We start from the raw sequence: 47743 nt of genomic DNA on the forward strand, positions 1-47743 counted from the left end.
CCCTGGCGGTCCGGTGCCGGCGAGCCGGTGTCCCGGGTTCGCCGCACCAGCCTGATGGCGAAGCTCTCGCTGACGGCAAAGTGCCCTGCCGCCGCCCGGCAGGAATGGCCCGCCTCGACAAAGTCGGCGACCCGCACCCGAAGATCGAGAGAATAGCAGTGACCCATGATCCACCTCCCGTTCCAGCAAGTGAATCACAGATCGCACCAGGCCAAAACCCAGGAGTCGAATTTCCAGTCCGATGCTTTAGCGCAGGCCGTGACATTCCTATCCAACCCGTGTCCGCCCACATCGCTGGTGGAGCAGGTGCGCGCAACTTTGGCAACCTTCTCTCCTTCTTGAGAGACACAGCTGCGTTAGGAGCCTGACCTCAAACCGGTTTGTCAAAGACCATCACCTTCGACACGTATGCTGTCTCGTCACGGGTGTAGGTTAGGCCACACGCTCGGGCCATCGCACCGAAGTCTTCCTCGATATACCCGGCATAATACGGCTCATGGTAGTTCTGCGGGAAGAGATCGAGGAGACCGTCATACGCTGGCTTGTCGCCGCGCTGCAGCGAATCCATCAGAACGAGACGGCCGCCGGGCTTCAGCACCCGGGCAACTTCACGGAAGACGGACCGACGAACCTTGGGCGGGAGCTCGTGGAACATGAAGATGCTCGTCACAGCATCCTGACTCGCGTCCGGAACCGGGATTGCCTCCCCGTTCGCCACGACGAGCTTCAGCCACGACCACCGCTTCAGGTGATGTTTGGCCTCCCGAATATAGGGCTCCGACAGATCGATCCCGAGACAGGGAAGCCGCGGCCATGCTTGTTTTGCAAAGTCGAGAAAGCGCCCGGTGCCGCAGCCGATATCGAGAAGTCTCAGCTGCCGCTGATCTCGCTGCGTAAAAACCTGGTGCAGGGGTGGCAGCACCTGCCGACGCATGGCATTAGCGGTCCCACTGAACAACACCTCAACCTGGGTATCGTAACGCTTGGCCGAGTCCTCGGTCATCCAGCCGCCGGTCTGGAAGTGGAAGTTCTGGAGATAGTAGCGGGGCCGTTTTCCCCGAGTTTCTTCCGTGAGAACCTCGTTATGCCCACCGCCCTCGCGCCGGCGGTGGACGCTTGGCAAATCCTCGAAGAACAGGCTTGAGCGCCGAAGGCGCGCCAACAGCGAGCCATCATGATCAGCAGGCAGCGGATAGAGGCCAGCCTCAACATTGGCGAGGTCCTGCCGGAACAGGGCTACCATATCCTTATAGAGGCGATCACGGTCTGGCACGGGCGCTACGGTGTAAGCCTTAGGGCGCTTGCTGTCACCCTCTTCCTCCCGAACCCTCTCTGCAAGACGGCTCACGGCAGCAGCATGGGCCACATACCAGGCGAGCCGGGGCAGCTGTCTGGTATGATATGCAGCGCGTGTGGCGAAGCGGGTAAGAGGACCGGTCATTCTTCCCTCCGCGTGGGCTGTGGGAAGTGTGGTCTCATGAAGCCAGATCTGCAAGGGGCAGCTCATTCGGAGCACGCAGTTCATCCGTTTCAGATGGAGATGCCTAGGGTGCTGATTTTAGTCTGAGTGGTGCGTATGGGGGCACCATCCGGTCCACCTTGGACGATAGGAATAAGTGTTGGGTAAGCGCAGGCGGTGGAGGATTGGATGGCCTATTCCAGAGAATGTTCGAGCTCAGGCCCGCCCCCTCCGCTATTATCTAAACTACTGAAATAAAATTCGATTTCTCCAAGGTATCTTAGGTCTTAAGGGCCGAGCTGCCTTTGCCAATTTCGGGACGATCGGCCTCTATAAAGACGTTCATAGGGGGCCCTGCGCTCCTTACTCATGAGAGCCTCATGGTTGTGTGATAAACAAGCGTTTTGATCGGCGAGAGTAGCAATCAGGCAATTTGGATTGCCTTTAGAACCGGTAGCGCAGAGCGCAATGCCTGAGTCAAAGCGGCAAGCGAGTGAGTCGGAGATCAGCCTGTCAAACAAGGAGTTCAATGCTGCGTGACCACGTGAAAGACAGCAGCCTCCATACGGCAGAGAGCACCGATGAAGCGTGCGAAGCGGCCGACATCGTCATTGCAACCGTCACCGCCAATGCCGCCTTCACGGCTGCCGAGCAGACGGCACTCTTCCCGAAACTCGGTTAGCTGATTGGAAGGCGATCAGCTGAACTGAAGAAGAGTGCGAGAAAGGCCAAGCCTGGGGCATGAAGACTGTCGAGTCCTTCCACATCTGTGGAACGCCTCCGATCAAAGAGATCGCGTAACATCATACACTCGGCTTATAGCTCTCCGCTTGACGACCTGCTAGACAGGTTGTGAGAACTCCCGGTCAGTTACGAAGCAAAGCAGCCCCTGTTTCGGGATCGAAGGCGTGAATGCGGCTTGGTGTTACGGAGGCAGTGAAACGGCTCCCCACTTTTTGGGAGAAGTCGCCGTCAACGATGGCTGTGACGCTGTCGCTGCCGACGTCGAAGATTACGAAAGTCTGGGCGCCTGTCGGCTCGATGATACGAACGGGGCCAACGATACCGTCATCGGTTGTCGCCATCTCGATATGTTCAGGGCGCAGTCCGAGGATAATGGGCTGCTCGTGACGGACATGGAGGCCGCTATCCAGGTTCAACCGGGTGCCGTCCGACAGCAAAGCCGTTTTTTGATCATCCTGAACGAGTGCCGTTGCCTTTAGGAAGTTCATCGCCGGGGAGCCGATGAAGCCGGCGACAAAGAGATTGGCTGGCCTTTCATAAAGCTCCATCGGGCTGCCCTGCTGCTCGATATGACCCTTGTTAAGAACAACCAGGCGATCGGCAAGCGTCATGGCCTCGATCTGGTCATGGGTGACATAGATCGATGGCGTGCGAACTTTCTGATGAAGCTGCTTGATCTCGGCGCGCATGGCAACGCGCAGCTTGGCATCGAGATTGGACAGCGGCTCGTCGAAAAGGAAGACCTTGGGGCTTCGGACAATGGCGCGCCCCATCGCGACGCGCTGGCGCTGGCCGCCGGAGAGCTGGCCGGGCTTGCGATCAAGGAGCGCTTCGAGATGGAGCATGCGCGCAGCCTCCGCAACCCGGGCATCGATCTCCGCCTTCGGCCGCTTCGAAAGCTTGAGATTGAATCCCATGTTCTCGGCCACTGTCATCTGCGGATAGAGCGCATAGGACTGGAACACCATGGCGACGTTCCGATCCTTCGGGCTGACATTGTTGACCACACGCCCGTCGATGCTGATCTGGCCATCGTTGATGTCTTCCAGGCCGGCGATCATGCGAAGCAAAGTTGACTTGCCGCAGCCCGACGGGCCGACGAGCGCGACGAACTCGCCTGAGCGGATCTGTAGGTCGATGTTGGGAATGACGGCGAGCGAACCGAAAGTCTTCTTCACGCCGTTCAAGGTGACTGTCGTCATGGCTGTCTCGACTCGTTAAATGGATCCTGGGATAGCTGACTTGCGTCAGCCCTTGACGCTGCCTGCGGCCATGCCGGAGACGATGAACTTCTGCATCAGAAGGTAAAGCAACACGGCAGGCATGGTGTAGACCACGCTGACCGCCATGACCGATTGCACCGGCGTCGTGATCTCGCCGATGAACCCGGCGAGGCCGACGGACGCGGGTCGCATGTCATCATGCGTGATGAACGTCAACGCGAAGATGTACTCGTTCCAGCCGTGGAAGAAGGCGATTACCGCCGATGCCGCCACAGACGGCGCGATGACGGGCAGCACCACTCGCCACAGCAGGCTCACGCCCGTGCAGCCATCGAGCACGGCAGCCTCCTCCACCTCGAAGGGAAAAGTGTCGATGGCGTTCTTCAGGATCCAGGTGATGACCGGAACCGTGAAGGCTGCGTTCGCCAGGATGAGGCCTGCATAGGTGTTGAGCAGTCCGAGCGGGGAAAAGATCGAGAAGATCGGCACCACGAGCACGGCTTCAGGCAGCATCTGCGTCATGAGAAGCGCGATGCCGAGCGCGACCTTGCCCCAGAAGTCGAAGCGCGAGAGCGCATAGGCCATGGGAACGGAGAGAACCAGCGTGACGATTGTGGTTCCCGCCGCCACGATGAAGCTGTTCAGCAGCCAGGTGCCGACCGGGCTTTCATGGAAGATCCTTGCGAAGATGCCGATTAGGGATAGATCGGGCAGCAACTGGGGGCTGGCACCGAACAGGTTGGCATCGCTCGTCGTCGCCGTCACGAACATCCAGTAAAAAGGGAAGACCGACAGGCCTACGAGGATCAGAATGACGAGGATCGCTGCCTGACCTCCCATGCCGCGGAAAAAACCTGCGCGTGCGCCTTCCCGATCCTGCGTCATGGCAATATTGGCGTCTTGTCCGCTGATGCGTTCTGAAATCATCGGGTCAGCTCCGCTTTGGCCGCACGGCTGGCGATGGTGAAATAGAGGATCGTGATCACGATGGAGATCGCCATGCCGACGATGCCGACCGCCGCCGCATCACCAAGCTTGTTGAGAATGAACCCGCGACGATAGAGATCGACCACGAGAGTGTTCGTGCTTCCCACGGGCCCACCCTGGGTGAGCAGCCAAATCAGCTCGAAGCGACGGATCGACCAGATCGTCATCAAAAGCGCCAGCAGTGAAACCGTCGGGCGAATGACAGGCCATGTCACGGCAAGGAATTGCATCCACAGCCCTGCCCCGTCGATCTGCGCGGCCTCGCGCAGCTCCTTCGGCACGGCCTGAAGCGCGGCCAGGATCACAACGGTCGTGAAGGGAAACAACTGCCAGATCGTGATGCATACGACGGTGAACAGCGCGAGGGATGGATTGTCGAGCCACAGGCCATCGACAGGAGCAAGCCCCACGGGATCGAGAGCGCGGTTGATGATGCCGTATTGCCCGTTGAGCATCCAGCGGAAGATAAGCGCGATCGCGACAGGAGGCGCGGCCCACGGAATGATCAGGAGAGAGCGGGCGGCGGAACGGCCGCGAAAATTGCGGTCCATCAGCAGTGCGGCCAGGAGACCCAACCCAATCGTGCCGATCACGCAGGCGATGACATAGATCGCCGTGACCTGGACCGAGCCGATAAAGGTCTCATCTCGAAACAATCGCAGAAAGTTGTCGAAGCCGACAAAGTTGAAGCGGCTCGGGTTCAGCAGGGACGTCCTGGAAAAGCTGAGCCGGACTTCCTGCAACAGGGGAAGCGCCTGGAAGATGATGAGATACAAGGCACCCGGAAGAATAAGATAGTAGGGCAGCCAGCGGCTGCCGTGCAGTTTTGCCAAATAGGCGCTGTCGCTTTGAGAGCTCATCACATTCCACCCAGAAGTCTGACAGTGTCCCTGTGCCTCGAGGCACAGGGACATGAGGCGATAGTCGATCGAAGGATCAGATGATGCCTTCGACCCGCTTCTGAGCTTCGTCGAGGACAGTCTTCACGTCAGCCTTGCCGGCAAGAGCGCGCAGCACGGCTTCGACAACGATGCTGCGGATTTCCGGTGTCTGGGCCTCCAGGCCTTCCGGCATGAAAGGCAGTGCGACATCGTTCAGGCTGTCGAACGTCTTGATGTAGGGGGCAGATGCCAGCTCCTGCGGCGTGCGCGCAACCAGGGTTGCCGCCGTGGAGCCGCCGAGGAAGCCCTGCACCTTCGTCTGCTGTTCCTTCGCCAGGAACCAGCGGAGGAATGCCTTGGCCCCATCGGGCGACTTCGTGTTCTTATTGATGCCGAGTGCCGCCATCACCTGACCGATCGACTTGGTCGGAAGGGGTGCGGGAGACGCGGCGATGGCGACGTTGGCATTGGTGCCCTTGAGCACCGTGGGAATGCCGCCATTGTCGATCATCATCGCGATCTTGCCCTCGGCGAACATGCGCCGGTAGGTCGCCGCATCGGCTCCTTTCGGAATCACATCGGCATCGTAGAGCTTCTTGTAGGCCGTCACGCCCGCAACCGTTTCGGGGCTGTTGATTGTCGGCTTGCCCTTCACGGCCCAGTGTCCGCCATTCCCGTAGACGAAGTTGGACAGGTCGTACCACACGCCGGCCTCTTCGGCCTGAGTCTGACGGAAGGCGTAGCCATAGACGCCGTCCTTCGTCTGCGCCTTGGCCTCGGTCACAAGTTCATCGTAGGTGGTCGGGACTTTCTTCACCAGGTTGGGGTTGTAGATCAGCGCGTAGTTGCTGATATCGAGGGCAACGCCATACTGGGTGCCATCCACCACGAGCGACTTGTTGCCGGGCAGCAATTGAATGCCCTTCACCACGTCGTCGAGAGGCACGATCAGGCCCGCTTCGGCGGCTGCATAGATGTTGGGCTGGTCGAAGGCGATCACGTCAGGGCCGCCGCCGCCGCCCATCTGGGTGAACATGGTGGTGCCGAAGGACGAGAAGGGCTTGGTGATCGGCGTCACCTGAATCTCGTTCTGGCTCTTGTTGAACTCTTCCACGAGAGCCACGAGCTTGGGGCCGCGCAGCGGTTCGCCGAGCATGGATGCGGCGAAGCTGATTTCCTTGCGGGTGCCCTGCGCAAAAGCCGAAGAACCGGCGACTGCGATCATCATGGCCGTTGCGCCGGCTGCGATAAGATATTTATTCATTGTCTGTTTCCTCCTTGGTTGTGAAGTTATTGTTGTCCTGCCGGATGTTGCCTCCAGCTTCGGATCAAGAGACGGCTTAGTGGCTCACCGCCTTCATCTGAGGCGCGGCGTGCGCGCCAATCTCATGGACAGACATCATCGACCCGACCTCGATGACCGGCATGACGCCCGCCGCAGCACCCGCGAACAGGGCCGCGCCGCGGCTTGCAGTTTCGATGATTTCAGGTTTCTCGAATGGCCCGAGAATCTCCCGCTTCAGTTCCCTGACAAGCAGGCTGCGTAATCCGCCGCCTGTCGCCACGATGCGGCCGTGCGAGCCTGCGAATTGGGACATGCGGCCCGCCAGCACGAGCGCGCGACGCTGCACCGACTCGACGGCGGCGCGCCAGATCGCGGCGGGATCAGGATCGTAGCCGATATTGCTGAGAGAGGCGGTGTCGAGCCAGATGGTGTCGACAATCGGGCTTTTCTCGGTCGTTTCGAGCTGGAGCGCTGCCGCGTCGAGAGCATCGATATCGGCTTCACCCTTCCCCATCAGCTTGAGGAACCGCCACATGCCGATGCCGGACCGCAAGCTCGTCGTTGCCTGAAGCTGACCGGAGAAGATGTCACAACCGATCGCAATTTCCTGATCGAGCGCGTCCGACAGATCTTTGCGGGTGCGGCCCACATCAGGCATGCGTCGGATCAGAGCTTCGCCCGTTCCGCACGAGTCGAGCAGATCGTCCTGACGGGTTGCGCCAGCACCGACACCGGCGACGAGATGGTCCATGCCGCAGATGGTGACCGCAGCGCCCGCAAGGGCTGGATAATCGCCGGTCACATGCCCGACGCATTCACCGGAATGGCGCAAGGGCGACAGCAAATTGCGTGGGGCATCCACGCATTCCAGCAGCTCCGTGGATTCGCGCTTTGCCAACACATCGAAGAAGCCCGTGCGGCTTGCAAGAGACGGCTCGGTCGATGGAACGCCGGTCAGCCGGTAGCCGATCCACTCCGACATATTGAGCCAGCGGCTCCAGTCTATCGCCGGCGCAGCATTCTCCGTGAGCCACTGAAGCTTCATGATGGATGGCTTCAGGTTGAGGGGCAGTCCCGTGATCTCGGCAAACCCGTGTCGTCCGAACGCATCTTCGATCCGACGGACAGAATCCGTGCCCTGCTGGTCGTACCACGGAAGAAAAGGAGTAAGCGGCCTCCCCGCAAAGTCGAGGGCAACCCCGGATTCGGCAAAGCTCGTGATGCCGAGGCCCACCACCCTGCTGTTCGCGCATTGCGCAAGCACATTGTCAACGGCAGACAGCAGGACATTCAGAATGGTTTCAGGATCAAGCTGGCGGATGCCGCGCTTGTCTTCCCATGGCGTCGGCACGGAGGCGAGCGCAACATGCCGGCCCTCCAGGTCCACGGCCTGGATCTTGCAGGCTGTGGTGCCGATATCGAGCCCAAGAAGAATGCCGCGCAATCCGCGCGCCGCCTGCACCATCGTCAGACACGCCCCTCTTTGAACATGCGGACATAGGAGCTAAAGCGGCCGGCGATTTCCTGTACGGCCTGATCACGCGTGATCGCTCCATCCATAACCGCCTTGAGGCTGTCGGCCCAGGTGCTGCGACCGATGGCGAAGCCGGTAAAGCCCGGCACTTCCGCTGCCGTGCGAATCCACTCCTCGATGACGGGTTCCGGCGCGCCGCGACCGAGGATAATGCATTCCACGTTCTCGCGCCCACCAGCCTGCGCCTGCTTGGCGACGGCGGCGTAATGCTCGACGTTTTTGAGTCCCTCGACCTTCCACACATCGGCCTCGATGCCAGCATCCTGATATTCGGCGATGGTCTCGACCATCATGGCCGGGCGCAGCTCCGTATCGAACCGCTCCTGCGAGCCGCCGACCGAGGCAAGCTGTGCCGGCGTCGGGAAGACGAGAAGTTCCAGCATGAACTTCTGACTGCGCGGCTTGAGCCAGTCGGAGAGCGCCTTGAGGCGGGTCTTAGAGAGAGCCCGCGATTCCGCGTCGATGCTGTCGTCACGAATGGCGAGCACCTTCACCTGATCGGGATCGAACTTCTCGATATGCTCATCGAACTTGTCGCCGTATTCGAGCTCGAACACCTTCTGCATCGAGCGCTCGGCGGGCATGGCAAGGATCACGCCGAGTTCCCTGGCTTTATGGGCGATATCTGCACCGCACTCTTCATCGACCAGAATGCCGACGTCTGAATGCTTCAGGCCCAAAGGTGCGAGGCTCGCCAGCAGGGCATCGAAGATGATCCCCTTCAGGCCCAAAAAATCGACACGCTGGCCGTTATAGGTGCCACCATTTTCACCGAACATCTTGATCAGCGAAACACGGTGATCGAAGGCCAGGATGTAGAGCGGCGGGCGGGAATCGGCGGTCATGGCGTTTATTTCCTCCTATATTCTGGCTTTAGCGGCGTGACGGAAAGCTCATCGCCGCTGTCTTGATGCGCGTGTAGAATGCAAGGCCGTCCAATCCATGTTCCTTGAACGGAGACCCGGAATCCTTGAAGCCGCCGAAAGGCTGATGAACATCCCAGCCGCTCGGGGGAAGGTTGATGACGGCTTGGCCGACTTCGACCTGATCGATGAAAGTGTGGGCCGCCGAGAGATCGTTGGTGAAGATTCCGGCGGCGAGGCCGTATTCGGTATCATTGACCATGGCGATCACCTCTTCGAGCGTCTCGAAGGGCAGCACCGCCACGACAGGACCGAAGACCTCTTCCTTCCAGATCCGCATCTTGGTCGTGACACCGGTCAGAACCGTTGGCTGCACGAAGCAGCCCCGTGCATAGAGCTCATCTTTAAGCGCTGCACCACCATAAGCGACTTTCGCGCCTTCGCTCATGGCGGAATCGACGAGACTCAGCACCTTCTGACGCGCCCGCTCGTTCACGACCGGCCCCATCGTCGTCGTCTCGGAAGAGCCATCACCCACGCGCACTTCGCGAGCGAGCGCCGAGAGTTCCTTCTCCACCTCACCTATGATGCTTTTGTGAACCAGCAGGCGGCTGACGGCCGTGCAGCGCTGGCCGGTCTGGCCGAAGATGGAGGGAATGAGAAGCTTCAGCGCCGCGCCGATATCGGCATCGGCCATCAGAACAGCGGAATTCTTGCCGCCCATTTCGGTCTGCAAACGCGCGCGCCCATCAGAAAGGGCCTTGCGGAGATATTTTCCGGTTGCGGTAGAGCCTGTGAAGGTCACGCCGGCGATCCGTAAATCGCGGACGAGCGCCTCGCCCATCACCGTCACGTCGCCCGTCACCGTATTCAGCACTCCCGGGGGCACGCCAGCCTCAGCGAAAAGCTGGGCGAGGATGAGCGCGATTCCGGGCGTGTCGGGCGAAGGCTTGAGAACGACCGTGTTGCCAGAGATCAGCGCAGGCGCGATCTTGCGGCAGGGAACCATCAGCGGATCGTTCCAGGGCGTGATGGCAAGCACCACACCGATGGGCTCATGTACGGTCCAGGCCTGCGTACCGGGCCTGCGATCGGGAATGAGGCTGCCATAGGACAGACGGCCAATGCCGGCGTAGAATTCCAGCATCTCGGCGGAGCGCTCTGCCTCGATCGTCGCCTCGCCGATGGTCTTTCCCATCTCCAGCGAAATCAGATGACGCAGCTCTTCCGCGCGGTCGCGGATCAGGGCAGCAACACGGAAGAGCAACTTCCCTCGCTCGACGCTCGGTGTCGAACGCCAGCCCGGCAGTGCTGCGGCAGCGGCGTCGATGGCGGCGGTCACCTCAGCAGGCGACATATCCGGCACATGGGCCACCACCTGGCGCTGGTCGGCAGGATTGAGCGATGTGCTGCCGGAGCGCGCATCGCCAACCCATTGACCGTTGACGAGGTTCTGAAGAGCGAGGGGAAGTCGCATGGTCCGTTGTCCTGTTACTGCACGACCTGCCAAGGACCGATCAGGTATTTGGCCAGCGCGCCTTCATCAAAATCGAAGCCAAGTCCCGGCCGCGAGTGGAGAATGATTTCTCCATTCTCGACCTGAAGCTGATTGTCGATGATGTCACAGAAGTTATGTACTCCGTTGCCCACGAAGTATTCAACATAGGTTGCACTTGGGAATGCACTCACGAGCGGTGCATGCAGATCGTGGAACCAGTGCGGGCAGAGAGATACGCCGTATCCGCTCGCAAGATCGGCAATGCGGCGCAACTCGCTGATGCCGCCGCACACCGCAGCATCCTGCTGCAGGAACACGGCCGCTTCCGCATCGAGCAGCTCCTTGGCGCGCCAACGCCCTGCTTCGATCTCGCCGGTCGCGACCTTCACCGGCGTCTCACGTGCAAGCCGCGCATGATTGGCGATATCGTCGGGACTGAAGGGCTCTTCGATCCAGTAAAGATTGTAGGGCTCCCACAGGCGCACTGCAGCAAGTGCCGACGGCAGATCCTTCCAGGCATTGTTGGCGTCGAGCATCAGAATGCCATTGGGGCCGATTGCCTCGCGTGCGGCTGCAATGCGCTCCGCATCTTCGGCGGCGCTCACGCGGCCAACCTTCATCTTCACAGCGTTGAAGCCGCGCTTCACATAGGAAGACATTTCCTTGTGAACGCCATCGGGGCCCTTGCCGGCGATATAGTATCCACCGCTCGCATAGGCATTCACGCGGTTGGAACGGCCACCCAGATATTTGTGAAGAGGCAAATTCGCCGCGCGGGCATTGCGATCCCACAGAGCGATGTCGATGGCGGAAAGAGCGCGCATGACGGAACCGACACGTCCATGCAGGAGGCTTTCCTGATACATCCGGCCCCATGCATTCTCCACGAGATGCGCATCCTCTCCGATGAGGACGGGAGCCAGGAGATCTGTGACGGCCAGGGTCGCGAGCGAAGCGGCACGATGTCCGGGATAGCAGAAGCCAATGCCCGTGACGCCGTCGTCACCCGTCACCCGCACCAGCGTGTACTCGCGCTGGGTCACCGTCCGACTGGAAAATCCGGTCGGGGCCGGCAGCGGGATGGAGGCCGTTGCCGCCTCGATCTTCCGAATGGATGTCACCTTGAAACCTCCCTTGGCTCTTCTGCGGCAGCCATTGGGCTGCGTTGATTGACCTGAGGTTAGGCTTGCACTTTCATAAAATCAAAATGATAATTTAGATAATCATTATCAAAAAAACGGATACTAGTGATGGATGCGAAGATGCTGCGGACTTTCATCTCGGTGGTCGAGAACAGGGGGTTCGCCAATGCCGCCGAGGCGCTCCATTGTTCGCAGCCGACTGTCAGCGCCCAGATCGCCGCCTTGGAGGATGATTTAGGAGCGGCCTTGTTTGACCGGGACCGCCGCCCCGTTCAGCTCACGCCACCCGGCGAGGCCCTGCTCGCCCATGCGCGAACCATTCTCAACGAGTTCGAGGCCGCGCGCGGCAGCGTCTCGGACTTTCTAGGCGCACGACGCGGCACGGTTCGCCTCGGCACCTATCCCAGCGCCACGGCAGGCTACATCCCTCGCATGCTGCAGCAATTCAAGGAGCTTTTCCCGCTGGTGAAGATTCATCTCGTGGAACTCGGCGGCGCTTATATGGAGCAGGCTGCCATCAGTGGCGAAATCAACCTGTTCCTGAGACAGACGACGCCTCCCCTCTCCAGCACGCTCTTCGAGAGCCATCCTCTGTGGCGGGAGAATTTCAAGGTCGTCATGCCGCCCGATCACGACCTCGCCCGCAAGCGTGGCGCGATCGCACCGGAAGAATTGCTGAAGCACGAGCTGATCATGACGGGCCGCTACCAGACCGAGGCCATTCTTACGCACCCACTCTGGCATTCCCTGCGCGAGCCACCACGGGTCATTTACGAGGTCAGCCAGCCGCAATCCCTCATCGAACTCGTGCGCGCCCGAATTGGCATCGGCGTCACCACGGATCTGGCACTACACGTCTCGCGCCTCGACGGCCTTGCCGTACGGTCTATCGACCATCCCGAGGCCGTTCGCGATGTTTCCGTCTACTGGCCGAAAAACCGGGCTCTCTCCGCAGCAGCGAGAGCCCTGCTCGACTTCATGGTCGGTACAGCCGATGTTCCAAGCTGCACGACCTCCAGGCGCGATCTGCAAACCGAGGGGAAGAAGAGCGATTAATCGGAACGCTCCGGTTTTCACACGCTTATGGCAGGTGAAACCATGGGTGCTCTGGAGATCCCCGACCAGAAGCTGTCCGCTCTATCGGACGAGGCCCTTGATCTCGCTAAGGGCTAATGGTCCGGCGCTGGACGCGCGTTCGATCTAACCTGTCTCCAACGCTGAAGAAACTGAGAGGCTAATCCTGCGGCTGATGGGATCAGTCGTTGATCGGCCATCGGTTCAGGTCGAACTTTCCCATTCCGAGCGCTTGTCACTTGATTGCGATCACGTAAAAATCGCGGCCCAAGCAGCGATTACGGAAACTTGGCAGCAGCCTGATGGATCCGACCAGCGTATTCTCATGGGCGAGCCTTTACCTGATGTCCGAGTGGATCATCAGGTTGTTGATGCTTGTCATCATCCCTTTCCGACGTTCGCCGGAAGCGGCGAAGGGCTGGCTTCTATTCGTGTTCTTTCTGCCCTGGCCGGCTGTTGCCCTCTATCTTCTCATTGGGCGGCCAAATTATCCGAAGTGGCGGCGGGTGCAATTTGAAAAGTTGCCATCTGTGCTCAAGGGAGAAGTCTCCCGCGTGAGGGAGCTAAGTGTCCGTCAGGAACCGGATTTGCCGCCTAACCTGACCCAAGCCGCACGGCTGATCCAAAATCTCGGTCACTTTCCGGCACTCGGCGGGAACGAAGCGGAGCTCTTGTCCCGGTACGACGAGACCATCGACCGCATAGTGGCTGATATCGATACGGCCACGTGTCATGTGCATCTGCTTTTCTATATCTTCGCCTATGACGCGAGCGGGCGGAAAGTGATCGCGGCCTTGGCGCGCGCCGTCGAGCGGGGCATTGCATGCCGCGTCCTCATCGATGCGCTGGGATCACGTGCCTGGGCCCCACAGACCATGGAAGCTCTCGCAGCTGCCGGCGTGGAAGCCCATCTGGTCCTTCCGGTCAGGTTCCTGCGTCGCCACTCGACCCGTGCCGATCTTCGCAACCACCGCAAGATCGCCATCATCGACGGCCGGATTGGCTATCTCGGTTCACAGAATATTGTCGATTCCGACTTCAATCCGCGCGTCACCAATCAGGAACTTGTCGTGCGAGTCGCCGGGCCTGTGGTGCTTGAGCTGCAGACCGTGTTTGCCGCAGACTGGTTTATGGAAACCGAACAGGTGCTCAAGACACCTAATATGCTCACGGAGCCGGCCCGCAGCGGCACCATGATCGCGCAGGTGCTGCCGAGCGGCCCCGATTATCCTGAAGCCGGAGTCGAGCGTGTCATCGAGGCGCTTATTTATGGCGCCCGTGAGAGGGTCGTCATCACGACGCCCTACTTCATTCCCAACGAGTCGCTTCTTCATGCGCTGGAAACGGCCGTTCTTCGTGGGGTCGAGGTCGAGCTCGTCCTGTCGAAGCCTGTCGATCAAATGCTCGTCAATCTGGCGCAGCGTTCTTACTATACCGAACTTCTCAATGCCGGGATCAAGGTCCATCTTTATCGGGACAAGCTGCTTCACGCGAAGCACCTGAGCATCGACCAAGATGTTTCGCTGATCGGATCGAGCAACATCGACATGCGCTCGTTCACCCTGAATTCCGAGATCAGCCTGGTGCTGTTCGACCGCGAACTGACAGCGCGGCTGCGGGCGGAGCAGGATCGTTATTTTCTGGAAAGCGACCTCCTTCTGGCGAAGCAATGGGAGACACGGCCCCTCTTCAGGAAGATCGTCGAGAACATTGCCCGCCTGCTCACGCCGCTGCTGTGAGGGCGTGTTCAGGAATGGCGCTTCCGGTTCACTTCTGTTCAGACATGAAGGAAACCGGCCGCTTAAACCCGACAATACAAATTTGATTTTTTATTACATCGCCGCCTATGGTTGGCGAGCCCCCTTACGACAGCCAGCATGTGCACATTGAAAGCGGAGGAGAACCTGTTATGCCACTCGCACGTCCATGCGCGTGCAGCTTTCAGGCGAAGCGTCTCTCGCGAGCTGTCAGTCTATCGGCCCAAAGGTTTTCGACCCCATGAACCTGTTCGCCTTCGGAGTTGGCTACACAGTCAGCCATTTCATTGCCCGCTATAGGGAGCGTTTCACGCAGGTTTGCGGCACGTCCCGCTCGCTTGAGAAAGTCCAGGCTTTGAGAGATGCAGGAATAACCGCTTTCCGCTTCGATGGCGCCGACGACGATCCCCTCTTGGTCGAGCAGCTTGCATCCGCCGACGCCCTTCTCATTTCCGTTCCGCCCAGCACCGGAATGGACCCTGTGCTGGACCGTTTCGCGGACGTGATCGCATCCTCCTCGCGACTGCGCTGGATCGGATACCTCTCGACGGTCGGCGTTTATGGCGACGCGGAAGGCCAATGGGTCAACGAAGACACCGCGCCCAGCCCCGTGACGGTGCGTGCACGCCAGCGCATCGAGGCCGAGCAGCATTGGCTACGTCTTGGTCAGAGCGCCCCGTTCTCGGTTCAGATTTTTCGCCTTGCAGGCATCTATGGCCCGGGGCGCAACGCTTTGCAGCGTGTCATGGATGGAACAGCCAAGCGCCTTATCAAGCCGGGACAGGTGTTCAACCGCATTCACGTCGACGACATCGCCCAGGTTCTGATGTCGTCCATCGAGAGGCCGAGTAGCAACACGATCTACAACGTGGCCGACAACGAGCCGGGACCTCCGCAGGACGTCATCGCCTATGCAGCCGAACTCCTCGGGCGCGAGCCTCCTCCCGAGGTCCCCTTCGACGAAGCCCAGCTCACGCCCATGGCCCGCAGCTTCTACGAGGATAACAAACGTGTGCGGAACACCCGCCTCAAGACGGACCTCGGGGTGACATTGCACTATCCCACCTATCGTGATGGCCTCCGGGCGTTGCTCGCTTCCAATACGATCCAAAGAACTTGAAGCGCGAAAGGCGTGAGTCCTCCACTGAGATTTAGTTCTTTATAACGAACATTTCGTTGTGCATGCGCCTCGCTTTAGGCAAGCAATGATGGATCATCATGCTTATGTTTTGGGCAAATGAAACGATTTCATCTGTACAGACGCCTTCCGAGAGAAAAATCCTTCTGCTCCAGTCGTTCTAAAAAAAGAACATTCCCGTTGCGTTTTGGGTTGGGTCTCCCCGATAATTCCAGGGTCACTCAGCCAATCACGCAGGGGAAAAATCGTGTCCATCACTCAACGCTTCAGGAAGAGAGCCGGTCTTGCCGCCTTGCTCGGAGCCACGCTTCTGGCCGGAACGGGTGGATGGGGAGCAGCGCATGCCGCAGGCTCGGACGACAAGCCCGTGACGGGCGGAACGCTGATCTATCTCGAGCAGCAGGCTCACACGAACCTCTATTCCCCTGCCGGCGGCTTCTACCCGAACGGCGGCATTCTCAACCAGATCACCGACAAGCTGACCTATCAAAATCCGAAGACCCTCGAGATCGAGCCCTGGATCGCGGAATCGTGGACGGTCAATGCGGATGCCACGGAATATACGTTCAAGGTCCGCCAGGGTGTCACATTCTCGGACGGTACGCCGCTGGATGCGGCGGCTGTCGCCAAGAACTACGACACCTTCGGACGCGGCAACAAGGAACTGAAGCTGCCGGTTTCCGAGGTGATCAACAATTACGACCGCAGCGAGGTGATCGATCCCTACACGGTCAAGTTCTACTTCAAGAAGTCGTCGCCAGGCTTCCTGCAAGGCACTTCGGTGATCGGCTCTGGTCTCGTGGCTCTCTCAACCCTTGCACTGCCCTACGAGACTCTCGGGGATGCCACGAAGATCATCGGCTCCGGTCCCTTCGTGGTCGCCAGCGAGACGCTGGGCCGCGAACTCACCCTGAAAGTGCGCGCGGATTACAAGTGGGGACCGGCGAAACTCGCACATCAGGGCCGCGCCTATCTCGACTCGATCAAATACGTCGTCACCCCGGAAGACAGCGTGCGCATCGGCGCGCTTGTCGCCGGACAAGCCGACGTCATTCGCCAGATCCAGGCCTATGATGAGAAGCAGGTCGAGGATGAGGGCTATCTGATTCATGCGCCCTCGACACGCGGCGTGAACAACAGCGTCGTCTTCCGTCCGGACAATCCGCTGGTTTCGGATATCCGTGTACGCCGGGCATTGCTGCATGCCACCAACACGGACGAAATCGTTTCGACCCTGTTCTCAGATCATTATCCGAAGGCAACATCCATCATCGCCAAGACGGCGTTGGGCTATGTGGATCTATCCTCCAAGCTCGCCTACGACCTCGACAAGGCGAAGGCTCTGCTCGATGAGGCGGGCTGGAAAGCCGGCGCGAACGGTGTGCGCCAGAAGGACGGCAAGATTCTTGAACTGTCCGCGTACGAGTCCCTTCCGCAGCCGCAGAACAAGGAGACGCTGCAACTCGTCTCGCAGCAATGGGGCAAGCTGGGCGTGAAGCTCAATGTGCTCACGGCGGATTCGGGCAGCGCGACGGTCAACAATCTCGACCCTTCGAAGGCGCCCGTGTCGCCGGCGATGGTCGGCCGCGCCGATCCGGATGTGATCAAGAGCCAGTATTACCCGACCAACCGCAACGTGCTGCTGCAAAAAGGCGGCAATAGCGACAAGGTCCAGTCCTTCGTAGACGAGAAGCTGAATGCGCTTCTGGATCAGCTGGCATCCGAACCGGATCGCGCCAAGCGCCACGCGGTTGCCGGCGAGGTGCAGAACTACGTGATCGATCAGGCTTACGCGATCCCGATCTTCGAGGAGCCTCAGGCCTTCGCCGCCGCGCCTTACGTGAAGGGCGTGTCCTTCGAGGCGGTAGGTCGCCCGAGCTTCTACAGCACGTGGCTCGCCCCGCGTAACTGACGACCGAGCAAGTCCGGGTGTCGGAGTTTCCGACACCCGACATCCATCGCAGCCACTTTCAGATTGAACGACAGGAGCCCTCATGTTGCGATATGTGGCCGGAAGGATCGGGCAGGCAGTCATCGTGCTCTGGGCCGCCTTCACCGTTTCGTTCATTCTCCTCCAGGCGCTCCCGGGCGATGCGATCCTCATCAAGTTCCTGAATCCGGAACTGGGCCTGGGACCGGCGCAGATCGCCGACATTCGTGCATCTTACGGAGCCGATAGCCCGATTGTGGCTCAGTACTTCCATACGATCGTGAATTTTCTGACCGGTCACTATGGCTACTCGATCCAGGCGGGCGTTCCCGTCAGCGCCCTCATCGCTGCCAACCTGACACCGACCCTGTGGCTTGCCTCGCTCGGCTTCCTGGTCGCAGTGATTGTCGCCATCGCACTTTCGGCACTCTCGGCGCTGACGTCTTTCTCCTGGCTCCGCTCCTTCATTCAATCAATTCCGTCTCTTTTCATTTCCATACCGGTCTTCTGGCTTGGCATCGTGCTCATCCAGATCTTTTCCTTTCGGCTCAATCTCATTCCCGTCATCAACCCCGGCCCATGGGAAGCATTCATCCTTCCCGTGCTGACGCTCGCGGTGCCGATCTCCGCGCCTCTCGCCCAGATTCTCATGCGCAACATCGACGACGTGCTGACCGAGCCTTTCGTCGCGGTGGCCCGTGCCAAGGGCGCATCCCATCGCTGGGTCGTGTGGCGGCATGTGGCGAAGAACGCCATCCTGCCTACGCTTACCATCGGCGGCATCCTGTTCGGCGAGCTTCTGGCGGGTGCCGTCGTCACGGAAGCTGTTTTCGGCCTCAACGGAATCGGCGGTCTCACGCAGCAGGCCGTCAACCACCAGGATACCGCGGTCCTTCAGGCCCTGGTGGTGTTCTCGGCGCTCGCGTTCGTCATCATCAACCTCCTGGTGGACCTGCTCTATCCCGTCTTCGATCCCCGCCTCAAAGTCAGAACAGGAGCCCTGGCATGACCAGCATGAATTCGACGGAGCGTAGCCTCCTGCGGGGCGAAGCAAGAGTGCTGGACACTTCGCGAACTCTCCTCCCCTCGCGCTGGGTCGGCGCAATCAAATCGATCCAGCCCGGCCTCGTACTGTCCTGGGTGGTAATCGCGATCGTGGTTTTGTGGGCGCTCATTCCGCAGGCATTTACAAGCTATAGCGGCACCGTCGGCATTGCCCGCCAACAGCTTCGTGCACCCAGTGCCGAGCATTGGCTCGGCACCGATGCCCTTGGCCGCGATCTCCTGGCGCGCATCATCTACGGCGCCAGTAACTCGCTATCGGGCGCGTTCGTGGCAGTCGGCGTCGGCCTGGCGGTCGGAACGGCGTTGGGGCTCATCGCAGGCACGGCGAGAGGCAAGACGGACACCATCATCATGCGTGGCATCGATGTCCTTTTGTCGATCCCCCAGCTCTTCCTGTCGCTCGGCATCGTCATCCTGCTCGGCTTCGGCACCGTCAATGCGGCCATCGCGGTTGGCGTCACGTCCATTGCCCGTTTCGCGCGGCTTGCGCGCTCCGAGGTGGTACGGGTGCGCGTCAGCGATTACGTGGAAGCGGCCTTCGGCAGCGGCGGCACCTTCACCCGCGTGCTGGTGCGCCACATCCTGCCGAATTCGCTGACCTCTGTGACGGCACTCGCGGCCCTGCAATTCGGCTGGGCGATTCTCGCCATCTCGACCCTCGGCTTCCTCGGCTACGGCGCACCTCCGCCTACGCCCGAATGGGGCCTTCTCATCGCCGAGGGACGCAACTACATCGCACGCGCCTGGTGGCTGACGACCGTGCCCGGTGTTGTCGTCATCCTCGTCGTGCTGTCGGCCAACCGCATCAGCCAGTCCTTCGGAAAGGTCAGAGCATGAGCGCGGCTATCAGCCTGAATTCCCCTGAACCGACTCTGTCGGATGTACCGGTTCTGGAGATCGGCAATCTCACTGTTGCCTATCGCGGCAAGGATTCGTTGCAGCGCGTCGTCCATAACGTGTCGCTCCAGGTGAAGCCGGGCGAAGTCGTCGCTCTCGTAGGGGAATCGGGTTCCGGCAAGACCACGACGGCACAAGCGGTCATCGGCCTGCTTGCGGACAATGGACAACTGGAATCCGGTGCCATCCGACTTAACGGAACGGATATCGCAGGCTGGTCGCAGAAGCGGCTCGATGCCATTCGCGGCAGCAAGATCAGCCTGATCCCGCAGGATCCCACGAGCTCTCTCAATCCGGTCAAGACCATCGGATCGCAGGTGGCCGAGGTGCTGGAAATTCACCGCTACGGCAGCAAGAGCGAGATCGACGCCCGTGTGATCGAGCTTCTCGCCCGTGTCGGTCTTTCCCAGCCGGAGTTGCGCGCCAAGCAATATCCGCATGAGTTATCCGGTGGCATGCGCCAGCGTGTGCTGATTGCCATCGCCATCGCGTTGAAACCTGCGCTCATCATTGCCGACGAGCCCACCAGCGCCCTCGACGTCACGGTGCAGAAAAGGATCCTCGATCTGATCGATGAGCTGCGCCGCGAATATGGCACCGCTGTTCTTCTCGTGACCCACGATCTCGGCGTTGCCGCCGACCGGGCCAACCACATCGTTGTGCTCAAGGGCGGCCGCATTCAGGAGCAGGGACCGACCGAGGAAGTGCTGTCAAACCCGCGCAGCGAGTATACGCAGAAGCTTCTGGCCGACGCGCCCTCTCTCGGAAAAGTTCGCCACACCTCCCGTGCGAAAGCGCGCCATGGGGTGGAGCCTGATCACGCCATCGTCCTTGAAAATCTGGTGCAGGATTTCACGATCGGCGGGCGAGAGACCTTTCGCGCAGTCGATCGGGTATCGTTTGCCGTTCAACGGGGATCGACCCACGCCATCGTCGGTGAATCCGGTTCCGGTAAGACGACCACGGCCCGCAGCGCTGTCGGTTTCAACAAGCCGACCAGCGGCCGCATCCTCATCGATGGTGTCGACGTTACCACCCTGCGCGGCGAGGCCTTGCGCCAGTTCCGCAGGAAAGTCCAACTCGTCTACCAGAACCCCTTCGCATCCCTCGACCCGTTGCAGACCATTTTCAGGATCGTGGAGGAGCCGCTTCTCAACTTCGATCCCATTCCACGCGAGGATCGTGCGAGGAAGGTGGAGGCTATTCTCGATCGCGTCGGACTTCCGCCATCGGCGCAGACCCGCAAGGCGCGCGCCCTCTCCGGCGGGCAGAGGCAGCGCGTGGCGATTGCGCGTGCGCTCGTGCTCGATCCGCAGGTTTTGGTTCTGGATGAGGCCGTATCGGCGCTCGACGTGACCGTGCAGGCGCAGATTCTCGCGCTGCTCGACGAGCTGCAACAGGCGCTCGGTCTCACCTACCTGTTCATCTCGCACGATCTCGCGGTGGTGCGGCAGATTTCGGATACGGTCTCCGTCCTGCACAACGGCCAGCAGGTCGATCACGGCAACATCGAAGACGTGTTCCTGCGGCCCACCAGCGCCTACACACGCGAGCTGATCGGCGCGATCCCCGGCCAGCGGCACGCCTTCCAGCATTGATTGAGAGTTTTTGAGCGGAGCAAGATTATGACAATCTCTTCACAGCCGAAGCGTCTGGGGTTCTTCACCCGCCTGCTCGATGAGGGAAGCGCAAGCGAACGCTACCGCCTCGCGGCCGAGCAGATCGTTCATGCGGAGCGCCACGGCTTCGACTCGGCCTGGGTGGCGCAGCACCATTTTCACGAGGCCGAAGGCGGATTGCCGTCGCCTCTGGTGTTTCTTTCATATGTTGCGGCCCGCACCTCGCGCATTCGCTTGGGGACAGGCATCATCACCGTTCCCTTGGAGCATCCGGTTCGCGTGGCCGAGGATGCTGCCGTTCTCGATCTCCTGTCGGGCGATCGGCTCGAAGTGGGCGTCGGAACGGGCGGAACGCCCTCCTCCTTCACAGCCTTTGGGCACGACAGCGCCAACCGCTCGGAGATTTACGAGCGCTATCTCGACATTATCCGCAAGGCCTGGGATGGGAAGCCGCTCGACGGCGGCGACAGCCTCTATCCTGCCGCTCCTTCACTGAACGAGCGTGTCTGGCAGGCAACCTTCTCCGTCTCGGGTGGAACGCGTGCAGGCAAGGCGGGCGACGGCCTCATGCTGTCGCGCACGCAGCCGAGACCGAAAGACAATTCCCGCGCTTCGCTTTCCGAAATCCAGCATCCCATCATCGATGCCTATCTAGAGGCCCTTCCCCAAGGCCGCGAACCGAGAATCGTTGCCTCGCGCAGCCTCTTCGTCGCGGACAACAGGAAAGAAGCCCTGCGCCTGGCGGAGCAGGGATTGCGGAAGGTTGTCGATCATTTCGCCGAGAAGGGGCACTTCATCCCGAGCGACGACCTTTCCGACATCATTGCCTCCCTCGATAGCCATGTGGGAACGCCGGATGACGTGATCGAATCCTTGAGCGCGGATACCGCCTTGTCCCGTGCGACGGACATCGTGTTCCAGGTCCATTCCATCGACCCGCCGCATTCCTACATCCTGCGCTCCATCGAGCTGATCGCGGGCAAGGTCGCTCCCGCGCTCGGCTGGCAACCTTCCTTCGAGCGCGCTGAGAAACGCGTCGCCCTCGTGCGCTGAGAACTTTCATTGAAACAGGAGCCTATCATGAGCACGACCACACCGGACATCATCGACTATCTGGCCGGGATTCTGCCGAATTCGCCTTTGGATAAATTGCGGGCGGAACGGCTTCAGGCGCGCGAAAATGCGCAGAAAAGCTATCTCGCTCTGTTCGAGCCCGCATTTCCGGGCGGAGTAACCCTGCTCGAGCGCTATGCAATCGCCACCTTCGTGGCAGGCCTTCATCGTCAGGGTCCCGTGCACGACTTCTACGCCGCTGGGCTGCAGACATTCGAGCAGAAGCAACTGGCCGAGGTCATCGCCGCGGAGATCCTGCGCGGTACGACCGAGGGACCCTATGGCCATTATCCGGATGGGCCTTTGTCGCGAGAGAACAAGGATGGCCTCGAGTACGAGGTTTTCGTAACCCATGCGAGTCTGCTCGGACCCAAGCTGGTCGCCGCCCTCGAACACGCGCATCTTCTCGTCTTCCACCCGCGCGATGCCAGCGGCGCGGCGTTGCAGAAGTTGATCGATGCGGGATGGTCCACCACGGACATCGTCACGATTTCACAGCTCGTCGCCTTCCTCTCCTTCCAGATCCGTGTTGTCGCGGGCCTGCGCGCGCTGGCTTCGGCCTCCAGAAAAGATGTCGATGTGACATCCATCTTCACCGGCGTTCTGGCCACCGGCACTGTTTAAGAAAGAGCCTCACCATGACCGATAAAATTCTCTCCCACCCCGACAATCGCGAACCGGTGGCTTTCACGCAGGAGGAACTAGGCTGGGTTCCGTGGCTAGAACCCTTGTCTGCCGATGAGCTGACGGACAGGCATTGGGCGGGCCTCGTGGATCCGTCCCGCGCGAAATCGCCGTACTTCCTTCTGCTTGCCCGCGACCCGGAGGTTCTGGAGGCGCGGACGAAGACGGACAAGGACATTTTCTATAACGTCAGCAGCGGCCTTCCCCGCGCCGAGCGCGAGCTCTCCGCCACGGCGGCCTCACGCTTCAATGGCTGCATCTTCTGCGCCTCCGTTCATTCGCGCTTCGCCACGGTTCATTCAAAACGCGGGGATGATATCCAGCGTCTGCTGGATGAGGGCGTCGATGCGGACATCGATGGCCGATGGAACACGATCATCGAAGCCTCGACGGCTTTGACGGCGATACCGCTTGCCTTCGGCGATGCGCAGATCGATGCTCTGCGCCGAGCGGGTCTCAGCGATCGGGAGATCATCGATGTCATCAATGGCGCGGCCTTCTTCAACTGGGCGAACCGACTGATGCTCTCCCTCGGTGAGCCGACACCTCCGGCCAAGGCCGCGTAGCACCGCGATCACGTTTTTGAAGGATAGAGGCGAATAACGGAGCGACAATTTACCTGTAATCCCAAGAAGCTTCATGCGAACCGCTTGGCGCCGGCGACGCAGAGGACAACGAGACCCGTCGCCGCAATCATCGTCCAGGCAACCGGTTCATGCAGCAGCAGGCTCGCCAGCGTCAGGCCAAAGAAGGGCTGAAGCAGTTGCAGTTGTCCGACGCCTGCGATGCCTCCTATCGCCAGACCGCGATACCAGAAGACGAAGCCGATCAGCATGCTGAAGATCGAGACATAGGCGAGCCCGAGCCAGGCCGGGCCGCCGATCCCACTCCACGATCCAGGCACCGTCATCAATGCAATGGCCGCCATCATCGGCAACGACAACAGAAGCGCCCATGAGATGACCTGCCAGCCCCCAAGCCGCCGGGACAGTGCGGCTCCCTCGGCATAGCCGAGGCCGCACAGTAGAATGGCTGCGACCATCAGCAGATCGCCGGTGAGCGAACCTGCGCCACTGTTGAAAAGGGCGAAGCCCGCAACGGTTGCCGCACCAAGGCCTGAGAAGAGCCAGAACACCGGCTTCGGCCGTTCGCCGCCCCGCAAAACGCCGAAGATGGCGGTCGCGAGCGGAAGGAGGCCGACGAAGACAATGGAATGCGCCGAGGTGATGTGCTGAAGCGCAAGGGCCGTCAGCAGTGGGAACCCGACCACGACACCGAGCGCGACGATGACAAGCGAACCAAGGTCGCTGCGTCGAGGCCTCATCTGCCTGAGAGCGACGAGAAACAAGGCGCCGAGAAGCGCGGCGATCACGGCACGGGCTGAGGTCAGGAACAACGGCGAAAAATCGCCGACGGCGATGCGCGTGGCCGGCAACGAACCGCTGAAGATGATCACACCCAAGAGGCCACTGCCCCACCCGTCCGTCGTTCGATCCATGAAACCTCACTCTCGGAACGCATCTTAGGATCGAAGACTTGGCTCGGACAGAGACAATGCGGTACAATTCGACAAAACTGTATGGGTACGGACAAGCATACAATCCACAGGGCGTACATGAAGACGACAGAACCGACACGCACCGGCGAAGTGATGGCCGCGATCCGCTTGAAGGTATCGAGCCGCTCTCTCGTCGCCGATGATCGCCTGCCCTCGATCCGAAGTTTTGCCACGACCATGGGCGTTTCACCATCGACGGTCGTCGAGGCCTATGATCGGCTTGCGGCCGAGGGTTTGATCCGCGCCCGGCGCGGTTCCGGCTTCTACGTCGCGGGCAGCGGCTTGCCACCGCTGGCGCTGGCGGAGACGGAGCCGCAGCGCGACCGGGCCGTCGATCCGTTCTGGGTCTCGCGGCAGTCGCTCGACGCCGATCCTGCAATGATGAAGCCCGGCTGCGGCTGGTTGCCTGCGGACTGGATGCCGCATAACGCGCTTCGTCGCGCGTTACGGACACTTGCACGGGCTGAAGGTTCGCTGCTCGCCGATTATGGGAGCACGCGCGGCTCAGCAACATTACGTCGGTTGCTCCTCGGCCGGTTTGCCGAAGAGGGCATCGAGGTTGCATCCAATCAAATCATGCTGACAGGTTCCGGGACACAGGCCATCGACCTGATCTGCCGTTTCCTGCTCAGGCCGGGCGACACCGTGCTGGTGGATGACCCATGCTACTTCAACTTTCAGGCACTGCTCCGGGCGCATCAAGTCAGAATCGTCGGTGTGCCCTACACGCCCACCGGCCCCGACATGGCAGCCTTCGAGGCGGCTCTCGCAGCAGAACGACCCCGCCTCTACATCACCAACTCCGCGCTTCATAACCCGACTGGCGCCACGCTCTCGCCGCAGACGGCTCACAGGCTCTTGAGCGCAGCCTCGGCGCACGACCTGACGATCGTGGAAGATGACATCTTCGCCGATTTCGAGCCGGAGCCATCGCAGCGTCTCGCCGTCCTCGATGGCCTCACCCGCGTCATTCGAATCGGCAGCTTTTCGAAGACGCTGTCCGCCTCGATCCGCTGCGGTTACATCGCCGCGCGGGCAGACTGGATCGAAGGCCTTGTCGATCTCCAGGTTGCTACCTGCTTCGGAGGGCCGAGCCCCATCGCGACCGAATTGATTGCTAGCGTTCTCGCAGGCGGCGGCTATCGCAAGCATATGGAGGAACTGCGCCAGCGCCTGACGCGGGCGAGACATGACATGGCGGCTCGGCTGGAGCCCCTCGGCATCCGGCCCTGGCTCATGCCGCGTGGCGGCTTCTATCTCTGGTGCCGTCTGCCGGAGAGCCAAGATTCCGCTGCGCTCGCTCGCAGGGCCTTGGAAGACAATGTTGTTCTGGCTCCGGGCAACGTGTTCAGCGTCTCGCAAACGGCCGGTGCGTTCCTCCGCTTTAACGTCGCGCAGTCAGACGATCCACGTATTCTGCCAGTGCTCATGCAGGCAATGCACACCCATCAGACTGAATGAAGATCCGGTCGCGCCTCAAGGCTCTCAATCACTCCGCATTCAGTCGCACGACACGCAGATTGTTGGTCGTGCCTGCTGCGCCGAAAGGCACGCCGGCCACGACGACGATGAACTCTGGCGGCTGGGCCAATCCCTCGGAGCGCGCATGCGCCTCGGCTTGCTCGACCATCTCCTCATACGAGTGGATGTCCTCCGAGCGGACGCTGTGCGCCCCCCAGAGCAGGCACAAACGGCGCGCCACGCTCTCATCGGGAGTGACGGCCAGAATTGCGACATCCGGGCGGGTTCGGGCGATGCGGCTCGCTGTGGTGCCGCTCGAGGTATAGGCAACGATGCATGGGGCATGGATTGCCTGAGCAAGATCGCCCGCCGCGCTGGCGACAGCATGGGGCGGGCTCTCCTCGATCTCTGACCTGATCGCCGTGACGATGGAGCGGTAGGCTTTGTCGTGCTCAGTTTTCGTGATGATGCGGTCCATCATCGCGACAGCCTCGACCGGGTACCGGCCCGAAGCGGATTCAGCCGACAGCATCACGGCATCGGCGCCATCGTAGATCGCCGTTGCGACGTCGGAGGCCTCAGCCCTGGTCGGTGTCGGAGCGCCGACCATGGAATCGAGCATCTGCGTCRCAATGATCACCGGTTTGACCGCCAGGCGGCAGATGCGCACCAGTTCCTTCTGACGCCCGGGTACTTCCTCCGGCGGAATTTCAACGCCGAGATCACCGCGCGCCACCATGACCGCATCGGACAGGCGGACAATATCGTCGATGGATTCGAGGGCCGAGGGCTTCTCGATCTTCGCGACGAGACCGGCGCGCTCGCCGATCAAGGCGCGGGCCTCGATCATATCGGACGGCCGCTGAACGAAGGACAGCGCCACCCAATCGATACCAAGTTCCAGGCCGAAGGCGAGATCGGTCCGGTCCTTCTGCGTGAGAGGCGACAGGTCCAGAACCGTGCCGGGCAGGTTGACGCCCTTGCGGTTGCTGATCTTGCCGCCCGTCACGACCCTGGCCTCGATGAAGTCATCGCCAAGCCCGTATGCCTTGACCCGGATGCGGCCATCATCGATGAGCAGGTCCTGCCCCGGAAGAATGGCCTCGAAGATCTCGGGATGCGGAAGAGGGATCGACATTCTGTCGCCATCGGTGCCGTGGAGAACGAACCGGATCGTCTCTCCCTCGGTCAGGATCAATGCGCCGTCCTTGAGCGTGCCGATCCTGATCTTCGGTCCCTGCAGATCCTGCAGGATGCCGATGGGCCGCCCGATATCTTTCTCGAGCGCCCGGATGGCGGCGTGGACGGCGGCGTGATCCTGATGGCTACCATGACTGAAGTTCAATCGGAAGGTGTCGACGCCGGCAAGGAAGAGTTCCCGCAGCTTGTCCGGCGAAGCGCTCGCCGGCCCGACGGTTGCGACAATCTTGGCATGGCGTTGTCGGCGCATGGTTCAGTCGGCCTTTTCTGGCCGCCTCCTCGGTCATGAGAAACGCATGGAATTCATGGGCATCGGTCAGGCCTAGCCCCGCCACTATGCCATCTCCAAGGGCTTCGAAAAACCCATGCCCATTATTTGCGGCACGAGAGACTTTGGCGGCCCTCTCAAGAGGGTAGGATGCCGGAGCATCCGTAGAGTGCCTAAACGCACACCTTTCCAACTCAGATAATGCCACGGTATACTACATTACAGTGGCCCCTGATGGAGACGGAGCATGCGCACGATCCTCGCAGTCCTTTGCCTGTTCTGTGGCTCTCTGGATGATGCCACGGCAGAAAGCCTCGACACATGGCAGGAGCGAAAGATCGAGCGATACCGGATCCTTCTCCGCGAATTGGCACCCTCAGATCCAAGCCCGGAATCCAGGGCTCCGATTGATTTGCCCGAAGGCCTGAAGAAAGCCATCCAGGATTGGACGCGCAGCTAAGGCACAGCCATCGTGGCATGGCCGTCTAGTATTGCTGTCAGGAAGAGCGGGTAGGATCAGTAAGCGCGTCGCCGATTTCATGGGCGCGTGCGCCTGCATCAGCCATCAATACCCCGGTTTGCCGCTCGATCATCCGGCGAACGCGTGGGGGATTGGGTCCTTTGTGAAGCGCTCGAAGCCTGTCGCCGACGGATGCGTCCGCGTGGGTCCGGCGCTGATTGTGCCGCACATATTCCAGCCATGTCGGGCTGTGGTAGCGCTCGATCCAGATTTCCGGATTTTCCAAATCGCGCAGCAGCGTCCAATGGCGCGCGCCATCCCGACGCCGGATGCGCCGGCGCTCGGCCATCACGGCGAGAAACGCCACGGTATCCGTCTCGCGAATGTCGTATTCGATCGTGACCACGATAGGGCCGCTGCGCGTTCGAACATCGAGAGCCACATCCGGCTCGGCCCACCGGTTCAATGGATCGAGATTGAGCGCCTTCAGCTCCGGCAAGGCAAATCGCAGGCCAAGTGCCGCTCCGGCCAGCAGCACAGCGGCCGAGATCAGAAGGGCATTCGATGTTCCATATTGTTCAGCCGCCATGCCCCAGATCCAGCTGCCGAAGGCCATGCCGCCGAATGTGGCCATCTGGTACAAGGCGAGAGCGCGTCCAACGACCCAGCGTGGCGACGATAGCTGCACGGTGGCATTGAAGCTGGCCAGCGCGAGCACCCAGCTGGCCCCGCCCAAACTCATTGCGGCGATACTCACGAACGCAATGCTGCTCATCCCCGCCACGGCCGCGCAGATCGCGAAGCTGATGAAGGCGATCCGAACCAAGGTCTCCAATGACATGGCCTGTCTGAGACGCGCGCTGAGGAGGGCGCCACCGACAGCGCCGACACCGAATGACCCAAGCAGAAGGCCGAAAGTGAGCGGCCCGCCTCGGATCAGGTCACGAGCGATGAGCGGCATCAGCGCCTGGACAGAGATGGCGGCAAGGCCGAATACCGCGCCCCGCAGCAGAACGACGCCGAGATTGGGCGACATGGCGACATAGCGGATGCCAGCCGCCATCGCGGTCCCCAGGGACTCCGGCGGCAGGACCCGGGGGATGCTGACAGGCTGCCAGCGCACCAGAACGAGGATCAGGCCAATATAGCTGAACGCATTGATGGCAAAGGCCGTGAAGGCACCCGCCGTGGCGACGATAAAGCCGCCCAGCGCCGGGCCGACACTGCGTGCGATATTGAAGCCCATGCTGTTGAGCGCAATCGCCGCCGGCAGATCGGAGCGGGGCACCATCTCCCCCACCAGCGACTGCCATGCCGGCCCGTTGAAGGCGGTGCCACAGCCGACCAGAAAGGTGAAGGTGAGCAGAAGCCAAGGCGTCACCAGCCCGAAATAGGCGAACAAGGTCAAAGCCACCGACACGGTCAGCAGGAAGAACTGCGAGGCGATCATCAGCTTGCGCCGGTCGAAGTTGTCCGCGATAGCGCCCGCCATCAGGGAGAACAGCATGATGGGCAGTGTCAGGGATGCCTGAACCAGAGCAATAAGATCGGCCGACGCGCCAATCGAGGTCATCAGCCAAGCTGCGCCGACCGACTGGATCAGACCGCCGAAATTGGAGGCGAGGCTTGCAAGCCAAACCGTGAGAAAGATGCGGTGCCGGAACGGAGACAAAGAGGAGGTCCCGCCAGCAAGCATTCCCGTCTCTCGCGATGTATGACGCACCCGACTTAAGCCTCCAGTTCCTACCTCATATCAGAACCGGCCCGGCTTGCCACCCATTTGGATCACGAATGGTCTAAGACCTTCGACCTGACAATCCCATAGTTTCAGGGAAGAAAAGAGCGGCCCATGCGAAGCTGGCGGCGTATTACAGCCTCCTCTGAGTGCATACCTCGGCTACCCCTTTTCACCGCCCCTAGTTTCCATCAGCACCTTGATGCTGTCGAGCGAGTTCGCCACGGCGATGGCACTGTCCCAGTCTTCGAGACTGTAACGATGCGTGACGATGCCCTTCGACGTGACCAGCCCGCGAGACAGCAGGCTGATGGCAATGGGATAGCAATAGGGCCCAAGGTGAGCTCCGCGGATGTCGAGTTCCTTGCGGTCACCGATGATCGACCAGTCGATCGTTACCGGCGCTCCGAAGACGGAAAATTCCACGAAACGACCAAGCTTGCGAATGAGGTTGAGACCCTGCTCGACTCCGGCCGGAGACCCGGTGGCTTCGATATAGACATCGCAGCCGTAGCCGTCGGTCAGCGAGCGGACAATCGCCAACGCATCCTGATCGCGGGGATTGATGACCACATCCGCGCCGAATGACTTTGCGAGCTGAAGTCTCTCGTCGACCATGTCGATCGCTATCAGCAGCTTCGGCGTCTTGAGCCGGGCAACTTGAACCATCATGAGGCCGATAGGGCCTGCGCCGGCGATCACCACCACATCGTCGAGCTGGATGTCGCCGCGATTGACGGTATGGATCGCACAGGAAAGCGGCTCGATGATCGCTGCATCGTCGTCGGAAATGCTCTCGTCGATCTTATGCACGCGCGCGGTCTGCGGAATGCGCATGTACTCGGCCATCCCGCCATCGGCCACGACGCGCTGAAAGCCGAAGATGTTGTGGACCTCGCACATCCAGTACTTCCCGGTCCGGCAGAACCGGCATTGATCGCACGGCACAATCTGTTCCGCGATCACGCGGTCACCGGCCTTGACGCCGAAATGCGGCGCAGCTTCCTGCCCCAGTTCATCCACATAGCCATAAAACTCGTGCCCGGGAATGACCGGCGGCTTCACATAAGGATTGTCTCCACCCCAGAACATCTTGGCGCCCGACCAGCACTTGCAGTCGCTGGCACAAATTCCGCAGGACGCAATTCGAAGCACCATCTCGCGCTCTCCAGGTACGGGACGATCCACCTGCTCGACGCGGTAATCCTCCGGGCCGTGGCAGACGATTGCCGTCATCCTGCGGTTGGAGCGTTGAGCATCCCCATCGTTCATCGCCATCTTCACATCTCCTGCCCTTGTGTCGTTCTCTCCAAGATCACCTGTCTGCGGCTTACGATACCGATGCCGCGAAGGACGATTTCAAGTCGGAATACAGCCGGCGATAGAGAACGCGCCGGGACGCAAGCGCCTCAGCCAACTCCGGCTCCGGTTCGATGACATGGGAGACCGGCGGGGGAGGACACGCTTCATCCAGACTCGCGCCCGAAGCGGCAATTCTGGCAAGGCGCGCTGCACCAAGTGCAGGCCCCACTTCGCCGCCATGGTGATATGTAAGAGGCCGCTGCAATGCGGCCGACAAAATTCGCCCCCACAGCTTCGAGCGCGCGCCGCCGCCGATGACCGACAGACCCGCGATGGGCCCGCCGCTTGCTTCCATGACGTCGAGGCCATCGGCCAAAGCGAAGGCTACACCTTCCAGAGCAGAACGCCCCAAATCGGCCCGCGTTGTCGCTCCGTCGAGGCCAAAGATAACACCGGATGCAGTCGGGTCGTTGTGAGGCGTCCGCTCGCCGCTGAGATATGGCAGGAAGACGAGACGGCTTTGCGTCTTCGTCGCGAGACCGGCTGCTTCCATTTCTGCAATCAAGGCTGCTTCATCGGCCGCACCAGAAATGCGGGCTGCAAACGATAATGTCGCTGCGGCCGACAGGATCACGGCCATCCGATGCCATAGGCCTGGGATGCAATGGCAAAACGCATGAACCGCCCGCTCCGGATCCTTCTTCAAGCTATCGTCGGCGACAAAAATCACGCCCGACGTGCCAAGCGAAACAAATGCCATGTCAGGATGTACAACACCGATGCCGACAGCACCGGCGGCATTGTCGCCGCCGCCTCCGGCTACGGGGATCCCGGGGCGCAACCCAAGCAATGCCGCAGCTTTCGCAGAGAGCTTTCCGGAAACTTCGGTACCTTCCACGAGGCGCGGCATATGCCGTTCATCGAGTCCGGTGGCTGCAAGCATCTCAGGCGACCATTGCCGCCGCCCGACATCGAGCCACAGGGTTCCGGCCGCATCGGACATCTCGCTGACTGCCTCATCAGTAAGCTTTAAACGCAGCCAATCCTTTGGAAGCAGAACCCGCGCGGTGCGCATGAAAATGTCGGGCTCATGCTTGGCCACCCAGATGAGCTTGGGCGCCGTGAAGCCGGGCATAGCGAGGTTTCCGGTGATCGAACGGCTTTGCGGTTCGCGTTGCTCCAGCTCCTTGCATTCCGCTCCCGCCCTGCCATCATTCCAGAGAATGGCGGGCCTCAGAACCTGATCTTGATTGTCGAGCAGAACCGCGCCATGCATCTGCCCGGACAATCCGATGCCAGCCACGGCATCGAGCGAGTGGTGTGACTTCAAGGCTCCCACCGCCGCCTGAGTGGCAGCCCACCAAGCCTGCGGATCCTGCTCGGACCACATCGGCCGCAGCCGCGATACGGTGAGAGGCGCCGATGCCTCCCCGACAAGCGCGCCGCCTTCATCAATGAGAATGACCTTGACGCTGGAGGTGCCTAAATCAATTCCCAGATACATCGGCCATCATCCTCGATAGGGTTATTCCCGCTTCACTCATCCACCTGATCTCAAGCGAGATCACCGCTCAAGTAGCGCTGCAACGTCGCGCGCGTTCCCTCGCGCCAGAGGCTGTTGAGTGCGGTTCCGAAACGTGACCGGAATTGAGAAACTTCCGCGAGATCGCCGAAGATATCGCACAGATTTAGGAAAGCCACCGGATCATTCTTCGCTGCAAGAGCCGCAGGTGTCAGACGTCCGGCATTGGGATCGTTCAGGTCGAACACGTCGCCCGCATCCGTCATTCCGGCGCAGTAGCGGCACCAGAGCGCCGATTCCAGCGCAAGGCCCGTCACATCCGCTCCGGCCTTCAATCTGTCGCGCGTCGACGGCAGAATGAATTTGGGCTGACGGTTCGAGCCATCCTGCGCCAAGCGGGGGATCGTATCGCCTACATCAGGGTTGGCGAAGCGGCTCGCGATGAGGTGATAGTAATCAGTGAGATCGACACCGGGCACCGGCGGCACATGAGGAATGATCTCATCCGTCTCCAGCTTATCGAGAAAGCCGCGCACGAGCGGATCAGCCATCGCGTCGTGTACGAAGTGAATGCCCAAGAGCCCTGCCGGATACGCTATGGTCGCATGCCCGCCATTGAGAATGCGCAGCTTCATCAACTCGAAAGCCGCCACTTGAGATGTGAAAGTCACGCCCACATCCTCAAGCGCCGGTCGTCCTGTCGGAAAATGATCTTCGAGCACCCATTGCCGGAACGGTTCGCAGAAGACGGGCCAGTTGTCCTGCACGCCAAACCGTTCCTCCAGGATGGACCGCTCCCGATCCGTGGTGGCAGGCGTGATGCGATCAACCATGCTGTTAGGAAACGCCACGGATTCGCGTACATATGCGGCAAGCGCGGGATCGACCAGATCCGCAAGACCTGCGACGGCATCCATCGCGACGCGCCCGTTATGGGGGATGTTATCGCACGACATGATCGTGAAAGGTGCAAGGCCTTGATCGCGCCGCCGCTTCAACGCGGCAAGCAGCACGCCGAATACGCCTCTGGGTGCATCCATGCGAGACGCATCATAGCGAATCTCAGGATGATCGGAATTGAAAGAGCCCGTGGCAGGATCGATGCAATAGCCGCCTTCCGTCACGGTGAGCGACACGATCCTGATCGCCGGATCGTCAAGGGTATCTGCGATGGCTCTGCCATCCTCGTTCACCGGCACGAAACCCACCATCGAGCCCAGGACTCGGGCGTGATTGGCCCCGGGCTCAAGCTCGACCACGGTCGTAAGCCAATCCTGCGGTTCGAGTGCACGCCGCATGGCGACATCGCCCTGCCGTACACCGGCTCCGATGATGGCCCAGTCGTGGTTTTTTCCGGCGTTGAATAGGTCGTCCAGATAAACGGCCTGATGGGCGCGGTGGAAATTTCCGACGCCGATATGGAGAATGCCTGCGCGCAAAGCCTCGCGGGAATAACGCGGCCGGGCCACCGTCTCGGCAAGGGATGGGAGAGTTGCAAGGGAAAGAGAGCGAGCCATCTGACTTGAACCTATCGAGTGAGGGCACCTTGATCCATAGACCTTCTACCACAAGGGCTGAGGCAGAGTCGCCCTATACAGGCCAGCCCATGAAGATCAATTGATCATGAACCCGCCATCGACCGGCATTGCCAGGCCATTGAGCATCGCGGCGCGATCGCTCAACAGGTAGAGGATGACCTCCGCGACATCTTCAGGATCGGCAAAACGCCCAAGAGGTATGCGCGAGAGCATCCTGCCGGACTTTTCAGGGTCGCTCCAGGCCTTCGTCGCCATCGGCGTGAGGGTCACTGTCGGGTTGATGGCGTTCACGCGGATCTGATGGCGTCCGAGCTCGTTGGCCATCACCCGCGTCAGGGCATCGAGCGCGCCCTTCGAGGCACAATAGGCCGCATGATCGGCAAATCCGATGAAGGATGATACCGACGAGACATTCACGATGGAGCCCGGCAGGCCGCGGCTCACACGATCCCGCGCATATTCCTGAGCCACGATCATGGGAGCGCGCGTGTTGACCGCATAGATCCAGTCAAATGTTTCCGTGCTCACATCCAAAAACGGATCGAGCGCGGTCGTTCCTGCGCAATTCACCAGATAATCGACTGGGATAGCGGCGCGCGCTGCCTCGCGCGTGGCTTCCGCATCCGCCAGATCGACGATAATCGAGCGGCACCCGATCTCGCTCTCCAGGCTGTCGAGATCCTCCTTCGTGCGGGTGAGCGCCACCACCTGCGCGCCGCGCTCGGCCAAAAGCTTTGCCGTTGCCCGGCCGATACCCTTGCCAGCCCCCGTTACGAGAACGCTCTTACCTTGAAATTCCATCGGTCTTTCCTCACCAACACGTAAAGCCGCCATCGGCGCTCACAACCGAGCCTGTCATGAGACTTGCCGCATCGGATGCCAGGAAGTGCACCACGGATGCGATCTCATGCGGCTGCCCCAATCGTCCCATGGGCGTGTCGCGAAGCCATGCTTCGACCATCCCGGGCGTCTCATAGGCGTATTTCGTCAGTGGCGTCTCGATATAGGTCGGCGCGACCGCGTTCACGCGCACCCCGCGATCAGCCCACTCGGCTGCGAGCGAGCGCGTGAGATGATGAACGGCTGCCTTCGACGTGTTGTAATAGGTTTGTCGCTGAGGCCGATTGGCGATGAAGCCCGACATGGACCCGACATTGACAATGGCCCCGCGCCCAGTCTGCAGCATATGCCGCCCGAACGCCCGATTGCACCAGAAGACGCCATTGTAATTGACGTCGTTCACATTCAGCCAATGCTCGTCCGTGACCTCTTCCGCAGGTGTTCCTGTGCGGGCAATGCCGGCACTCGCAACAAGAATATCCACCCGCCCGAAGCGGTCCATCAACGCATTGGCCAATTGCGTGACCGCCGTGGGATTGGTCACATCGAGCGGAACAGCCTCGGCCGAGAAGCCTTTGCCCTTCAGGTACGCGCGGCCTTCTTCGGCAACATCCCTGTCGATATCCGCGATGACGACACGTGCTCCGGCTTCGGATAGAGCCTCGCAGCAGGAAAGGCCGATCCCGCGCCCTCCCCCGGTCACAACCGCCACACGATCGTCAAGCCTGAATTTTTCCAGAAACATGCCGGACTCCTCGAACTCGGCAATCTTCAATCCAGCTTCTGCCCGGAGGCCTTGTCAAACAGGTGAGCCTTGCCGGGATCCAGCCGGATGCCCAGACGTTCGCCTGGCTGCAATGCGATGCGCTCCCGGAAGACGCCGACCAGCGGGTTGTTTCCGAGCTTCATGAAAGCTTGCGTCTCCGAGCCCGTCGGCTCGATCACCGACACATGCGCCGCGTGGCCGCCATCGCCCAAGGAAATGTTCTCGGGACGGATGCCATAAACGACCCGCTGTCCGTTCTGGAGCGAGGCCGGTGGGACCGACACTAGAAGCGGGATTCCGTCATCCGTTGTCACTACAGGCCGGCCGTCGATCGCGGAGACCTGCCCTTCGATGAAATTCATGGACGGCGAACCGATGAAGCCTGCCACGAACAGGTTCTTCGGTCGGTCATAGAGTTCCAGCGGAGCGCCGATCTGTTCCACGACGCCGTCATGCATGACCACGATCTTGTCGGCCATGGTCATGGCCTCGATCTGATCGTGCGTCACATAGATGGTGGTCGTCCTCAGCCGCTGATGCAGCTCCTTGATCTCCACACGCATCTGCACGCGCAGCTTGGCGTCGAGGTTGGAAAGCGGTTCGTCGAACAGGAAGACCTGCGGATCGCGCACGATGGCCCGGCCCATGGCGACACGCTGGCGCTGGCCGCCAGAGAGTTGCCGCGGATAGCGCATGAGCAGCTTATCAAGGGCGAGGATGGAGGCCGCATGCTTGACCTTCGCCTCGATCTCCGACGTAGGCCGTTTCTTGAGCTTCAAAGAGAAACTCATGTTGTCATAAACGGTCATATGGGGATAAAGCGCGTAATTCTGAAAGACCATCGCGATATCGCGGTCCTTCGGCGGCTTGTCGTTTACGACTTTCCCACCGATCCGAACATCGCCGGAGGAGATATCCTCAAGCCCGGCGATCATGCGCAGCAGAGTCGATTTTCCACATCCCGATGGCCCCACGAGAATGACGAACTCGCCGTCCTCGATATCGACCGAGACACCGTGAATGACCTCGGCAGTACCATAACGCTTTCTGACATTACTGATGGTGACTGGCGCCATTTGMTTGCCTTTTATTCCTGGTCCTGCATGTCGATTTGGATTTTCACCTCTCCCTTCGGAGCAGAGGCCGCATACTCGAATGCCTCGATGCTTTTGGAGAAAGGATAAGTGCGGGTGATCAGCGGGCTAACATCGATGGAGCCAGAAGCGAGCATGGCGATGCAGCGCGGGAACACATGGGCGTAACGGAACACATGCTCGACGCGCGCTTCCTTGACCTGAGCCTTGGCAACGTCATAGGCGATAGGCTCCAACGGAATGCCGACATAGACCACGCAGCCGCCGGGGCGAAGCGGGTCGAACACATCGGCGGCCGCCCTCTCGTTGCCGGAGCATTCGAAAACGATGTCGGCACCCCATCCGTCCGTTTCAGCGCTCACGACCTCGGTAAGATCGTGGCTTCGTACATTCACGGGGGTGACGGCTCCCAGCGTCTCAGCGAGCGCAAGCTTGTCGTCATCGATGTCGGTCACGAAGACTCTGGCGCAACCTGCTGCAAGAGCCGCTAGCACTGTCACAAGACCGATGGGCCCTGCGCCGATCACCACGGCGGTGTCGCCGGGCTTGACCTGGGCTTTCGTGGCCGCATGGACGCCCACGGCAAGGGGCTCCACCATCGCAGCGGCCTCGAAGGACACGTTATCGGGCAGCTTGAACGTGAAATCCGCCGGATGAACGACACTGGGACGCAGGACACCATGCACGGGAGGCGTGGCCCAGAACCGAACCGCCGGATCGAGATTATAGAGCCCAAGGCGTGTGGCGCGGCTGGCCGGATCGGGGACGCCTGGTTCCATGCAAACCCGGTCTCCCACCTTAAGCTCGCGAACGTCGGAGCCAATTTCGGTGATCACGCCCGCAGCCTCATGGCCGAGAACCATGGGCTCGCGCACCACGAACGGGCCAATGGCGCCGTGGGTATAGTAATGCACATCGCTGCCGCAGACACCCACCACCTTCATCTGGATACGCACGTCGCGCGGGCCGAGTTCCTCCTCGACGACGTGATCACGGAGGGAAAGCCTTCCCTTTTCCTCAAGAACGAGCGCTTTCATCATAGAACCTCCTACCCGCGCGCAACGATGAGCACCCCAAGGATCAGCGACAGGACTGTCGCGACACCGAGAGGGAGAGCAGATTCAACGAAGCGCATCCAGAACAGGTGCAAGGCGACAAAGACGAGAACCGCGATGAAGACCCGATCGAAGGCGTTCGTCTCGATCGGCAGGAAACCGGGGCGCTCCACGACAGGTTGATCTTCCACATCGTCAGCCATCCGTCACTCCTTCACTGCACCGAAGGTGAGGCCTGCCACGATGTGACGCTGTGCAAGGCTGAGCACCACCAGAGCCGGTATGAGAGTCAACATGGCTGTCGCCGCCATCCTTCCCCAATTCGTTCCGGTAACGGTTACGAATTCGGCAAGCCCTGTCGTGATCGTGCGGGCGTTCACGCTAGTCAGCGTCGCCGCGAACAGATACTCGTTCCACGCAAAGACCCAGGTGAGAATGCCGGTGACGGCTAGGCCGGGCTTTGCCAACGGCAGAATGACCTTGGTCAGCACCTGCCAGGTTGTGGCTCCATCCACAAAGGCAGCCTCGTCAAGCTCTTTCGGAATGCCGTCGATCACACTGCGCAACGTCCAGATCGCGAACGGAAGATTGAAGACACAGTAGAGAAGGATCAGGCCGATCCTCGTATCGAACAGCTTGAAGTCTCCTACTACGAAGACTTGCGTATAGAGAAGGAAGAGCGGCAGCAGAAAGACAGCCGGCGGCGCCATGCGGTTTGTGATGGTCCAGAAGAAAACGTTCTCTTTTCCGGGCAGCTTGTATCGGGACAATGCGTAGGTCGCGAGCAAGGCCAAAGATGTTACGAGTAGCGCGTTGGAGGTGGCAATCACGATGGAGTTGATCATGTATCGCTGGAAGGCGGAATCACTCAGAGTGCTCGTATAGTTCTCCGTGAAGAAGTTCGAGATCAGGAAGCTCGGGCTTCCAAAGAGTTGCACACGGCTCTTCGCGGATACCGCGAACATCCAGTAGACAGGAAGAAGCGTGATGAGGCTCGCGATCGTCCAAAACAGGATGGGTCCAAGCGATGCAGACGCTTTTTTGCGAAATTCACGCATCAATCGGCCCTTTTCAGATCACGCCGTGCGACAAGGCCCGCATAGAGCATCCAGCACATGACGATGGTGAGATAGAGTGTGATGAGAGACATGGCAGAACCGTAGCCGTAATCGGTTTTCGGAAAGACGACACGCCAGATGTATAGCCCGACATATCGGGTTGCGGACCCCGGCCCGCCGCCGGTCAACATCCAGACCTCATCGACCGTGCGCAGCGCATCCATCATCCTGATGAACACCGTCGCGAGGATGGCCGGCTTCAGGAGCGGCAGCGTGATGTGCCAGAAGATCTGGAAACGGTTTGCCCCATCGATCTGCGCCTGTTCGAACGGTTCCTTCGGCAGGGATGAGAGGGCCGCAAGCAGCGTCAGGGTAACGAGCGGCGTCCAGTGCCACACATCCATGACGACCGTGGTGAAGAATGCCTGGTCGATGTAGCGGCTGATATTAAAGTCATAGCCGAACCAGCGGTTCAGATAATAGGGCAACGGCCCTAATCCAGGCACCGTCAGCAGGCGCCATGTGGCGCCAACCGCGATGGGCGCGATGACGAGCGGCAGGGTGTGGATGGTCCGGAAGAAGCCCTTGCCCGGGAAATCGCGCATGAAGAGCTGTGCCAGGAAATAGCCCAGCACGATCTCGCTCACCACCGCGAAGAACGCGAATTTCAGCGTCAGCCAGAGAGAGTAGAGAAATTGTTCGTCGAAGACGAGACGCCGGAAATTTTCGCCCCATACGAATTGCATATCCGGGTTGGCGGCAAAGCTGTTCCATTGCATGAACCCAATGACGAGCACATAGAGGAACGGAACGACGCCGAAGACAAACAGAATGACGAGGGTCGGCGCGAGAAAAACCCATCCCACCGAATTCGAACGCATTAGGTGCTCCTGCCAGCCGAGCGTCACCGTTCGGCAGATTCCGGGTTAAATGGCCGCCGTGCCGAAGCACGGCGACCCAGTCAGCCCAAAGGGAGGGCGCATTACTTGCGATAGCCGAGGGTCTTCAACTCCGCATCGGCGGCTGCAGCTGCCTTGTCGAGAGCTTCGTCAGGTTTCAACTCGCCCGTGATCGCCTGATAGATGAAGGGAGCAATCGCCTCACGAACCTGATTGTGGAACGGGAACGGAGGAGCGCCACGGAAGAGCGGGCCCTTTTCGCGCATCAGCGTATAGTATCCGTCGACCTTGGCATCCTGAGCCTTCACCTTCGGATCGTCATAGGTCGCTTTGTGAGTGATGCGGGATCCGGCGAGCGCCCAATCCGCCTGAACGGAATCCTGAGCGATGTATTGCAGCCAGAGAAGCGCGGCGTTCTTGTTCTTCGACGAGTGCGGAATGCCGAAGGCGCCGCCATCGTAATAACCGATATATCCGACACCGGATGTCGCTTGTTCTGTGATGCCGGGCTCGACTGGCGGAAGCGCGACGCCCACCTTTCCGACAACGGTCGACTTCTTGCCGTCCGTCGCGACCCAGGCTGCGTTCTCGCCATAAACGAGGCCCTGCGCAGCGCGCCCTGCGGCGAAGGTTGCGGCAACCTCATCCCAGGTGCTCGACGTCGATTCCGGCGGCGCATAGGCGAGGTTCCCGATCCACCAAGCGAAGGCAGCCTTGGCCTCAGGGCTGTTCATGCGTCCTCCGTTGGCAACGGAAGCACCATAGCTCTTGGTGTCGATACCCCAGTTGTACACGCCGAAGGTGGGAAACACGCTCTCGACCACTTCGTAAACAGCAGCCGGATGACCGGAGGCCGCCTGAACGGTCGTTCCCCACAATTCCTGCCCATTGGCCTTGCCCCATTCGGTGAAGAACTGGGCAATCTGGCGATACTCCTTGTGATCCTTCGCCGGTGCGAGATCGGTGCCGAACTTGGCTTTGTAGGCTTCCTTGATCTTAGGATCCTCGAATAGATCCTTTCGATACAGATAGATCTTGATGAAGGCTTCCATCGGCACGCCGAACAGGTCACCCTTATCGTTCTTGAAATTGTCGACGAAGCTGGTGAATTTCGACACGTCGAAATCGGGCGATTTGAGCTTGGGGTTATCGTTCATGGCCTTCGTGAGATCGACCAGGAAGTTGCGCGCGAGATAGCTGTAGATGATGTCCTGCTCGATATAGACGAAGTCATAGATGCCCGTGTTGGCCTCCATGTCCTTGATCGCCTTGTCGTACATCTGATCCCAGGACGTCGCCTCGAACTCGACCTTGATGCCGGTTGCCTTGGTGAAGGCAGGTCCCAGCACATCCTTGGCATAGTTGGACGGCGGCGTGCTCTCGGAAATGCCCCGGATGGTCGTTCCCTCCAAGCCCTTCGCAGCATCCGACCAGAAATCGGCGAAGGCTGGCGATGTGCTTGCCAGCAAGGCTGCGGTGAGTGTAGAGGCTACCAGACTCTTGAAGTGGTACATTGCGTTTTCCTCCCGAACGTGAACCCAAGCCAATCTGTTGGCGTTGCTTGAGGCCAAAATGTGCCGCGCCTCTGCTTGGAGGCGCGCCGTGTCGTTTTCGCAGGCGCTGGGCGAGCGAGCCCGAACCTTGTCCGAACTTGTTTCCCGAAAGTCGCTTGAACGTCTCGCGGMTTCTTAGGAAAGTTTAGGAAGCGGTTGCGAAGGCTTCCACGCCTCTGCTCATCGGGACCTGTACTTTTTTGTCCGCACCCTCGTTAGATCCGTATCTGGCAGGCACAAAAGAGCGCTCCACGGTGGTCGAATTCGGTGTGGTGCAACGGCGTGCGGTTCTGCGATACGCGGATGGTGTCTGGTCGCAGATCTTCACGAATTGACGGTTGAAGTTCGCGATGTTGTTGAAGCCCACGTCGAAGCAGATTTCTGTCACCGATCTGTCCGTATGGGCGAGCAGCGTGCAGGCCGAATAGACGCGCGTCTGATTGACGAATTTCGCGAAAGTATGACCCGTCTGTTTCTTGAAGAACCGCGAGAAGGCGCTGGGCTCCATGCTGCAAAGCCGGGCGACGGCCGTGAGGTGAATGTCGGAGACATAGTTGTTGTGAATGTAATTGATCGCGCGTTCGGCCTTCTCCGAGGGGCGCGAAGGAATAGTCGCCGCAGGGGCGCGATGAGACAGGATTTTCCGTTCGGCCGGATTCCTTGCCAAGGTTGCCAGAAGTTCCAGAAACAGGATCATGCGCTCGGCGCCCTGCGCACGACCGATCTTGCGAAGAAGGGACGCGCCTTTGAGCGCCGTCTCCCCCGAGAACAGAAGACCGAACGCCGCTTCCGAAAGAAGCAATTGCACCTCTTCGAATTCGGGGAAATTGCTGCAGATGCGGTCCGCGCATTCGGGGCTGAACTGGACCAGCATGTCACGGTCGGGGATGGTGAGACTGCCCGTGTCGCTGAGCCAATTGTGAGGCAGGTTCGGCCCGGTCAGGACGAGGCAATCGGGCTCGAAGGGACCGACATAATCGCCGATCATCATGGTGCCGGACGAGTTCTGAATCAGGTGCAGCTCATACTCGATATGATAGTGCCACTTTGCCAGATGATGGGGATAGTCATGAACGTTCCATCGAAACGACGCCGATGGCGGAAATACGATAACCTCATACGCAGGGACTGATTTACGTTCCATTCTCGCCGCCCTCCATGTGGTGCAGCAGGCCGTTTCCTCAAAGTCCGCTCTTTGGCGGTTATTCTCCGCGCCTTCTTCTGACGAGACTGCGGTTGTGAATTTAAGCCGGATACGCTGGCCGGTCACAGGTTCCTCGATACCTCTAATTCTAGGATAGAGCTTCGTACTGTCGATCCTTGACGGGATGATAACTCGCCTCCGTCACGAACTCGGCGGCGCGATGGCCGAGCATCAGGGCTGCCGCATTCGTGTTGGCCGATGGGATGAATGGTATAGCAGCGCAATCGATCACCCGCAGATTACCAACGCCGCGCACGCGCATACGGCGGTCGAGCACGGCCATCGGGTCGTCATCGGGACCCATGCGGGCGCTGCCGGACGGATGGTAGTTGGTCTTGACGGTGCGCCCGCAATATTCGGCAAGGGCTTCGTCGCTCGCGATCACCGGCCCGGGAAGCAGTTCATCGGCGATCTTGGGACCGATCGGTTTCGTTGCGAGCAGTTGCCGGGCGAACTTGAGCGATGCCAGCGTCAGGCGCAGATCATCGGAATGCCCGAAGAAGTTCGCGTCCACCAGAGGCTTGTCGGCCGGATTCGCACTGCGCAGCTGCACGCTTCCCCGGGCCTGCGGCCGAAGCAGGCATGAGGTCAGCGTGACCCCATAGGTTGGTTTTGCGCTCGACACGTCCCGATCCAGATAGACAATGGGAGCGCAGTACAATTGGATCGTGGGTCGCTCGCCACCGTCCGGATCATAGAAGAGGCAGGATTCTATCCCTGTCGTCGTAACAGGCCCGGTGCCGAACAGCATATACTGCAGACCATTGCGCACCATGCGCCAGCCTTTGTCCTGGCCGAAATACCCGCTCGCCCCTTTGGTGGATGCGATGATCGGCACCTCGTGATGATCCTGCAGATTGGCGCCTACTCCCGGAAGATCGGCCACGACATCAAGGCCATGCTCCTTGAGGTGATCCGCGGGGCCGATGCCGGACAGCATGAGAAGTTTTGGCGTGTTGTAGGAGCCGGCGGCGACCAGAACCTCACGCTCGGCATAGGCACGCAGTGTTTGACCATGGTGGATGTACTCCACGCCGATGGCGCGTCCCTGCTCGATGATGATTTTGCTCACGAGGGCATCGGTCAAGACGGTCAGGCGCGGATCGTCGAGCACCTGGGACAGGAAGGCCGACACTGCATCGCAGCGAACCATTCGCCCATTGTCCCTCCGACCCATCGTGTGCTGCATGATGCCGACGCCCGCCTGGCGTTCGCCGTTGAAATCCGGATTGTAGGGATGCCCCATTCCCTGCGCGGCAAGGATGAAGTCCTGTGTCGTGTCGCACAGGCTGCCCGGGTCGGAGATCAGAAGCTCGCCATCGATGCCGTGATAGGCATTGTTGAATTTGGTATTGTGCTCCATCGCCTTGAAGTGCGGGAGCACATCCGCATAGGACCAACCGGAGCCCGCGCCGATATAGGCATCCCAACCGTCATAATCCTCGCGCTGGCCGCGCATGTAGACCATGGCATTGACGGCGCTGCCGCCGCCCAGAACCTTCGCCTGAGGCACGATCGGTGCGCGTCCTCCCAGGCGTTGTTGCGGCAAGGTCTGGTGCATCTCCAGAAAGTCGTCACGCGCGAGATACTTCATGTAGCCGGCCGGCATCCGCATGATGGATGCTATCCTGGCCGGTCCCCGCTCGATCATCAGCACGCGACAGCCGAAATCGCGAACGAGCCGCGTTGCGGCCACGCAGGCGGACGAGCCGCCGCCTGCAATGATGAAATCGTAGCGCGCCGTTTGACCCGAGGACGTCATGAGGCTCCCACCCTGACCCTCTCCCTGATGAAAGGCTTGGCAGAGAGCCTACGATGGCAAATTCCGGTCGGCTACAACCACAACCGCACCTGACCTGTACTTTTTTGATCGGAACACGAATTTAAAGTATGTGCCGGGGAGCAGAGGGCTGGGGCTTTCTAAGACCTCAAGGGTTGGCACGCAAGCGACCGCGCGCCATCGCGAGATGGATCGCACCCTTACAATCGAGCTGGGCTATTCGCGAGCTGGGCTATTCGGGGCCGCCAATATCGCCCGGCAGGTCCGGATCCTCGCCCATTGCGCCTCGCGGGATAGGACTCTGCGTCAGCTGAGACTCGACATAATTGGGCGTTCGCCCATCTGAACCGGCGGACATGCAGCCAGGGACCAGAGCCATCAAGAGAAACAGGATTGGTAGCTTAACTTGCATCTACTATTCCTTCGCGTGGAGGAAATTTCGACGGAGCGTCGATATGCCAACGCAACAGAAGCCAAGTCAGTACGCACTAAAGCCGCGAATTAAGATCTGTTTCTCGCCCAGATCCATAAACGCCGATTGATATTGCTTAGCTCAAACACATTAGGTCAAGTTTAAATTTCCCTGGAACTGCCCGACGCCACAAAGTGACGTGAAATGGGTGCTTTCAGTGCGGCTCACTACAATAGCAGGGCACGAGCAGCGCTAGGACGTCAGGTTGAATGCCTGCTTGATGCCAAGCACAATTCCGTTCACGGCGACACTGGCGAGAATAAGACCCATGACGCGGCTGATCACGCTCGCCCCTGCGTCCCCGATGATCTTGATGATCCGTGAAGCCATCAGCATGAGAACCAAGGTCACCGTCAGGATCAAAGCCATCTGCACGACGGTTTCGGCCTGCTGCGAAATGCTGAACTTGCTGTTGTCCGTCAATGACACGACGGCGAGCATTGCGCCCGGGCTTGCTATCGATGGGATCGCAAGGGGGTAGATCGACCTGTCGACATCCGAGGCTTCGATGTCCTTCTCCTCGGCCTCGACCTTCGGCTCGCCGAAGATCATTGTCAGGGCGAACAGGAACAGCACGACGCTGCCGGCAATCTGAAAGGCGTCGAGATCGATGTCCATTGCCTGAAGCAATACTTGGCCCGCAACAACGAAGAACAAGAGCACCGCGAAAGCCACAAGAGTTGCTCTGATGGCCGTTCGCCGGGCGGCAGCGACGCTCATACCCGCTGTGACGGCCAGGAATACTGGGAGGGTCCCGATAGGGTCGATGACGACCCACAAGGTGATCAATTCAGTCAGGTATTGGCTCATGCGGCGCGGCCTAGATTCAGGAACAAATTTATGCGCGTTCGACACCAATAGCCAAGCTTCGTTGCGTACCCTCACCCAACTGACCATGCGGGTGAGGGCTGCATCGAACAGTTGGTCAATTGCCGATGGCGACGCCCTCCCGGCGGCTGTCGGCACCTCCGGTCAGACCATTGGGGCCGACCACGATGGCCTGGATGCCGGAGTTCATCTCGATTGCCTTGACCTCATGCCCCTTGGCCTCGAGAGCCGCTTTCCAGGCTTCCGCCTCCGTGCCGGCCTCGATTTCCGTCGGGCCATTGCGGTTGCCGAAATTCGGCAGATCGACAGCCACCTGCGGGTCAAGCTTCCAATCCAGGATACCGACCAACGCTTTGGCCACATAGGGGATGATCTGGCTTCCGCCCGGTGACCCTACGACCGCATAGAGCTTGCCGCTGCCGTCCAGCACGATCGTCGGCGCCATGGAACTGCGTGGACGCTTGCCGGGCTCCACGCGATTGGCAACCGGCTTGTCATCCTCGTTGGGCGCGAAGTTGAAATCGGTCAGCTCGTTGTTCAGAAGGAAACCGCTTCTGGTCATGATGCGGGCGCCGAACCCGTCCTCGATGGTGGTGGTCATCGACACGGCATTGCCGTCGCGGTCGACGACGGAAATATGGCTAGTGCCGAACTCGATGCCATCTGACGGAGCGAAGCGAAACTCAGTCTTCTGGAATGGCGGATCGCCGGCCTTCGCCTTGCCCATGGACTTGTCAGGGCTCACCAGAGCAGCGCGGCTCTTGAGATAGCCAGGATCGACAAGCCCCCGGACCGGAACACTTATGAAGGCTGGATCGCCGAGATAGAGCGCCCGATCCGCGAAGGCGAGACGGCCGGCCTCGGCCATCCAATGGGCGGCATCCGGACCAAGCTTCATGGCCGCCATATCCTGGGTTTCAAGCGTGCTCATGATCTGCTGCACAGCCACTCCTCCGGAACTCGGCGGGCCCATGCCGCAGATACGATAAGTGCGGTAGGAGCCGCAGACCGGCTCCCGCTCCTCGACCTTGTAGGCTTTGAGATCCTCCAGGGTCATGTCGCCAGGGTTGGCGGTGTGGCGTGTGACGGAGGCGACGATGTCGGCTGCAATCTCGCCGGAATAGAAGGCATCCGCACCCTTCTCCGCAACCTCACGCAGGGTTCTGGCAAAGGCCGGGTTCTTCAGAACCGTGCCGACTGGTTTCGGAGTGCCGTCAGCCTGGAAGAAATAAGCGCGGGCGATTGGGTCGTTCTGGAGAAATTTCTCTTGGGTAAGAAGGCCGTTGAGGCGCGGCGAGATCGTAAAGCCCTCATCCGCCAGACGGAGTGCGGGCGCGATAACCTGGGGCCAAGGCAGCTTACCCCATCGCTTGTGAGCAGTCTCCAGCAGACGCAGCGTGCCGGGAACGCCAACGGAACGCCCGCCCACGACGGCATCATAGAATTTCATCGGCTTGCCGTCAGTCCCCAGAAACCGCTCCGGCTTCGCCGCAGCCGGTGCCGTTTCGCGTCCGTCCAGGGTGATGAGATTGGTCTTGTCCCAGTAGAGCAGGAATGCGCCACCGCCGATGCCTGAACTCTGCGGTTCCACGAGGTTGAGAACGAGTTGCACCGCGACTGCGGCATCGACTGCACTTCCTCCGGCGCCGAGGATTTCCCGACCCGCCTGGGCGGCCAATGGATTGGCCGCTGCGACCATATCAAGGGCGGATGCACCTGCCTGCTTAGCGGTGCGCCCTGTCGAAGCCTCGGGCGCAGGAGTCGCTGTCTGGGCCTGAACACCAAATGCTAGAGGGAGGCTCAAGGCGAAGAGGCTCGCACCGAGAATACTCCGCCAGGAAGAGGAAGTAGGATTGGTCATAGTGTGGTCCTTATGAGGAATGCACCAAGCATGAGGAGCATAACAGCAGGATCAGGGCACAGGGAACAGGCCCTAGCCTTAAGCTGATCCGTGTCGCGCAGAAGCACGGTCGCCAAGCAAATGGAATGCACTTGATACCAAGGAAAGAAGCAGGGACAATTCGGCCGGGCCAYGGCTCACAAGAACACAGGTAGCAGGGAAACGCCCGTGACTTCGACCATTTACGATACGAACCTCGATAAGAACCCGGCGAATTACCAGCCTCTGACGCCCCTGACCTTCTTGGAGCGTGCGGCCAGCGTCCATCCCGACCGGACAGCCATCATCCATGGCACCTTAAGGCGCAGCTATCGTGATTTTTATGCCCGTTCCAGACGGCTCGCCTCGGCGCTGACC

General features: G+C 60.3%; 41 protein-coding genes and 1 pseudogene. 14 read left to right on the plus strand and 28 right to left on the minus strand.

Features of this window, described 5'->3' with window-relative positions:
- Both ACXJKO_RS09310 and ACXJKO_RS09315 read right to left on the minus strand, forming a co-directional pair.
- The coding region (locus ACXJKO_RS09310) for an IS630 transposase-related protein (protein ID WP_457090844.1) at positions 1–167 on the minus strand (167 nt) is incomplete at its 3' end.
- 203 nt (positions 168–370) lie between these two features.
- Positions 371–1441 (minus strand): class I SAM-dependent methyltransferase, encoded by a 1071-nt coding sequence (locus ACXJKO_RS09315; protein WP_457090805.1) that lies wholly within the window; start codon positions 1439–1441, stop codon positions 371–373.
- Positions 1442–1988: 547 nt separating this feature from the next.
- Between ACXJKO_RS09315 and ACXJKO_RS09320 the strand changes: the two genes are divergently transcribed.
- On the plus strand, positions 1989–2141 hold the full coding sequence (locus tag ACXJKO_RS09320) for a hypothetical protein (protein ID WP_457090806.1): 153 nt from the start codon (positions 1989–1991) through the stop codon (positions 2139–2141).
- A 184-nt stretch (positions 2142–2325) separates the two neighbouring features.
- On the opposite strand, the gene ACXJKO_RS09325 is transcribed toward ACXJKO_RS09320, so the two are convergent.
- The 8 genes from ACXJKO_RS09325 to ACXJKO_RS09360 form a co-directional block, all read right to left on the minus strand.
- On the minus strand, positions 2326–3405 hold the full coding sequence (locus ACXJKO_RS09325) for an ABC transporter ATP-binding protein (RefSeq protein ID WP_457090807.1): 1080 nt from the start codon (positions 3403–3405) through the stop codon (positions 2326–2328).
- Positions 3406–3450: 45 nt separating this feature from the next.
- Positions 3451–4353 (minus strand): carbohydrate ABC transporter permease, encoded by a 903-nt coding sequence (locus tag ACXJKO_RS09330; RefSeq protein WP_457090808.1) that lies wholly within the window; start codon positions 4351–4353, stop codon positions 3451–3453.
- Positions 4350–5273 carry a carbohydrate ABC transporter permease gene (locus ACXJKO_RS09335; protein ID WP_457090809.1) on the minus strand — a complete coding sequence of 308 codons (924 nt, stop codon included), beginning with the start codon at positions 5271–5273 and terminating at the stop codon, positions 4350–4352. Before ACXJKO_RS09335 ends, ACXJKO_RS09330 begins: the two co-directional genes overlap by 4 nt.
- A 76-nt stretch (positions 5274–5349) precedes the next feature.
- On the minus strand, positions 5350–6558 hold the full coding sequence (locus ACXJKO_RS09340; protein ID WP_457090810.1) for an ABC transporter substrate-binding protein: 1209 nt from the start codon (positions 6556–6558) through the stop codon (positions 5350–5352).
- Positions 6559–6634: 76 nt separating this feature from the next.
- Positions 6635–8044, minus strand: a complete 1410-nt coding sequence (locus tag ACXJKO_RS09345) for an FGGY-family carbohydrate kinase (RefSeq protein ID WP_457090811.1) — start codon at positions 8042–8044, stop codon at positions 6635–6637.
- Positions 8045–8046: 2 nt separating this feature from the next.
- The gene (locus ACXJKO_RS09350; protein WP_457090812.1) at positions 8047–8958 is read right to left on the minus strand and encodes a 2-deoxy-5-keto-D-gluconate 6-phosphate aldolase domain-containing protein; all 912 of its coding nucleotides are present in this window, start codon (positions 8956–8958) and stop codon (positions 8047–8049) included.
- Positions 8959–8986: 28 nt separating this feature from the next.
- On the minus strand, positions 8987–10453 hold the full coding sequence (locus ACXJKO_RS09355) for an aldehyde dehydrogenase family protein (RefSeq protein ID WP_457090813.1): 1467 nt from the start codon (positions 10451–10453) through the stop codon (positions 8987–8989).
- 14 nt (positions 10454–10467) lie between these two features.
- Complete coding sequence (locus tag ACXJKO_RS09360) at positions 10468–11595, minus strand: mandelate racemase/muconate lactonizing enzyme family protein (protein ID WP_457090814.1); 1128 nt, start codon at positions 11593–11595, stop codon at positions 10468–10470.
- A gap of 141 nt (positions 11596–11736) precedes the next feature.
- Between ACXJKO_RS09360 and ACXJKO_RS09365 the strand changes: the two genes are divergently transcribed.
- From ACXJKO_RS09365 to ACXJKO_RS09410, 10 genes are all read left to right on the plus strand, one after another.
- Entirely contained in the window at positions 11737–12672 is a 936-nt protein-coding gene (locus ACXJKO_RS09365) for a LysR family transcriptional regulator (protein WP_457090815.1), read from the plus strand.
- Between the two features lie 389 nt (positions 12673–13061).
- Positions 13062–14429, plus strand: a complete 1368-nt coding sequence (gene cls / locus ACXJKO_RS09370; protein ID WP_457090816.1) for a cardiolipin synthase — start codon at positions 13062–13064, stop codon at positions 14427–14429.
- 259 nt (positions 14430–14688) lie between these two features.
- Entirely contained in the window at positions 14689–15567 is an 879-nt protein-coding gene (locus tag ACXJKO_RS09375) for an SDR family oxidoreductase (RefSeq protein ID WP_457090817.1), read from the plus strand.
- Between the two features lie 328 nt (positions 15568–15895).
- The gene (locus tag ACXJKO_RS09380; protein WP_457090845.1) at positions 15896–17497 is read left to right on the plus strand and encodes a TIGR04028 family ABC transporter substrate-binding protein; all 1602 of its coding nucleotides are present in this window, start codon (positions 15896–15898) and stop codon (positions 17495–17497) included.
- A gap of 82 nt (positions 17498–17579) precedes the next feature.
- Positions 17580–18524 (plus strand): ABC transporter permease, encoded by a 945-nt coding sequence (locus ACXJKO_RS09385; protein ID WP_457090818.1) that lies wholly within the window; start codon positions 17580–17582, stop codon positions 18522–18524.
- Positions 18521–19417, plus strand: a complete 897-nt coding sequence (locus tag ACXJKO_RS09390; protein ID WP_457090819.1) for an ABC transporter permease — start codon at positions 18521–18523, stop codon at positions 19415–19417. Before ACXJKO_RS09385 ends, ACXJKO_RS09390 begins: the two co-directional genes overlap by 4 nt.
- Complete coding sequence (locus ACXJKO_RS09395) at positions 19414–21075, plus strand: dipeptide ABC transporter ATP-binding protein (protein ID WP_457090820.1); 1662 nt, start codon at positions 19414–19416, stop codon at positions 21073–21075. The genes ACXJKO_RS09390 and ACXJKO_RS09395 overlap by 4 nt, the downstream gene beginning before the upstream one ends.
- A gap of 27 nt (positions 21076–21102) precedes the next feature.
- Positions 21103–22149 carry a putative FMN-dependent luciferase-like monooxygenase gene (locus ACXJKO_RS09400; RefSeq protein ID WP_457090821.1) on the plus strand — a complete coding sequence of 349 codons (1047 nt, stop codon included), beginning with the start codon at positions 21103–21105 and terminating at the stop codon, positions 22147–22149.
- 27 nt (positions 22150–22176) lie between these two features.
- Positions 22177–22833, plus strand: a complete 657-nt coding sequence (locus ACXJKO_RS09405; RefSeq protein ID WP_457090822.1) for a CMD domain protein — start codon at positions 22177–22179, stop codon at positions 22831–22833.
- Positions 22834–22847: 14 nt separating this feature from the next.
- Positions 22848–23459, plus strand: coding sequence for an alkylhydroperoxidase domain protein (locus ACXJKO_RS09410; protein WP_457090823.1), 612 nt, complete (start codon positions 22848–22850; stop codon positions 23457–23459).
- 71 nt (positions 23460–23530) lie between these two features.
- Here ACXJKO_RS09410 and ACXJKO_RS09415 read toward each other — a convergent pair whose 3' ends face one another.
- Positions 23531–24391: a DMT family transporter gene (locus ACXJKO_RS09415; protein WP_457090824.1), complete on the minus strand. Its 861-nt coding sequence runs from the start codon at positions 24389–24391 to the stop codon at positions 23531–23533.
- Between the two features lie 117 nt (positions 24392–24508).
- On the opposite strand from ACXJKO_RS09415, the gene ACXJKO_RS09420 reads away from it, so the two are divergent.
- The gene (locus tag ACXJKO_RS09420) at positions 24509–25912 is read left to right on the plus strand and encodes an aminotransferase-like domain-containing protein (protein ID WP_457090825.1); all 1404 of its coding nucleotides are present in this window, start codon (positions 24509–24511) and stop codon (positions 25910–25912) included.
- 28 nt (positions 25913–25940) lie between these two features.
- On the opposite strand, the gene pyk is transcribed toward ACXJKO_RS09420, so the two are convergent.
- The gene (gene pyk, locus ACXJKO_RS09425; protein WP_457090826.1) at positions 25941–27362 is read right to left on the minus strand and encodes a pyruvate kinase; all 1422 of its coding nucleotides are present in this window, start codon (positions 27360–27362) and stop codon (positions 25941–25943) included.
- A 265-nt stretch (positions 27363–27627) separates the two neighbouring features.
- On the opposite strand from pyk, the gene ACXJKO_RS09430 reads away from it, so the two are divergent.
- Positions 27628–27840: a hypothetical protein gene (locus tag ACXJKO_RS09430; protein WP_457090827.1), complete on the plus strand. Its 213-nt coding sequence runs from the start codon at positions 27628–27630 to the stop codon at positions 27838–27840.
- A gap of 37 nt (positions 27841–27877) precedes the next feature.
- On the opposite strand, the gene ACXJKO_RS09435 is transcribed toward ACXJKO_RS09430, so the two are convergent.
- From ACXJKO_RS09435 to ggt, 16 genes are all read right to left on the minus strand, one after another.
- A complete protein-coding gene (locus ACXJKO_RS09435; RefSeq protein WP_457090828.1) occupies positions 27878–29536 on the minus strand; it encodes an MFS transporter in 1659 nt (552 codons plus the stop codon).
- A gap of 201 nt (positions 29537–29737) precedes the next feature.
- Positions 29738–30853: an alcohol dehydrogenase catalytic domain-containing protein gene (locus tag ACXJKO_RS09440; protein ID WP_457090829.1), complete on the minus strand. Its 1116-nt coding sequence runs from the start codon at positions 30851–30853 to the stop codon at positions 29738–29740.
- A 52-nt stretch (positions 30854–30905) separates the two neighbouring features.
- Entirely contained in the window at positions 30906–32381 is a 1476-nt protein-coding gene (xylB, locus tag ACXJKO_RS09445) for a xylulokinase (protein WP_457090830.1), read from the minus strand.
- 50 nt (positions 32382–32431) lie between these two features.
- Positions 32432–33916 (minus strand): mannitol dehydrogenase family protein, encoded by a 1485-nt coding sequence (locus tag ACXJKO_RS09450; protein ID WP_457090831.1) that lies wholly within the window; start codon positions 33914–33916, stop codon positions 32432–32434.
- A 96-nt stretch (positions 33917–34012) separates the two neighbouring features.
- On the minus strand, positions 34013–34738 hold the full coding sequence (locus tag ACXJKO_RS09455) for an SDR family oxidoreductase (RefSeq protein WP_457090832.1): 726 nt from the start codon (positions 34736–34738) through the stop codon (positions 34013–34015).
- Positions 34739–34748: 10 nt separating this feature from the next.
- On the minus strand, positions 34749–35522 hold the full coding sequence (locus ACXJKO_RS09460; protein ID WP_457090833.1) for an SDR family NAD(P)-dependent oxidoreductase: 774 nt from the start codon (positions 35520–35522) through the stop codon (positions 34749–34751).
- Positions 35523–35548: 26 nt separating this feature from the next.
- Positions 35549–36619 (minus strand): ABC transporter ATP-binding protein, encoded by a 1071-nt coding sequence (locus ACXJKO_RS09465; protein WP_457090834.1) that lies wholly within the window; start codon positions 36617–36619, stop codon positions 35549–35551.
- 11 nt (positions 36620–36630) lie between these two features.
- Positions 36631–37674, minus strand: coding sequence for an NAD(P)-dependent alcohol dehydrogenase (locus ACXJKO_RS09470; RefSeq protein WP_457090835.1), 1044 nt, complete (start codon positions 37672–37674; stop codon positions 36631–36633).
- A gap of 11 nt (positions 37675–37685) precedes the next feature.
- Positions 37686–37895, minus strand: coding sequence for a DUF2160 family membrane protein (locus tag ACXJKO_RS09475; RefSeq protein WP_457090836.1), 210 nt, complete (start codon positions 37893–37895; stop codon positions 37686–37688).
- A 3-nt stretch (positions 37896–37898) separates the two neighbouring features.
- Positions 37899–38750 (minus strand): carbohydrate ABC transporter permease, encoded by an 852-nt coding sequence (locus ACXJKO_RS09480; protein ID WP_457090837.1) that lies wholly within the window; start codon positions 38748–38750, stop codon positions 37899–37901.
- Positions 38750–39631, minus strand: coding sequence for a carbohydrate ABC transporter permease (locus ACXJKO_RS09485; protein WP_457090838.1), 882 nt, complete (start codon positions 39629–39631; stop codon positions 38750–38752). Before ACXJKO_RS09485 ends, ACXJKO_RS09480 begins: the two co-directional genes overlap by 1 nt.
- A gap of 101 nt (positions 39632–39732) precedes the next feature.
- Complete coding sequence (locus ACXJKO_RS09490) at positions 39733–41163, minus strand: ABC transporter substrate-binding protein (protein ID WP_457090839.1); 1431 nt, start codon at positions 41161–41163, stop codon at positions 39733–39735.
- 184 nt (positions 41164–41347) lie between these two features.
- Entirely contained in the window at positions 41348–42346 is a 999-nt protein-coding gene (locus ACXJKO_RS09495) for an AraC family transcriptional regulator (protein ID WP_457090840.1), read from the minus strand.
- Between the two features lie 148 nt (positions 42347–42494).
- Positions 42495–44168, minus strand: a complete 1674-nt coding sequence (locus ACXJKO_RS09500; RefSeq protein ID WP_457090841.1) for a GMC family oxidoreductase — start codon at positions 44166–44168, stop codon at positions 42495–42497.
- 682 nt (positions 44169–44850) lie between these two features.
- Positions 44851–45468 (minus strand): MarC family protein, encoded by a 618-nt coding sequence (locus tag ACXJKO_RS09505; protein ID WP_457090842.1) that lies wholly within the window; start codon positions 45466–45468, stop codon positions 44851–44853.
- A 115-nt stretch (positions 45469–45583) separates the two neighbouring features.
- A complete protein-coding gene (gene ggt / locus ACXJKO_RS09510) occupies positions 45584–47347 on the minus strand; it encodes a gamma-glutamyltransferase (RefSeq protein WP_457090843.1) in 1764 nt (587 codons plus the stop codon).
- Positions 47348–47554: 207 nt separating this feature from the next.
- Between ggt and ACXJKO_RS09515 the strand changes: the two are divergent.
- Positions 47555–47743 (plus strand): annotated as a pseudogene (locus tag ACXJKO_RS09515) (acyl-CoA synthetase); the annotation flags it as partial.

Source organism: Microvirga sp. P5_D2 (assembly GCF_054049475.1).

Excerpts from the sequence above, each read along its gene's own strand:
- ACXJKO_RS09390 (WP_457090819.1), top strand. The coding sequence starts at position 18,521 with ATGACCAGCATGAATTCGACGGAGCGTAGCCTCCTGCGGGGCGAAGCA.
- ACXJKO_RS09420 (WP_457090825.1), top strand. The coding sequence starts at position 24,509 with ATGAAGACGACAGAACCGACACGCACCGGCGAAGTGATGGCCGCGATC.
- ACXJKO_RS09460 (WP_457090833.1), bottom strand. The coding sequence starts at position 35,522 with ATGTTTCTGGAAAAATTCAGGCTTGACGATCGTGTGGCGGTTGTGACC.
- ACXJKO_RS09410 (WP_457090823.1), top strand. The coding sequence starts at position 22,848 with ATGACCGATAAAATTCTCTCCCACCCCGACAATCGCGAACCGGTGGCT.
- ACXJKO_RS09315 (WP_457090805.1), bottom strand. The coding sequence starts at position 1,441 with ATGACCGGTCCTCTTACCCGCTTCGCCACACGCGCTGCATATCATACC.
- ACXJKO_RS09490 (WP_457090839.1), bottom strand. The coding sequence starts at position 41,163 with ATGTACCACTTCAAGAGTCTGGTAGCCTCTACACTCACCGCAGCCTTG.
- ACXJKO_RS09405 (WP_457090822.1), top strand. The coding sequence starts at position 22,177 with ATGAGCACGACCACACCGGACATCATCGACTATCTGGCCGGGATTCTG.
- ACXJKO_RS09480 (WP_457090837.1), bottom strand. The coding sequence starts at position 38,750 with ATGCGTGAATTTCGCAAAAAAGCGTCTGCATCGCTTGGACCCATCCTG.
- ACXJKO_RS09355 (WP_457090813.1), bottom strand. The coding sequence starts at position 10,453 with ATGCGACTTCCCCTCGCTCTTCAGAACCTCGTCAACGGTCAATGGGTT.
- ACXJKO_RS09505 (WP_457090842.1), bottom strand. The coding sequence starts at position 45,468 with ATGAGCCAATACCTGACTGAATTGATCACCTTGTGGGTCGTCATCGAC.
- ACXJKO_RS09435 (WP_457090828.1), bottom strand. The coding sequence starts at position 29,536 with ATGCTTGCTGGCGGGACCTCCTCTTTGTCTCCGTTCCGGCACCGCATC.
- ACXJKO_RS09345 (WP_457090811.1), bottom strand. The coding sequence starts at position 8,044 with ATGGTGCAGGCGGCGCGCGGATTGCGCGGCATTCTTCTTGGGCTCGAT.
- ACXJKO_RS09335 (WP_457090809.1), bottom strand. The coding sequence starts at position 5,273 with ATGAGCTCTCAAAGCGACAGCGCCTATTTGGCAAAACTGCACGGCAGC.
- ACXJKO_RS09340 (WP_457090810.1), bottom strand. The coding sequence starts at position 6,558 with ATGAATAAATATCTTATCGCAGCCGGCGCAACGGCCATGATGATCGCA.
- ACXJKO_RS09400 (WP_457090821.1), top strand. The coding sequence starts at position 21,103 with ATGACAATCTCTTCACAGCCGAAGCGTCTGGGGTTCTTCACCCGCCTG.
- ACXJKO_RS09395 (WP_457090820.1), top strand. The coding sequence starts at position 19,414 with ATGAGCGCGGCTATCAGCCTGAATTCCCCTGAACCGACTCTGTCGGAT.
- ACXJKO_RS09375 (WP_457090817.1), top strand. The coding sequence starts at position 14,689 with ATGAACCTGTTCGCCTTCGGAGTTGGCTACACAGTCAGCCATTTCATT.
- ACXJKO_RS09450 (WP_457090831.1), bottom strand. The coding sequence starts at position 33,916 with ATGGCTCGCTCTCTTTCCCTTGCAACTCTCCCATCCCTTGCCGAGACG.
- ACXJKO_RS09320 (WP_457090806.1), top strand. The coding sequence starts at position 1,989 with ATGCTGCGTGACCACGTGAAAGACAGCAGCCTCCATACGGCAGAGAGC.
- xylB (WP_457090830.1), bottom strand. The coding sequence starts at position 32,381 with ATGTATCTGGGAATTGATTTAGGCACCTCCAGCGTCAAGGTCATTCTC.
- ACXJKO_RS09365 (WP_457090815.1), top strand. The coding sequence starts at position 11,737 with ATGCTGCGGACTTTCATCTCGGTGGTCGAGAACAGGGGGTTCGCCAAT.
- ACXJKO_RS09385 (WP_457090818.1), top strand. The coding sequence starts at position 17,580 with ATGTTGCGATATGTGGCCGGAAGGATCGGGCAGGCAGTCATCGTGCTC.
- ACXJKO_RS09470 (WP_457090835.1), bottom strand. The coding sequence starts at position 37,674 with ATGAAAGCGCTCGTTCTTGAGGAAAAGGGAAGGCTTTCCCTCCGTGAT.
- ACXJKO_RS09325 (WP_457090807.1), bottom strand. The coding sequence starts at position 3,405 with ATGACGACAGTCACCTTGAACGGCGTGAAGAAGACTTTCGGTTCGCTC.
- ACXJKO_RS09475 (WP_457090836.1), bottom strand. The coding sequence starts at position 37,895 with ATGGCTGACGATGTGGAAGATCAACCTGTCGTGGAGCGCCCCGGTTTC.
- ACXJKO_RS09455 (WP_457090832.1), bottom strand. The coding sequence starts at position 34,738 with ATGGAATTTCAAGGTAAGAGCGTTCTCGTAACGGGGGCTGGCAAGGGT.
- ACXJKO_RS09495 (WP_457090840.1), bottom strand. The coding sequence starts at position 42,346 with ATGGAACGTAAATCAGTCCCTGCGTATGAGGTTATCGTATTTCCGCCA.
- ACXJKO_RS09465 (WP_457090834.1), bottom strand. The coding sequence starts at position 36,619 with ATGGCGCCAGTCACCATCAGTAATGTCAGAAAGCGTTATGGTACTGCC.
- ggt (WP_457090843.1), bottom strand. The coding sequence starts at position 47,347 with ATGACCAATCCTACTTCCTCTTCCTGGCGGAGTATTCTCGGTGCGAGC.
- cls (WP_457090816.1), top strand. The coding sequence starts at position 13,062 with ATGCTTGTCATCATCCCTTTCCGACGTTCGCCGGAAGCGGCGAAGGGC.
- ACXJKO_RS09485 (WP_457090838.1), bottom strand. The coding sequence starts at position 39,631 with ATGCGTTCGAATTCGGTGGGATGGGTTTTTCTCGCGCCGACCCTCGTC.
- ACXJKO_RS09500 (WP_457090841.1), bottom strand. The coding sequence starts at position 44,168 with ATGACGTCCTCGGGTCAAACGGCGCGCTACGATTTCATCATTGCAGGC.
- ACXJKO_RS09430 (WP_457090827.1), top strand. The coding sequence starts at position 27,628 with ATGCGCACGATCCTCGCAGTCCTTTGCCTGTTCTGTGGCTCTCTGGAT.
- ACXJKO_RS09415 (WP_457090824.1), bottom strand. The coding sequence starts at position 24,391 with ATGGATCGAACGACGGACGGGTGGGGCAGTGGCCTCTTGGGTGTGATC.
- ACXJKO_RS09440 (WP_457090829.1), bottom strand. The coding sequence starts at position 30,853 with ATGGCGATGAACGATGGGGATGCTCAACGCTCCAACCGCAGGATGACG.
- ACXJKO_RS09350 (WP_457090812.1), bottom strand. The coding sequence starts at position 8,958 with ATGACCGCCGATTCCCGCCCGCCGCTCTACATCCTGGCCTTCGATCAC.
- ACXJKO_RS09330 (WP_457090808.1), bottom strand. The coding sequence starts at position 4,353 with ATGATTTCAGAACGCATCAGCGGACAAGACGCCAATATTGCCATGACG.